This window comes from Leptonema illini DSM 21528, from assembly GCF_000243335.1.
In the GTDB taxonomy this organism is placed as follows: Bacteria; Spirochaetota; Leptospiria; order Leptospirales; family Leptonemataceae; genus Leptonema; species Leptonema illini.
In genome coordinates, this window is the sequence record NZ_JH597773.1 from 2128921 (window position 1) to 2185343 (window position 56423).

General features: G+C 54.3%; 58 protein-coding genes, 2 tRNA genes and 1 pseudogene (1 of these 61 running past the window's edge). 44 read left to right on the forward strand and 17 right to left on the reverse strand.

The features are described 5' to 3' along the window. Positions 1-63: 63 nt before the first annotated feature. The 5 genes from LEPIL_RS09775 (at position 64) to LEPIL_RS23925 (ending at position 2670) form a co-directional block, all read left to right on the forward strand. Entirely contained in the window at positions 64-891 is an 828-nt protein-coding gene (locus LEPIL_RS09775) for a hypothetical protein (RefSeq protein WP_143464860.1), read from the forward strand. A 27-nt stretch (positions 892-918) separates the two neighbouring features. Then, on the forward strand, positions 919-1092 hold the full coding sequence (locus LEPIL_RS22945; RefSeq protein ID WP_078123583.1) for a DUF4160 domain-containing protein: 174 nt from the start codon (positions 919-921) through the stop codon (positions 1090-1092). Next, the gene (locus LEPIL_RS09780; protein WP_002772287.1) at positions 1073-1351 is read left to right on the forward strand and encodes a DUF2442 domain-containing protein; all 279 of its coding nucleotides are present in this window, start codon (positions 1073-1075) and stop codon (positions 1349-1351) included. The genes LEPIL_RS22945 and LEPIL_RS09780 overlap by 20 nt, the downstream gene beginning before the upstream one ends. Positions 1352-1715: 364 nt before the next feature. Further along, complete coding sequence (locus tag LEPIL_RS23920) at positions 1716-2330, forward strand: Rpn family recombination-promoting nuclease/putative transposase (protein ID WP_052608270.1); 615 nt, start codon at positions 1716-1718, stop codon at positions 2328-2330. Between the two features lie 106 nt (positions 2331-2436). Beyond that, the gene (locus tag LEPIL_RS23925; RefSeq protein ID WP_245826903.1) at positions 2437-2670 is read left to right on the forward strand and encodes a hypothetical protein; all 234 of its coding nucleotides are present in this window, start codon (positions 2437-2439) and stop codon (positions 2668-2670) included. Positions 2671-3020: 350 nt separating this feature from the next. On the opposite strand, the gene LEPIL_RS09790 is transcribed toward LEPIL_RS23925, so the two are convergent. Further along, entirely contained in the window at positions 3021-3521 is a 501-nt protein-coding gene (locus LEPIL_RS09790; protein WP_002772288.1) for an ankyrin repeat domain-containing protein, read from the reverse strand. A 525-nt stretch (positions 3522-4046) separates the two neighbouring features. Here LEPIL_RS09790 and rpmG point away from each other — a divergent pair. From rpmG to LEPIL_RS09870, 15 genes are all read left to right on the forward strand, one after another. Continuing rightward, on the forward strand, positions 4047-4205 hold the full coding sequence (rpmG, locus tag LEPIL_RS09795; RefSeq protein WP_002772289.1) for a 50S ribosomal protein L33: 159 nt from the start codon (positions 4047-4049) through the stop codon (positions 4203-4205). Between the two features lie 6 nt (positions 4206-4211). Then, a complete protein-coding gene (locus tag LEPIL_RS09800) occupies positions 4212-5132 on the forward strand; it encodes a GHMP family kinase ATP-binding protein (RefSeq protein WP_002772290.1) in 921 nt (306 codons plus the stop codon). A gap of 1 nt (position 5133) precedes the next feature. Then, positions 5134-5208, forward strand: a tRNA-Gln gene (locus LEPIL_RS09805). A gap of 30 nt (positions 5209-5238) precedes the next feature. Beyond that, positions 5239-6018, forward strand: a complete 780-nt coding sequence (locus LEPIL_RS09810; protein WP_002772292.1) for a sugar phosphate nucleotidyltransferase — start codon at positions 5239-5241, stop codon at positions 6016-6018. Further along, the gene (locus tag LEPIL_RS09815; RefSeq protein ID WP_002772293.1) at positions 6015-6953 is read left to right on the forward strand and encodes a ribose-phosphate diphosphokinase; all 939 of its coding nucleotides are present in this window, start codon (positions 6015-6017) and stop codon (positions 6951-6953) included. Before LEPIL_RS09810 ends, LEPIL_RS09815 begins: the two co-directional genes overlap by 4 nt. Before the next feature lie 80 nt (positions 6954-7033). Continuing rightward, positions 7034-7618 carry a 50S ribosomal protein L25 gene (locus LEPIL_RS09820; RefSeq protein ID WP_002772294.1) on the forward strand — a complete coding sequence of 195 codons (585 nt, stop codon included), beginning with the start codon at positions 7034-7036 and terminating at the stop codon, positions 7616-7618. A gap of 175 nt (positions 7619-7793) precedes the next feature. Then, complete coding sequence (gene pth, locus LEPIL_RS09825) at positions 7794-8360, forward strand: aminoacyl-tRNA hydrolase (protein WP_002772295.1); 567 nt, start codon at positions 7794-7796, stop codon at positions 8358-8360. Between the two features lie 166 nt (positions 8361-8526). Continuing rightward, the gene (gene ftsH / locus LEPIL_RS09830) at positions 8527-10533 is read left to right on the forward strand and encodes an ATP-dependent zinc metalloprotease FtsH (RefSeq protein ID WP_002772296.1); all 2007 of its coding nucleotides are present in this window, start codon (positions 8527-8529) and stop codon (positions 10531-10533) included. Continuing rightward, the gene (locus LEPIL_RS09835; RefSeq protein WP_002772297.1) at positions 10530-12137 is read left to right on the forward strand and encodes a hypothetical protein; all 1608 of its coding nucleotides are present in this window, start codon (positions 10530-10532) and stop codon (positions 12135-12137) included. The genes ftsH and LEPIL_RS09835 overlap by 4 nt, the downstream gene beginning before the upstream one ends. A 359-nt stretch (positions 12138-12496) precedes the next feature. Beyond that, positions 12497-13651, forward strand: a complete 1155-nt coding sequence (locus LEPIL_RS09845; RefSeq protein ID WP_002772298.1) for an acyl-CoA dehydrogenase family protein — start codon at positions 12497-12499, stop codon at positions 13649-13651. Between the two features lie 24 nt (positions 13652-13675). Next, positions 13676-14194, forward strand: a complete 519-nt coding sequence (locus tag LEPIL_RS21970; protein WP_002772299.1) for a nucleoside deaminase — start codon at positions 13676-13678, stop codon at positions 14192-14194. Positions 14195-14241: 47 nt separating this feature from the next. Beyond that, positions 14242-14326: transfer RNA gene (locus LEPIL_RS09855), tRNA-Ser, on the forward strand. Positions 14327-14387: 61 nt separating this feature from the next. Beyond that, positions 14388-14831, forward strand: a complete 444-nt coding sequence (locus tag LEPIL_RS09860) for a MarR family winged helix-turn-helix transcriptional regulator (RefSeq protein WP_002772300.1) — start codon at positions 14388-14390, stop codon at positions 14829-14831. 77 nt (positions 14832-14908) lie between these two features. After that, positions 14909-15283, forward strand: a complete 375-nt coding sequence (locus tag LEPIL_RS09865; RefSeq protein ID WP_002772301.1) for a cupin domain-containing protein — start codon at positions 14909-14911, stop codon at positions 15281-15283. Positions 15284-15495: 212 nt separating this feature from the next. Next, positions 15496-16830, forward strand: a complete 1335-nt coding sequence (locus tag LEPIL_RS09870; RefSeq protein ID WP_002772302.1) for an MFS transporter — start codon at positions 15496-15498, stop codon at positions 16828-16830. Positions 16831-16934: 104 nt separating this feature from the next. On the opposite strand, the gene LEPIL_RS09875 is transcribed toward LEPIL_RS09870, so the two are convergent. The 3 genes from LEPIL_RS09875 to ppdK form a co-directional block, all read right to left on the reverse strand. Continuing rightward, positions 16935-17315, reverse strand: coding sequence for a response regulator (locus tag LEPIL_RS09875; protein WP_002772303.1), 381 nt, complete (start codon positions 17313-17315; stop codon positions 16935-16937). Positions 17316-17341: 26 nt separating this feature from the next. Further along, the gene (locus tag LEPIL_RS23410) at positions 17342-17527 is read right to left on the reverse strand and encodes a hypothetical protein (RefSeq protein ID WP_002772304.1); all 186 of its coding nucleotides are present in this window, start codon (positions 17525-17527) and stop codon (positions 17342-17344) included. A 161-nt stretch (positions 17528-17688) separates the two neighbouring features. Further along, positions 17689-20382 carry a pyruvate, phosphate dikinase gene (ppdK, locus tag LEPIL_RS09880; RefSeq protein ID WP_002772305.1) on the reverse strand — a complete coding sequence of 898 codons (2694 nt, stop codon included), beginning with the start codon at positions 20380-20382 and terminating at the stop codon, positions 17689-17691. Between the two features lie 274 nt (positions 20383-20656). Between ppdK and LEPIL_RS09885 the strand changes: the two genes are divergently transcribed. Both LEPIL_RS09885 and LEPIL_RS09890 read left to right on the forward strand, forming a co-directional pair. Further along, positions 20657-21007 (forward strand): STAS domain-containing protein, encoded by a 351-nt coding sequence (locus tag LEPIL_RS09885; protein ID WP_040918609.1) that lies wholly within the window; start codon positions 20657-20659, stop codon positions 21005-21007. Positions 21008-21061: 54 nt separating this feature from the next. Beyond that, entirely contained in the window at positions 21062-22393 is a 1332-nt protein-coding gene (locus LEPIL_RS09890; RefSeq protein ID WP_002772307.1) for a PilZ domain-containing protein, read from the forward strand. 44 nt (positions 22394-22437) lie between these two features. On the opposite strand, the gene LEPIL_RS09895 is transcribed toward LEPIL_RS09890, so the two are convergent. Next, positions 22438-22899, reverse strand: a complete 462-nt coding sequence (locus tag LEPIL_RS09895; RefSeq protein WP_002772308.1) for a chemotaxis protein CheX — start codon at positions 22897-22899, stop codon at positions 22438-22440. 16 nt (positions 22900-22915) lie between these two features. Continuing rightward, a complete protein-coding gene (locus tag LEPIL_RS09900) occupies positions 22916-24112 on the reverse strand; it encodes a hypothetical protein (protein ID WP_002772309.1) in 1197 nt (398 codons plus the stop codon). Positions 24113-24182: 70 nt separating this feature from the next. Between LEPIL_RS09900 and LEPIL_RS23415 the strand changes: the two genes are divergently transcribed. The 8 genes from LEPIL_RS23415 (at position 24183) to LEPIL_RS09945 (ending at position 32871) form a co-directional block, all read left to right on the forward strand. Further along, positions 24183-24815 (forward strand): hypothetical protein, encoded by a 633-nt coding sequence (locus LEPIL_RS23415; protein ID WP_002772310.1) that lies wholly within the window; start codon positions 24183-24185, stop codon positions 24813-24815. Continuing rightward, the gene (locus tag LEPIL_RS09915; RefSeq protein WP_002772312.1) at positions 24815-25831 is read left to right on the forward strand and encodes a hypothetical protein; all 1017 of its coding nucleotides are present in this window, start codon (positions 24815-24817) and stop codon (positions 25829-25831) included. The genes LEPIL_RS23415 and LEPIL_RS09915 overlap by 1 nt, the downstream gene beginning before the upstream one ends. Before the next feature lie 137 nt (positions 25832-25968). Continuing rightward, a complete protein-coding gene (locus LEPIL_RS09920) occupies positions 25969-26994 on the forward strand; it encodes a rod shape-determining protein (protein ID WP_002772313.1) in 1026 nt (341 codons plus the stop codon). An 8-nt stretch (positions 26995-27002) separates the two neighbouring features. Beyond that, positions 27003-28106, forward strand: a complete 1104-nt coding sequence (mreC, locus tag LEPIL_RS09925) for a rod shape-determining protein MreC (RefSeq protein ID WP_002772314.1) — start codon at positions 27003-27005, stop codon at positions 28104-28106. A gap of 3 nt (positions 28107-28109) precedes the next feature. After that, the gene (mreD, locus tag LEPIL_RS09930) at positions 28110-28637 is read left to right on the forward strand and encodes a rod shape-determining protein MreD (RefSeq protein ID WP_002772315.1); all 528 of its coding nucleotides are present in this window, start codon (positions 28110-28112) and stop codon (positions 28635-28637) included. Continuing rightward, positions 28634-30580, forward strand: a complete 1947-nt coding sequence (gene mrdA / locus LEPIL_RS09935; RefSeq protein WP_002772316.1) for a penicillin-binding protein 2 — start codon at positions 28634-28636, stop codon at positions 30578-30580. Before mreD ends, mrdA begins: the two co-directional genes overlap by 4 nt. Before the next feature lie 6 nt (positions 30581-30586). Next, positions 30587-32113, forward strand: a complete 1527-nt coding sequence (rodA, locus tag LEPIL_RS09940; RefSeq protein WP_002772317.1) for a rod shape-determining protein RodA — start codon at positions 30587-30589, stop codon at positions 32111-32113. A 38-nt stretch (positions 32114-32151) separates the two neighbouring features. Beyond that, positions 32152-32871 carry a hypothetical protein gene (locus tag LEPIL_RS09945; RefSeq protein ID WP_002772318.1) on the forward strand — a complete coding sequence of 240 codons (720 nt, stop codon included), beginning with the start codon at positions 32152-32154 and terminating at the stop codon, positions 32869-32871. 28 nt (positions 32872-32899) lie between these two features. Here the strand turns inward: LEPIL_RS09945 and LEPIL_RS21975 are convergent, their stop codons facing one another. Both LEPIL_RS21975 and LEPIL_RS09955 read right to left on the reverse strand, forming a co-directional pair. Next, entirely contained in the window at positions 32900-33325 is a 426-nt protein-coding gene (locus LEPIL_RS21975) for a MarR family winged helix-turn-helix transcriptional regulator (RefSeq protein ID WP_002772319.1), read from the reverse strand. 171 nt (positions 33326-33496) lie between these two features. Beyond that, a complete protein-coding gene (locus LEPIL_RS09955) occupies positions 33497-34528 on the reverse strand; it encodes an aminopeptidase (RefSeq protein WP_002772320.1) in 1032 nt (343 codons plus the stop codon). Between the two features lie 207 nt (positions 34529-34735). Between LEPIL_RS09955 and metK the strand changes: the two genes are divergently transcribed. Next, complete coding sequence (gene metK, locus LEPIL_RS09960) at positions 34736-35893, forward strand: methionine adenosyltransferase (protein ID WP_002772321.1); 1158 nt, start codon at positions 34736-34738, stop codon at positions 35891-35893. A 119-nt stretch (positions 35894-36012) separates the two neighbouring features. On the opposite strand, the gene LEPIL_RS09965 is transcribed toward metK, so the two are convergent. Both LEPIL_RS09965 and LEPIL_RS09970 read right to left on the reverse strand, forming a co-directional pair. Continuing rightward, complete coding sequence (locus tag LEPIL_RS09965; RefSeq protein WP_002772322.1) at positions 36013-36486, reverse strand: hypothetical protein; 474 nt, start codon at positions 36484-36486, stop codon at positions 36013-36015. Next, positions 36483-38255, reverse strand: coding sequence for an OmpA family protein (locus LEPIL_RS09970; protein WP_002772323.1), 1773 nt, complete (start codon positions 38253-38255; stop codon positions 36483-36485). The genes LEPIL_RS09965 and LEPIL_RS09970 overlap by 4 nt, the downstream gene beginning before the upstream one ends. A gap of 168 nt (positions 38256-38423) precedes the next feature. Here LEPIL_RS09970 and mnmA point away from each other — a divergent pair. The 4 genes and pseudogenes from mnmA to LEPIL_RS09990 all read left to right on the forward strand — a co-directional run. Continuing rightward, positions 38424-39605 (forward strand): annotated as a pseudogene (mnmA, locus tag LEPIL_RS09975) (tRNA 2-thiouridine(34) synthase MnmA); the annotation flags it as partial. A gap of 47 nt (positions 39606-39652) precedes the next feature. After that, positions 39653-41041 carry a putative glycoside hydrolase gene (locus LEPIL_RS21980; RefSeq protein ID WP_157135051.1) on the forward strand — a complete coding sequence of 463 codons (1389 nt, stop codon included), beginning with the start codon at positions 39653-39655 and terminating at the stop codon, positions 41039-41041. After that, positions 41038-41913: an Hsp33 family molecular chaperone HslO gene (locus tag LEPIL_RS09985; RefSeq protein WP_002772327.1), complete on the forward strand. Its 876-nt coding sequence runs from the start codon at positions 41038-41040 to the stop codon at positions 41911-41913. The genes LEPIL_RS21980 and LEPIL_RS09985 overlap by 4 nt, the downstream gene beginning before the upstream one ends. Before the next feature lie 20 nt (positions 41914-41933). Continuing rightward, positions 41934-42989, forward strand: a complete 1056-nt coding sequence (locus LEPIL_RS09990; RefSeq protein ID WP_002772328.1) for a hypothetical protein — start codon at positions 41934-41936, stop codon at positions 42987-42989. 1 nt (position 42990) lies between these two features. Here the strand turns inward: LEPIL_RS09990 and LEPIL_RS09995 are convergent, their stop codons facing one another. Together LEPIL_RS09995 and LEPIL_RS10000 are read right to left on the reverse strand one after the other, a co-directional pair. Beyond that, positions 42991-43605, reverse strand: a complete 615-nt coding sequence (locus LEPIL_RS09995) for an ACT domain-containing protein (protein ID WP_002772329.1) — start codon at positions 43603-43605, stop codon at positions 42991-42993. Then, on the reverse strand, positions 43602-44531 hold the full coding sequence (locus tag LEPIL_RS10000; protein WP_002772331.1) for an SRPBCC family protein: 930 nt from the start codon (positions 44529-44531) through the stop codon (positions 43602-43604). Before LEPIL_RS10000 ends, LEPIL_RS09995 begins: the two co-directional genes overlap by 4 nt. Positions 44532-44602: 71 nt before the next feature. On the opposite strand from LEPIL_RS10000, the gene LEPIL_RS10005 reads away from it, so the two are divergent. After that, positions 44603-45208, forward strand: a complete 606-nt coding sequence (locus tag LEPIL_RS10005; protein WP_002772332.1) for a riboflavin synthase — start codon at positions 44603-44605, stop codon at positions 45206-45208. Here LEPIL_RS10005 and LEPIL_RS10010 read toward each other — a convergent pair. Then, positions 45201-45398: a hypothetical protein gene (locus LEPIL_RS10010; protein WP_143464777.1), complete on the reverse strand. Its 198-nt coding sequence runs from the start codon at positions 45396-45398 to the stop codon at positions 45201-45203. The two genes, LEPIL_RS10005 and LEPIL_RS10010, sit on opposite strands and share 8 nt — an antisense overlap. A 62-nt stretch (positions 45399-45460) precedes the next feature. Here LEPIL_RS10010 and LEPIL_RS10015 point away from each other — a divergent pair, with 62 nt between their 5' ends. Both LEPIL_RS10015 and LEPIL_RS10020 read left to right on the forward strand, forming a co-directional pair. Further along, entirely contained in the window at positions 45461-46321 is an 861-nt protein-coding gene (locus LEPIL_RS10015; RefSeq protein ID WP_002772334.1) for a metallophosphoesterase, read from the forward strand. After that, positions 46318-48183, forward strand: coding sequence for a hypothetical protein (locus tag LEPIL_RS10020; protein WP_002772335.1), 1866 nt, complete (start codon positions 46318-46320; stop codon positions 48181-48183). The genes LEPIL_RS10015 and LEPIL_RS10020 overlap by 4 nt, the downstream gene beginning before the upstream one ends. Positions 48184-48259: 76 nt before the next feature. Here LEPIL_RS10020 and LEPIL_RS10025 read toward each other — a convergent pair whose 3' ends face one another. Then, entirely contained in the window at positions 48260-48928 is a 669-nt protein-coding gene (locus LEPIL_RS10025; RefSeq protein WP_002772336.1) for a transglutaminase domain-containing protein, read from the reverse strand. Between the two features lie 139 nt (positions 48929-49067). Here LEPIL_RS10025 and LEPIL_RS10030 point away from each other — a divergent pair, with 139 nt between their 5' ends. From LEPIL_RS10030 to LEPIL_RS10050, 5 genes are read left to right on the forward strand one after another with little or no spacing between them, the layout of a single operon-like run. Then, on the forward strand, positions 49068-49490 hold the full coding sequence (locus tag LEPIL_RS10030; protein WP_002772337.1) for a tellurite resistance TerB family protein: 423 nt from the start codon (positions 49068-49070) through the stop codon (positions 49488-49490). A 31-nt stretch (positions 49491-49521) separates the two neighbouring features. Continuing rightward, positions 49522-50595 carry a cobalamin synthesis protein P47K gene (locus LEPIL_RS10035; protein ID WP_002772338.1) on the forward strand — a complete coding sequence of 358 codons (1074 nt, stop codon included), beginning with the start codon at positions 49522-49524 and terminating at the stop codon, positions 50593-50595. 2 nt (positions 50596-50597) lie between these two features. After that, positions 50598-51179: an aquaporin gene (locus LEPIL_RS10040; RefSeq protein WP_002772340.1), complete on the forward strand. Its 582-nt coding sequence runs from the start codon at positions 50598-50600 to the stop codon at positions 51177-51179. A 2-nt stretch (positions 51180-51181) separates the two neighbouring features. Further along, complete coding sequence (locus LEPIL_RS10045; RefSeq protein ID WP_002772341.1) at positions 51182-51607, forward strand: copper chaperone PCu(A)C; 426 nt, start codon at positions 51182-51184, stop codon at positions 51605-51607. Then, on the forward strand, positions 51604-52179 hold the full coding sequence (locus LEPIL_RS10050; RefSeq protein WP_002772342.1) for an SCO family protein: 576 nt from the start codon (positions 51604-51606) through the stop codon (positions 52177-52179). The genes LEPIL_RS10045 and LEPIL_RS10050 overlap by 4 nt, the downstream gene beginning before the upstream one ends. 150 nt (positions 52180-52329) lie before the next feature. On the opposite strand, the gene LEPIL_RS10055 is transcribed toward LEPIL_RS10050, so the two are convergent. From LEPIL_RS10055 to LEPIL_RS10065, 3 genes are all read right to left on the reverse strand, one after another. Then, positions 52330-52830 carry a hypothetical protein gene (locus LEPIL_RS10055; RefSeq protein ID WP_002772343.1) on the reverse strand — a complete coding sequence of 167 codons (501 nt, stop codon included), beginning with the start codon at positions 52828-52830 and terminating at the stop codon, positions 52330-52332. 792 nt (positions 52831-53622) lie between these two features. Further along, positions 53623-54630 carry an IS5-like element ISLil2 family transposase gene (locus tag LEPIL_RS10060; protein WP_002769088.1) on the reverse strand — a complete coding sequence of 336 codons (1008 nt, stop codon included), beginning with the start codon at positions 54628-54630 and terminating at the stop codon, positions 53623-53625. Between the two features lie 127 nt (positions 54631-54757). After that, positions 54758-55747, reverse strand: coding sequence for an IS5-like element ISLil3 family transposase (locus LEPIL_RS10065; RefSeq protein ID WP_002772154.1), 990 nt, complete (start codon positions 55745-55747; stop codon positions 54758-54760). 453 nt (positions 55748-56200) lie between these two features. Between LEPIL_RS10065 and LEPIL_RS21985 the strand changes: the two genes are divergently transcribed. After that, positions 56201-56423, forward strand: the beginning of a protein-coding gene (locus LEPIL_RS21985) for a hypothetical protein (protein ID WP_002772346.1). Its footprint extends 491 nt past the window's final position; the window shows 223 of its 714 coding nt (coding positions 1-223); it begins with the start codon at positions 56201-56203; its stop codon lies beyond the right edge, outside the window.

A 56423-nucleotide genomic window follows, 5' to 3' on the forward strand; every position in this document is an offset into this window, starting at 1 on the left:
TGAAGAAGACTGCATATGTCAGGGTTCTTTTTTTACGAACCGTTGGAGGATTATTCCATCTTTATGAATAAGTTCATTCTGCTCCTTTCCAGCTGTGTCCTCTTCTTCAACGCCATTGGCTGCAAGAACCCGCCTTCAGAGGCTAAACCACGATCGCACTTTGAGAGTCCGTCCGGTCACTACAGGTTTTCTATCATCCAATCAACCGAATATGAAAAATGTACAAGGCAGATGCCCATGATAGGCTTATTCATGAGCGTCGATCCGAATTCCGGTCCCTTTGCTTGTGGCTATACAATCAGCGATCTTCAATCTGGAAAACCAGTATTCGCCTATTCATGGGTTGATGGATTAACAGCGCAGACTCTGCCTGGACCGGCGCCCAATTGTGATGTCAACAACGCTGAGGTTGTACTAGGATTCAAACGCTGGACTGAAAAAGATGAAATTGTCTTCACGGTATTCAGCCTGTGGTATGGTGCAGCCGATCCCGGTTATCGCAGCTATGTTTATGATTGGAGAAATTGCAAGAAAGTCTTTCTCTCCGGAATCTATACACCCCATTGCCCTGGAACCTGCAACAGCCTTCTGGAATACCATTATTTAAATAAATCGTATCTATTTCATAAAGATATAAAAACCGACATGGTTACGATCTATCGCACCAGAGCAACGGCCAGACACATTCATGACTACTACAAAGAGGAATTCGAAGAATCGGATCCGGAAGATCTGAAACCAGATCCGGAAAAAACCATTATCATTGGGTCTTTCTATTCGCAGGACTATCCTTCGGTCGAAGAAAGCGATGATGGCAGGCTCTTTATCACTGCAGACAAGAAGCATTTAATTCTCGATCCTTCAACGGACCGTCTGGATTTCAACGGATGAGCAAACGAAGGGAATCCCCGAGAGCCATTGCATATCCATGTTCGCAAAGCGGGAAACGTTGCTAAATTCTGGGTCAGACCGGCAGTAACGCTGGCCAGTAATTCGGGCTTCTCTTCGATGGAACTCCGCTGGATCGGAGAACAGGTTGCAGAAAACGCCAGTCTTATTGAGGAGAAATGGCATGAATTCTTTAGAGGTTGAAGCAAGGACCCGCAAAGTATGGTTTGATGAAGAGAATCTATGGCTTCTCCTTTACGATGGCCGTCAGCTTTCCGTTCCACTTTCGTTCTTTCCACGGCTACTGCATGCAACAGCAGAACAACGCGCAAACCTTACGATAAGCGGTGGCGGTACCGGGCTGCACTGGGATGAGATCGACGAAGATATTAGCGTCAGAGGCCTCCTGCTTGGTTACGGCGATCAGACAGTAGACCGTAAGAACCAGGCCGCTACCGGCTAAAAAAATTCTAATAGCGATAGCCAGCCTGCCCGCTCCCCCTGCTGGAGCAGGAGTGCGGAGCGGCGACGATTGACGCACCCTGGGCCCTGCGGGTCGATCGCGTCACCTCGTCGCACGCAGGGGGTGCGGGCGGGCCATACCAGGCGGGGATTCGGGTGGGTGCGCATCTGACGGGATTGGTTAGATGGGCTCCGCTGTCGGGAGGGAGCGATGCAGCCGGATTGGGTTAGACGGGAGATGCGCTGGTATCGCCGGTATTCAGTTTCGCCGATCCAGTCTGCCCGCTTAACGCAGAGACGCCGGAGTCGCCCGTCCGGTCGTTATTTTCTCTTGACTTCGCTTGCTGTCAGTCCAAGTTCCTTTCGTGGACCCGACGCCTGACAGGATCATTCGTGATACGTTCTCTGATAGAGAAGAAGCCATTCCTTTCTTCCGATCCACTCTGCCGTCCGGGCTGCTCGCTGCCCTTGATCTTGATACTCTTGAAGTAGAACAGGGAACCTTCATCGATGAATCCATGAAGGAATACCGCACGGACGTCCTCTTCCGTATTCAAACCGCCAGTGGATCGCCAGCGGAGATCTATCTGCTATTCGAGCATAAATCGCAAAGAGATCCGCGCATCTTCACACAGCTGCTTTCCTACCTCGCACGTATCTATGAACGACAGGATAAGCCCGTTCCCGTCATTCCCTTCGTCTTCTATCACGGGAAGAAAGCATGGGATCTCGGAACCGATTTCACAGCCCACTTCAAGCTCACGGATAGGGAGAGACAGATCTTTGCGCCCTATCTACCCGATTTCCGATTTGAGCTGTTTGACCTCGGTGATCAGGATGTTGAGACGCTCACTATTACACTCTACGTCAAAATGCTTCTGCAGATCATCCGCTCTATTGATACGGATCGTCTTGATGACAATCTCAGAGACATTTTCGAACTCTCTGAGATCTTTTTCTCAGAGCAAAAAAAAGCTTGAGAAACTCAGAAAATTGATCTTTTATGTTCTCACCCGAGGAGAGGTGCCGCACGAGAAAGTCGTCGCTGTCCTTTCCTCGGTCTCGAAACGACTGGAGAAGGAAGCCATGACTGCTGCTCAAAAACTCAGAGAAGAAGGATTTGCACAGGGCATGCAACAGGGTCTCCTTAAAGGAGAGCAGAAGCTACTCATCAAACTGATGGAGTGGAGATTCGGCAGTCTCTTGAAACAGGATAATGATGCCATCCGGGCCTGTTCCAATAGAGATCTCATCGAAGCAGCAAGCCGGGCTATTCTCGAAGGAAAGAGCAAGGATGAAGTGCTGGCACAGCTACGATGATCCATACAAAACCACTAAAAGTATACCTGAAGCTCAATATCACCATATTGAAAACTGATAAAAACAGTATATCTGTGTGCGCTCTTCTACTTCTTCTACAGCTCTCCATCTCCCGCCATCTCGTAGCCGCAGACTGAAACTGCGGCATCAGCTTCTTGTCTATAAACGATCGATCCTGAAGCCACACATCCCACACTCTGACAGGATTTTTTTTGGGTTCTCATGATTACAATTTTGCCGGTTGCCCAGTGGAAGAGATTTACCCCACAGCCGACCCAGGACAGAAATGCCGCCGGATCAACCGTTGATCGCCGTTCCGCGAGTCCGAGGGGGACTTCGTCAGCGAAGCTTTATTTTCGCAAACTCTCCAGATAGGCTACAATTGCAGTCTGCCCCCGCTCACGAGCAAACGCCGCAGCGTCCATATCCTTCATAAATTCCCCGGTATACTTTATGCTGGGGTCGATACCTGCATTCAAGAGAAGTTTCACAATCTCGATATGGCCGCCATAAATAGCACCAAACAATGGGTTCCTCTCAGGCTCACTGATATCCAATTCGGACCCAGCATCGAGAAGCTCTCTTACAACCGCCATGTGACCTTCAGAGGCTGCATGATTGAGAGCTACTCCCTTGAATGGACCTCCCCTTACATTGGGATCGCTACCCATTGCAAGCAATCGCTTGACAACCTGCAGCTGTCCACTGGTAGCAGCCACATGCAACCATGTCCCGAAGGGAGTTATTTGCATTAGGCGATCTTTTGAATCACCAATCAACTCAACAACCCGTTCTACGTCGCCAGCCTTAATTGCCGTCCGGAGTTCTTTACCTATCTCTATTTCATTCATAGGAATTTCTACCGTCTCCGTGCGGCTACCTCACCCAGCATCTTCAGCTCGTGAACCGTACCAAATCTTTCGCCCCCCATCGGGCCACTTCCTCAGTCTCTAATTCCGCCGGCGAGAGACAGCCCGGATAACTGTGGCTTCGCTTCTTCTTGATTCGCGAAGACCTTTCCTTCCTGCTCAGTCTCCGGGGGTCTCGTACCATTCACAGGTCTCACATGGCGAAGGACAGCCGACAACAGCGATCAGTAGCGCTGCTACCACACAGGGCAAAGTTATCAGCCTTCCGTTCATTGCGAATGTGGTCCATTCCATCGTATTCTGAACTCACTGCCTCCTCTTATACGTCTCGCCTGTGAACACAACAGTCAACCCATAATTTATGCACAACAGAATAGAGCCGACACCGGGCGAAGAGTCTTTCCGCATCCGCGCCCACTCCCTGCCCGATCCAAAAAAAACTCGACGGGTCGGTTATGGCTTAGATATCGGTCTTTCGGACCATCCGGCCCGATTACGAGGGACAATATGCGAGAAATCATCAAGCTTGAGTCGACTGCAGGAACCGGTTTTTTCTACACGACGACGAAGAACAAGAAGAAGCATACGGCGAAATTCGAGATCAACAAGTTTGATCCGAAGGCGAAGAAATACGTGAAATTCGTCGAGAAGAAAGTCTCGAAATAATCCTCGATGTCTTCTTCGAAGACGCTTCTGTGCCCGGCCAAGATCAACCTTGGCCTTGCCGTTCCCTTTAGACGGCCCGACGGCTATCATGAGATCGAAAGCCTCTTTCTTCCGATCGACTTCTGCGACGAGCTGACCGTTACCCCTGCCGCTTCCCTTCATCTGCGCACCGAGAATCTGATCGAGCTATCGACGCGGTCCGATTTTGAGGCCGTTTCTGAGCGCGGAGATCCCGAGAAGAATCTTCTGATGCGCCTTATGGCGGCGATCAATCGAGGTCGCGCTGAGCCTCTGCGCTTTGAGCTGTTTCTGCGCAAACGCATCCCTTCTGGAGCGGGACTGGGCGGAGGCAGCTCAAACGCCGGCATACTTCTGCGTTATCTTATAGAAGTCGGATTGCTGGATCGCTCTCATGCCTTCGAGCTTGCGCGAAGCCACGGCGCCGACATCCCCTTCTTTCTCGATGCGCGTCCCTCTGCGGTGACGGGCATCGGCGAAATCATAGAGCCGATCTCGCAAGAAAAGGATCGTGCACGTCTGAAAAGCATTCGCGGAGTGCTGATGCTCTCGGACGTCGTTGTTCCTACAAAAAATGCATACTCTGAACTGAAAAGGCCTTTACAGCCGACCTCTCAGTCAAAGGCTGGCTCCAGCCCGGGGCGAGCCTATCAGGCTCTTCTCGAAGGTGATGCGAAGGTGCTTTCTCAGATCGGGAACGATTTTGAAGAGGTTGTCTTTCGACTTCATCCGGAGCTTGCAGGCGTAAAGGATGCGCTTCTTGATTGTGGCGCCTTTTACGCATCGATGTCGGGTTCAGGTTCTGCCATCTTCGGTCTGTATGATCGAATGCAAGAGGACGAAAGGCTTGCCTTTCTCCGGCAGAGGTTTCCCGCATATCGAGCGGTTCCGTTCGGCTTTTTCCTGTAATTGGGCCGTCGCCAAGCGGTAAGGCAGCGGTTTTTGGTATCGCCATCCGGAGGTTCGAATCCTCCCGGCCCAGCCACAGCAACTCTGAATAACCCGGATTCATAACATGACCGACTCTGCTTCAAGCGCCCGCCATGCCGTCGTCCTGGCTGCCGGAAAGGGAACTCGCATGCAGAGCGATCTGCCTAAAGTCGCCATGCCGTTAAACGGCAGGCCGATGATCCAGCACGTTCTCGATCGCCTTGCTCCGCTCAAACTTGATACGCTTACGCTTGTCGTCGGCTACCGACGCGACGTCGTTGAAGAGCTGGCCCATACCTGGAAGAAGGATCATCCGACAGCGCCCGAGATTCGCTTTGCCCTGCAAGAAGAACAGAAGGGAACGGCGCATGCCTTCTTACAGGCAGAGCCGGCCCTTACAGGCAAAAGCGGGCTGGCCCTTGTGACGGCCGGCGATATGCCGCTTCTTCGCACTCGCTCCATAGACAGGCTCTTTTCTGAGGCGGCCTCAAACGGAGCGGGCGCCGTGCTCTCCGCCCATCTTGAGAATCCAAAAGGCTACGGGCGCATGGTGCGCGATGCTTCGGGTAACCTGAACCGCATCGTTGAGGAGAAAGACGCCGATGAACCGACGAAGGCCATCCAGGAAGTGAACACCGGCTGTTATGTGTTTCGCATTCCCGAGATCTTTGCCGTGCTCAAACAGATCGACAGCAACAACAAACAGAACGAATACTACCTGCCCGATGCCGTGAAACTCTACAGAGAACGCGGAGACCAGTTCCGCTGCGTCCTGCTCGACGACTACAGAGAGTCGATGGGCGCCAACACTCGTGAAGACCTCGTCCAGCTTGAACAAATCCACAGTCAGATGAAGGATCTATGAACTACGAACTGCTTCTTCTTTCGGGTAATGCCAACGAGCCGCTTGCTCGCGAAATCGCCGACTATCTCGGCGTTCGCCTGGCCGGCGTCGATCTCAAGAAATTCTCGGATGGCGAGATTTCGGTGAAGATCAACGAGAACATCCGCGGCAAAGACGTCTTCATCGTTCAGCCCACCTCGGCTCCGGCTAACGACAACTTGATGGAGCTTCTGCTCATCATCGACGCAGTGCGTCGTGCCTCGGCCAAGCGCATTACGGCCGTCGTGCCCTACTACGGCTACGGACGCCAGGATCGCAAATCCGAGCCTCGCGTGCCCATCTCGGCGCGCGTCGTCGCCGACCTGATCGAGGCCGTCGCCCCCGATCGCATCCTGACGATGGATCTGCATGCAGATCAGATCCAGGGCTTCTTTCATATTCCGGTCGATAACCTCTACGCCGCTCCGGTCTTTATCAAATATTTGCGCGAAACCCGCGCGAACGACGCCGTCGTCGTCTCTCCCGATACTGGCGGAGTGGAGCGCGCTCGATTCCTGGCCCGCCATATTAACGCCGGTCTGGCCATTATCGACAAGCGCCGTCCGAAGGCGAACGTAGCCGAGATCATGCACGTCATCGGCGACGTGAAAGACAAGAACTGCATCCTCTACGACGATATGATCGATACGGGCGGAACGATTACGAAGGCAGCCTCGGCTCTGAAGGCAAACGGTGCGAAAAGCGTCATCGCCTGCGCCACACATGCGGTGCTTTCGGGCTCCGCCATCGAGAAGCTTACGGAGTCCGTGCTCGACGAGGTTGTCTTTTCGAATACGATTCAGCTTCCGCCCGAGAAGCAGACCGATAAGATCCGTCGGCTTTCGGTGGCCCAGCTGGTCGGCGAGGCCATCCGACGCATCCATAACGAAGAGTCGGTCAGTTCGCTCTTCGTTTGAGATAAAGCGTTCATAAAAATGAGTTTGCTTTCTGATTCGGCCAGAAAATCTGGCCTTTTACCGATAGGAGTATGACAGCGATGAACCGCACGATTGAAGCCTCGACCCGCAGTGCAAGAGGAAAGAACGAATCCCGTCGACTGCGCGCAGCCGGCCGTATTCCCGCAAACCTTCTGGACCGGGGCAATTCCACGCCGATCGAAATCGACGACCGTGAGTTCGAGAAACTGATCGCCGGCGGACTTCGTTCAAGCAGCAAGTTCAAGCTGAAGCTGAACGGCGCCGAGCAAGAAGTGCTGGCTAAAGAGATTCATCGCCATCCGGTCAGCGGCCGTATTTTCCATGTGGACTTCTACAAGGTAAACCCCGGCCACAAGTTCCGCGTCGCCATCGCCGTCGAACTGACTGGCTCGGCTAAAGGCGTAAAGGCCGGCGGAGCGCTTGAGCATTACATCCGTCAGCTGAAGGTCGTGACCGTTCCCGAGAAGATCATCGAGAAGATCGAGGTCGACATCACCGATCTCGGCGTCGGTGAAGCGGTACACCTGAGCCAGCTTAACCTGCCCTCTGAATGGGAAACCCGCCTTACGGGCGATCCGGTAGTCTGCCGTGTAGCGCAGTCCCGTATGACGCTGAAGGCAGCGAGCGACGGCAAAGAAGGCTGAAAATAAAAGCCTGACTCCCGTTGTCAGCGAAGCCCCTCTTCCGGCGGTCTGGTGCGTTCGAGCACCTGATGCCCGATGAGGGGCTTTTCCGTTTATGCCCGTGCGCGCTTCCAATGAATCGCATTCCTACTATTGTACTTGACATTGGCGGAAGGTGTCTTACACTGTCAGCTCGATGAAGCTCGTCATTGGATTGGGGAACCCTGGTGAGAAGTACGCAAACCGTAGATCGAACATCGGCTTCAAGATCCTCGACATCATCGCGAATAATAACAACATCGATATCCGCACCAAGAAGAAGAAATCGCTGATCGGTCGCGGCCATATCGAAGAAGAAGAGATCGTCCTGCTCAAGCCGCAGACCTACAGCGATCTGGCCGGCGAGGCTGCCCTTTATATCGCCTCCTTTCTGCGCATCCGTCCTCGCGACATCATCGTCATCATGGACGACATCACGCTCACGCTGGGCAAGATCGTCGTGAATCAGGGCGGTACAGAGCATACTCATCCGGGCATCAAGAACCTGGCCGATGCGCTGAAATCGCCCGATTTTATTCGCGTCCGGGTCGGAGTGGCTGGCGACAGAGTGTCTAAGGTTCCGAAAGAGGAATACCTGAATCAGGAATTTGAGCCATCCGAAAGCTTTCGCCTGATTAACATCATCAACGACGCCGAATCGGCCATCCGCGAGATCGCTCACAGCCGCGACATACGGGATGTCATGGAGAAGTTCTCGGAATAACGACATCAGAAGCGCTGAGCCCTGCTGGCTCAAAGCGTTACGAACTCTTCTCAAAGAGTTATCTCAAAAAACCGAATACAGGATGCGGTCGGGAAGACGCCCTTCTCTGATTTCAACTCAGGTTGACGACAGAGTTACCTTCGATTATATTTCCCTCAGGGTTCACATGAATAAGAATTTCAAGTTTTTACTGCTCATTTTCACCGGTGTCGTCGTTCTTTTGACCATGGCACAGACGGCCGGGCGCTGCTCGCCCCTGGCAATGGAAAAAGAGGAGAAGCTCACGTTTTCTGAGTTCCGGAAGATGATCGATCCCTACAACGATCAGGCGATCGGTAACATCTACACGAAAGAGGCGATGGCCGGGGCGAACTCCGAGACAAATCCTTTTCTGCTGCGTATAGGTCCCAAAAAGATCGAAGGCCGCTATGTGAAGAAAGGCCAGCGCATCGAACCCACGGACGATGTAGAAGTCATCAAAAGTAAAACCGTTCCATTCGTGGTCGAGAGCATGCCCGAGCTGATTAACGAAGCTCTCATAGACCAGCTCGATAAGAACCGCGTCCACTATCGTTTTGAGAATCCCGATGAAGGCGGGATGCTCGGTACCATCTTACAGATGCTGCCTTTCATCATCATCGTCGCTCTGCTCTGGATGTTTATGATCCGCCAGATTCAGAGCACCGGTAACAAGGCGATGGCCTTCGGTAAAAGCAAGGCGAAGCTTAACCCCGAGGGTAAGACCCGCGTCACCTTTACCGACGTTGCCGGATGTGATGAGGCTAAAGAAGAGCTTGTTGAGGTTGTGGACTTTCTTAAAGATCCGCGCAAATTCCAGACGATCGGCGCTCGCATCCCTCGCGGCGTGCTGCTTGTCGGCCCTCCGGGAACGGGTAAGACGCTTCTTGCGCGCGCCGTTGCCGGCGAGGCCGGAGTGCCCTTCTACTCGATTTCAGGCTCGGATTTTGTCGAGATGTTCGTCGGCGTCGGCGCCTCCCGCGTGCGCGACCTTTTCGAGCAGGCCAAGAAAAACGCTCCCTGCATCATCTTTATCGACGAGATCGACGCCGTCGGTCGCCTTCGCGGCGCCGGCCTTGGCGGCGGGCATGACGAGCGTGAACAGACGTTGAACCAGTTGCTTGTTGAGATGGACGGCTTTGAAGAAAACGAAGGCGTCATCGTCGTCGCCGCCACAAACCGTCCCGACGTGCTTGATCCGGCGCTACTTCGTCCGGGTCGCTTTGACCGACAGGTCGTCGTCGACGCCCCTGACGTAAAAGGACGCGAAGAGATTCTGCGTATCCATGCGCGTAAGGTTCCGATGACCTCCGATGTGTCGCTCTCGCGCATCGCTCGCGGAACTCCGGGCTTCACGGGCGCCGATCTTGCGAACCTCATCAACGAAGCGGCCCTGCTTGCGGCGCGAAAAAACAAGAAACGCGTTACCCAGGAAGAGCTCGAAGAGGCGAAAGATAAGGTTATCATGGGTCCGGAGCGTCGCTCCATCCTCATTACCGAAAAAGAAAAAGAGGTCATCGCCTATCATGAAGGCGGTCATGCTCTGCTCGGCACGCTTCTTCCCTACTCCGAGCCCGTCCATAAAGTGACGATCATCCCCCGCGGAAGAGCGCTCGGGTTAACCCAGCAGCTTCCCGAAGACGATCGCCACATTCAGCCGAAAAAATACTGGCTGGACCGCATCTGCGTCTTGATGGGCGGCTATCTTGCCGAAGGCATCATCTTCAACGATACGTCGACGGGCGCCTCTAACGACATTCAGGTGGCGACGAACATCGCACGCCGTATGGTCTGTGAATGGGGGATGTCTGAAAAACTGGGAACGATCAGCTACAGTCAGGATAACGGCAACGTATTTCTCGGCCGTGAGATCAGCTCTTCGCGCCACTACAGCGAAGAGACGGCGGCCATGATCGACGGCGAGGTGAAGCGCTTCGTTCAGGAACAGCTTGATCGCGGCCGCGAGCTGCTGACAAATCATCGCGAGAAACTGGAACGCATCGCCAAGGCTCTTCTTGAACGAGAAAGCATCGGCGGCGAAGAGCTGAACGATATCATGGGCTCCGACATCTCAGACAAGCAGAAGCGTGCCTTCTCGCATGATGCGAAGCCGCCGGAATTCGAGGGGGGAGCTGAACCGGCACCGGCCACATGAAAACCGATCGTCTCGACGAGATCATCGAACAGGCCCTTCTCGATCCCTTCCATGAAGTTCTGGATCGCGAGGGGCCTTCGTCGTTTACTCCGACGACGCAGGCGCAGCCCGAACGAACGCCGGCAAACTCCGCCGCGCTTTCTGAAGTTCTCTCTGATTTCTCTACGGAAATATTCCATCGCCCCATCGAACTCGTGCTGCGACCACATGCGTCGGTGGCGCAGATTATACTGACGCGCATCTATCAGGCGAGAACGCATCCTGAGACGATGACGGTTATCGAGAGGTATGGCTCAGACCTCGTCGAGAAGCTCGAAGAGATACGCCGCTACTATCGAGTCTTCGTCGAAACCTCGTCCGAAGATCTGCTCGAAAAAGAGGCGGCCCGGCTTGTGAAGCGCTTCTTTCAGGATAACCCCAACGAAAACCAGAAGGATTTCATCAAGCTGAAAAGATTCTATGAAAAGATCCGTTCTTTTCAGGATATCGTCGACGAGCACTGGAACGACGTTCAGAAGCTCATTGATACGTTCAGCATCATCAATGAGACGCGGCATCTCGTAAAAGATCTTCCCGATCGCTATCTGCCCGAAGTCAACTCTCTTCTGCGAAGGACGGCCCTCTTTCTGCTTCATCTGAAAGAATATGCGAAGATCGAAGACCAGAGCAACGATGCCATTACGGGTAACCTCACCGTACGCATGGTCTATGATCCGAAGATCCGCTATACCGTTGAGGCGGCCCTGCGCAGTGAAGAAGGAGGCCTTGAAGAGTTACTGAAAAGAGCGCCCGAAAGCGATGAGGACGAAGAGGAAGAACAATCGCCGATCGCCTCCATCGCCCGCAACATCGTTCTTGAATCGAGATCAAGACGCTTTCATCATTCCAGCTATTTCGCCGTTCCACTTCTCGGAAGTCGTGACTGGAACCGTTCTCCGCATTACAGTCTTGAAATCGGTATGATCGACTACGAAGAAGAGAGGCGTTTTTTCGAAGATGCCTTTCATATCATTCTATCGCGTGATGATATGGAGAAGGTCGTCCAGCTGAACTCCCTCGTCGCCAATAAAGGATCCGGAGCGACACGCCTCTCTGAATACACCGAACGGATCATCGGCATTCTCGATGAAACGGCCGATCGCCTGCTTGATGAGGACTTTCCCGGAATTCCACATCAAGAGGTATTCCTCTATCATATCGGTCCGCGCACCTTCTGCTTTATTCTGCTGAATGCGCTGCGCACTCTGCATATCGGCGACATCTTCTACGTAAATAGCAACAGCCAGATCGTGCGCATGCTTCCTGAATTCGTTTTACAGAAGCTGCTCATCGACTGGTGGATCGAACGTTTCGAAGATCTCGATATCGAAGCGGTGGACTCGTATCTGAGCTACTCCCGCAACCTCGAAACCCTGCGAAGCGAATTCCTGCTTGTATTCGAGAGGGCGCGAGACATCCGCCGGCAGGAAGAACCCGGCGCCTCGTACCGCACCTTCGACGACTGGCTGCGCAGGCATCGCCATCGCATCTTCGGCGTGCGACGCTATGAGATCTTCCGGCGCTTCTTCCCCGATCTGCTCTTCAACATGAACGAAGAGAACTGAGCGCTATGCGCCGTTCATAGCAGACCGAAGTCGTTGAACCACGGAGAACTCAGAGGGCGCGGAGAGCTGACAGCGAATGAATCCAATGATTCTCAAATTTCCAACTCTACTTATAACAGGCCTTTGCTCAATTTTCTGTCGAAAATTTCGCGGCGCAAGGTCATCCTGACCTTGAAGAGCCGGTTTTGGGACCGGCTCTTATTTCTTAACTCATAAACCAGGATCCTCTTGCCGGTGACATCCTTCCCACGTTCGGCGATTGACATTTCAGTCAATATTTCCAGCGTGGCCAGAACAGAGTGCAGCAAGCGCCTTCTGCGGAGGCTCCTGCTCCAACCTGTCCAATACAGGAGAATAGAATGAAGCGTTTAAAACGAATCCTGCCCTTCACGGCCGAGCATGACGATTTCCGTGCTATGGTCGCCGACTTTGTCGATAACGAGGTCGCCCCTCAGCATGAAAAATGGGAGAAGGAAAAGATGGTTCCGCGCGAGGCCTGGGAGAAGGCCGGCTCGCTGGGCATGATCTGCCCGAACTTTCCCGAGCAGTACGGCGGTTCGGGCACGGACTTCCTCTACAACCTCATCGTCATTGAAGAGCTGGCCCGCGTCGGCGCCACCGGACTCTTCCTCAGTCTGCACGGCGACGTCATCGCCCCGTATATTCTGCATCATGCATCTGAAGAACAGAAACAGGCCTGGCTTCCCGACGTTATCGCCGGTAAGAAGATCCTCGCCATTGCCATGACCGAGCCTAACGCAGGCTCAGACCTTGCCGGCATCCAGTCGACGGCCATAGATAAAGGCGATCATTATCTGCTGAACGGATCCAAGACCTTTATCTCAAACGGATACCTTTCTGACCTTGTCATCACTGTGGCCAAAACCGATACAGCGAAAGGCATGAACGGCATATCCCTTCTCATGGTGGAGCGCGGAATGGAAGGCTTCGAGCGTGGACGCAAGCTCGAGAAGATCGGGCTGCATGCGCAGGATACGGCCGAGCTTTTCTTTACCGACGTGAAGGTTCCCAAGAAGAATCTGATCGGCAAAGAGGGCTATGGCTTCCGCTATCTGATGAGCGAGCTGGCCACCGAGCGTCTTGTTCTTGCCGCCTCTAATATCAGAACCGCCGAGGCCGTACTCGACATGACGATCGACTACGTAAAAACGCGAAAGGCCTTCGGCAAATCCGTCGGCAAGTTCCAGAACACGCAGTTCGCCCTGGCCGATATGCATACGGAACAGTGTGCGGCTCGCGTCTTTCTCGATCAGGTCGTCATGGAATACATGGCCGGTAAGAAGGTGACCGTTGAGGCGTCGCAGGTGAAGCTGCTCTGCTCTGAGATGCTCAAGAATCATGTCGACCGATGCCTTCAGTTTTTCGGAGGATTCGGATACATGACCGAGTATCCGATTGCACGCGCCTATCTCGACGCTCGCGTACAGACGATCTATGCCGGCACGTCCGAGATCATGCGCGAGATCATCGCCGGGAAAGGGCTTGGTCTCTGATCCCGTCCTGATTTAGCTGCTCAGATGAGCAAGATTGAGTATCCTGCTTCGCCTCCGGACTGGATCTGCGAGAGGCTTCTTCTCGAGGCGGAGCGGGCCGCTCAAAACGACGAAATCCCCATAGCGGCCGGGCTGTATCGCTACGACGGTGATGCTTCCTGGCAGGAGATCAGCGTAGCGGCAAACGCTACGATTACGCGAAAGGATCCGCTGGCGCATGCCGAGATGCTTGTCATCGACGAGGCGCGGCGCGGTCTTAACCTTGAATACCTGAACGGCTTCGTTCTCGTAAGCACGCTTGAACCCTGTCTTTATTGTACGGGTGCTTTGCTTCTTACAAGGATCGATGCCGTTTATTATTTCGCCAGATCCGATAAAGGCATACGGCTGTGCGATGCGATGGACCTGTCGCTTACCCATAAGGCTCGCGGCGAAAAGGCCGGCTCATCCAATCACCATCCCGAAATCCTGCCCGTCGATTCCATGGCCGAGCGTTCTGCCCTTCTGCTCGAACGCTTCTTCAAGCAGAAGCGTCAGGGCTGACGTTTTTCCGTTGACCACAGAGCCATCGACTTTTTCCTGAACCGACCGGAGAGGTGTCCGAGCGGTTTAAGGTGCATGCTTGGAAAGCATGTGTGGGGCAACTCACCGGGGGTTCGAATCCCCCCCTCTCCGCATTTTTTCCTGATCGTCGATCTTCCGCTTTCCAGACCGGCCTCCCTTCACAGTAAAGCCTATGGGCCGAATCGTTTCACTGGAAGATGCCTTCGCTTATTACATAAACCGAACCTACCGCATGCTGCGCGTGGATTTCATTCACATCACGCGCGAAGCCGGCCACGAGCTCACGCCCGAGCAGTATTTCGTTCTGAATAAACTCTATCATCGTCCCGGTCAGTCTCAGAGCGATCTGTCCGCCGAATTGAACGATAGAGCGAACATGAAGCGCGGACTGGACGTCCTCGAGAAGGCCGGACTCGTCGAGCGCAGGTCCGATGACCGCGATCGACGAAAGAACCGTGTCTTTCTGACTGATCGAGGATTACAGGTAGTGCAGAGCCTGAATCCGGCCATCGAAAAGGCACGGCGACGGGTCTATGCCGGGCTCAACGCTAAAGACATGAGCGCCATGAGGCGCATCCTCGACATCATAGAAACCAACCTCAGCCGCGAAATCTAACTTTTCAGCAAAACATCATTGCCAGTCCCGAAAGATGTACTTTGTTGCATAAGTAACATATTCATCTGGAGCTACCTATGCCCGTAATTACAAGACCTGCCCTCCCCACACATGAGCTTTCGGGCACTCGTTTCACATCGCTTGCTACGCCAACCAGCGGCGCGACAAGCACAAGCGTCTGGGAAGTCGAAATCAGTCCGGGAACGCCCGCTCGCCCGCATCGTCTGACCGCTGAAGAGGTTTTCGTCATTCTTTCCGGAACGGCCAGGGTCTGTATAGCAGACACAGAGACGACGGCAATGCCGGGCGACTGCATCGTTGTGCCCGTTGATACGGACTTTTCCATTTCCGTTATCGGAACAGAAAGCCTTCGCGCAATCTGCTGTCTTCCCGTCGGAGGCCAGGCCGTTCTTCCCGATGGCCAAGCCTTCATCCCGCCCTGGGCCATGTAATCCTGCCCCGCGAAGAGGAAACAAGGGTGGAAGGCTGAAGGGCGCATTTGCTGCTGTTGCAAGCGCCCGAATCGGCTACCTGAACCGGTTTATACATGCAGCACAACTTCTGACGCTGATCTGTAACATTGGAAAAGCCAGTATGTCCTTTCCATTTCGGACTATAAAAAATACTTGCCTTCATCTGACCGTGGCTTATATCCATCCGGTCTATGCAAAAAGAAAGAGCACCCAAACGCGAGATATTCGGGTGGGCGATGTTCGACTTCGCCAACTCCTCGTACACCACCGTCATCGTAACCGTCGTTTACGCGATCGTCTTTCCGCAGATCATCGTCGGCGACGCTCCAGAATACCGAATGGGCAACCTGCTGTGGAGTATCGGCCTGTCCCTCAGCTACGTGATCGTCGTCGCCACAGCTCCGATCCTCGGCGCCATCATGGACTTCTCGGCCTCCAAAAAGAAGTTCCTCTTCGCCAGTTATCTGTTCACGATTCTGTTAACGGCCGCCCTTTTCTTTGTGCGTCCCGGCGACGTCTGGCTTGGCGTAACGCTGCTTGTGCTTTCGAACTACGGCTTCGCCGCAGGCGAATCCTTTGCCGGCGCCTTTCTGCCCGATCTCGGCCCTCCAGAAGACCTGGGCAAGATCTCGGGATTCGCCTGGGGTATCGGCTATTTCGGCGGCCTCGTTTCCACCGCACTCGTTCTGGCATTGATCGAACCGGGTGGCGGACCTACCAATCCGGATAACCCCTCGCTGCCTTTCATCGGCCCTGTGACGGCGGCCTTCTTTCTGCTGGCCGGCATTCCCACCTTTCTGCTCCTGAAAGAGAGAGGAACGGCGCAGACGCTGCCTGCCGGCGAGACGATGTTCAAGATCGGCTTTCACAGACTCTTTGCCACATTGAAAGAGATCGGTGATTTTCGCGACCTCACCATCTTCCTTGCATCCCTTTTCTTCAGCCAGGCCGGCCTGTATGTCGTGATCAGCTTCGCCTTCATCTATGGAGCGCAGGTGATCCACTGGAGCGCCGGTGCAATGGCCATGATGTTCATCATCACCCAGTTCACAGCAGCGGGTGGCGCGATTCTATTCGGGCTTCTGCAAGACCGTATCGGCTCGATTCGCACATACATGATGACGCTTGTTCTGTGGATCGTCGCCGTGGCGCTCATCTACGGAACGAACGATCTGACGGTGTGGATCAACGAGACCTTTGCAAAAGACTATAAGGCCGAAAGCGTCTTTCTCTTTATCGGCTGTCTTGCCGGTCTGGGCCTCGGCGCCACGCAATCGGCCGGCCGTGCCATCGTCGGCATCTTCTCGCCCGAGTCGAAATCGGGTGAGTTTTTCGGTTTCTGGGGCCAGTCGAGCAAGCTATCGGCTATCGTCGGTGTTCTCGGCACCGGTCTACTCCAGAATATGATAGGATTGCAGAAGGCGATTCTCTTCACCGTCGTTCTTTTTATTCTGGGCATGATCGTTTCGTTCTACGTAAACGAAGCCCGTGGCCGCAAGATGGCCGCCGAGCACGAAGGCGAATAAGGGGTTATCCAGGGATTTCAGCCGTTGCGGCGTCGTTGACGGCTGAAGGGATTCCCCGTTTCGTTGCCTGTGAACCTGAATCTGTTTTTCTCAGGCGGATGGATTCATCCGCCTCTGAGCAAAGGCAGCGCCTTTTCCCAGAGGATTTCAGGAGTAAAGGGTTTTACGATGTAGCCGTTGACGCCTTTCTGAAGCGCTCTGATAACCGTCTCTTTCTCGCTTTCGGTCGTAACCATCAGAATCGGAATATTCGCATAACGCGAATGGGAGCGGACGGTTTCGACGAGCGTCACTCCGTCCATTCCCGGCATATTTCGATCTGTGATGATGAGATCAAAATCCTGCCCGAGCAGCTTTTTGAGCGCGTCGACCCCATCAGAAGACTCGACGATATTGCGAAGACCGATCTTCTCGAAGGCCCCTCTGATGATGGCGCGCATCATCGAGGAGTCGTCGACGATCAGGATTTTCTTCTCTTCGATCATGGGCTACTGCTACTGCAGCGGCCCGCTCAAGCAAGAAGATTCAACGCTCTTCCTACGCCTTCGGCCTTTAAATCTGCGGCTTTTTGCTCTGCATTCACACGGATGAGTTTTTCACTCATCTCCTGACCGGAATCGGTGGCCTGCTGAAGCACCTGATTCATCGCCTCGACGGAACGTTGAACCTGATCCATGCCTGCTGCGCTAACATCCATACTTTCCTCCTGAGGCCTTCCGGCTGGCTCACCGTAGACGTCTACCCGCAACTCGCAGGAAGAAGCACTACGACAGAAGTCCTCCCTTCCACTATCGGAAAAAAATTCCCCGGATCAAGACGGCCCGGGGATTTTTTCGACAGTCGCTCCTGCTCGCCTCGCTACTCTGAGGCCAATACGGCCTGGGCGGCGGCCAGGCGCGCCACCGGCACCCTGTAAGGTGAACAGCTTACATAATCGAGGCCCACCCTGTTAAAAAAGCGAATACTGGTCGGATCGCCCCCCTGCTCTCCACAGACGCCCGTTTTCAGATCGTGCCGCGCCGACTTGCCTTTTTGCAGAGCAATGCGGATCATCTCGCCCACGCCGCTTTCATCAACGGTGGCGAACGGATTGCGTTCGTACACGCCAAGTCGTAAATACTCTCTCAAGAAGGGCTCGGAGTCATCTCTCGAGAAGCCAAGCGTCATCTGCGTCAGGTCGTTTGTTCCGAAGCTGAAGAAGCTTGCATCAATTGCGATCTGATCGGCGGTCAGGGCCGCACGCGGCACCTCGATCATCGTGCCGATTTTATAATCCACATGACAGTCGAATTCAGCGAGCAGGCGTTTCGCCTCCACTTCGAGAAGCTCCTTCTGCAGCGAGAGTTCTTTCCTGTGTCCGACAAGCGGAACCATGATCTCGGGGTGAACGTGAATGTTTTTCTTTCGAGATTTGCAGGCCGCTTCGAGGATAGCCCTCACCTGCATGCGCGTAATCTCCGGATAGGTAATACCGAGACGACAGCCGCGATGGCCGAGCATCGGATTCGACTCTTTCAGCGTCGATGCCCGCTCCCGAATGTGCTCTTCGGTGACGCCGATCTTCTGTGAGAGCTCGGCGATCTGTTCGTCGGTATGCGGCAGGAACTCATGAAGAGGAGGATCGAGCAATCGGATGGTCACCGGATAACCCGCCATCGCCTCAAACAGGCGCTCGAAGTCCTCACGCTGAAAGGGAAGCAGCCTCTTTAAGGCAAGCTCTCGTTCTTCCTGCGTTCGGGCGAGAATCATCTGCTGCATGAACGGCAGACGCTCCGGCCCGAAGAACATATGCTCGGTGCGGCAGAGGCCGATGCCTTCGGCGCCGAACGATCGTGCGACGTTAGCGTCTTGCGGAGTATCAGCGTTCGCCCGTACGCGCAGACGTCTGACCTCGTCGGCCCATTTCATCACCTGAAAGAAATCTCGCGCCATCCATGAAGATGCCGGATCAATCTCGCCTCGCATCGCTCTTTGAATGTCGGAATCGACCGTTTGCATGCGCCCGACAAAGACCTCTCCCGACGTACCGTCGATAGAGACCTCATCGCCTTCATTGATACGTACATGGCGGCCTTCTTCTGTGACGATGTCTGCATATCCGTGCTCTTCATGAACGATGAGAGCCGAGCATCCGACGACGCAGGGCTTGTTCATTCCGCGGGCGACGACGGCGGCATGAGACGTCATTCCCCCGCGAGCGGTAAGGATTCCCGAGGAGTGCTGCATGCCCTTGATATCGTCGGGGCTTGTTTCCATGCGCACAAGAAGCGGCGTCTTACCTTTCGCTGCCATCTCGACGGCATGCGCGCTCTGGAAAACCGCATAGCCCGACGCAGCGCCAGGGCCCGCGTTTAATCCCTTCGCAAGCACGCGTTTCTCGCTTCGGGCGGCGTTGACCTCGGTCGGATCAAAGATCGGCGCAAGCAGAGCGGGTAATCCCTCCGCCTCAATACGTAGAAGAGCGGTGCGCGGATCGATGAGCTTTTCATCGACCATATCACAGGCGATTTTCAAAGAGGCCGCCGACGTGCGCTTGCCGTTACGCGTTTGAAGCAGATAGAGCTTCCCCTGCTGTACCGTAAACTCGATGTCCTGCATATCGCGATAATGCGATTCAAGAAGGGCCTGGATTCGCAGAAGTTCCCTGTAAACGTCGGGCATCTCGCGTTCGAGTTCTTCGATCTTCTGTGGCGTGCGAATGCCGGCGACAACATCTTCGCCCTGTGCGTTAATCAGGAATTCACCGTAAAACTTCCTTTCGCCGGTGGACGGGTTTCGCGTAAAACACACGCCTGTTCCCGACGTGTTGCCCATATTCCCGAAGACCATGGACTGAACGTTTACGGCGGTGCCATAGCTCTCAGGAATATGGTTCAGACGACGATAATAGATCGCCCTTTCGTTATTCCAGCTGCGAAAGACGGCCTCGACCGCCATGCGCAACTGCATAAACGGATCATCGGGAAAGGGCTGTCCCGTGCCTTTTTGTACAAGATTCCGGTAGTCGTCAATGATATCGCGCAGAGCTGCCGGTTTCAGATCGGTGTCCTGCACGGCGTCGGACTTCTTTTTATGATGATTGAGTATCTCTTCAAAGCTGTGATGCGGAATACCGAGAACGACGTCGCCGAACATCTGGATAAAGCGCCGATAGGAATCGAGCACGAACCTTTCATCGCCCGTCTCAAGCACCATACCCTTCAACGTATCGGCGTTCAGGCCAAGGTTGAGGATCGTATCCATCATGCCGGGCATACTGACCGGAGCGCCCGAACGAACCGAAACGAGAAGCGGTTTATGCGGATTAGCGAAATGCCTTCCGGTCGCCTCCTCCACCTTTTTCAGCTTCTCATGTACGGAGGGCATCAGCTCGGGCGGCAGATGTCCGCGTTCCATATAGTCACGGCACAGAGTTGTCGGCAGCACGATGCCGGGCGGAACCGGAATACCGAGTGCGGCCATTCGACAGAGATTGGATCCTTTACCCCCGAGCCGAATCTTGTCGGGATTCGGATCTTCTGATATGCCGTTGCCGAAAAAGACTATGTCCATGATGAGAACTCCTCTGCTTTTTTTTTCCTGCACAATCCTGCAGCTTCCAGGATAAAGCGTCCTGGAATACACAGAGAACCACAATATTTTTTTGTTTTTTTCTTCGTTTTGCGTCTCTTTTTTGTAGATGGAAGTCCGATCCGCAATGATATGTGTGAGCCTTCCTATTCCAGAATCCGCAGAAGGCTGCATGATAGCTTGAAAAAGGAGCGCGAACAGGCGCGGTGCGCAATTGGATTTGACACCGTGTCCGGGTTCGCGATATAAGAAAATCATGGTAAAGGCAGAGATGGAAGGCAACATCCTGGTCATACAGGTCGAAGAACAGCGCGTCGATATGGTCATCGCCAGGCGGTTTCGCGAAATGCTGGCCGAACAGATCAAGGAGCATCCGCGGCAGATCATCCTCGACCTCACACGGGCGAGCTATTTCGACAGTTCCGCCCTCGGAGCTCTTGTGGCCTTTTTGAAAGACATCCGGGCCTACGGCGGTCATCTCGTGCTCTGCAACCTCTCGCGTTCTCTACTCGCGCTGCTGAAGCTGTCCAAGCTTGATCTGCTCTTTGATATTAAAGGCAGTATTGAAGAGGCGAAGTCTTACATGAAATCGTCCGTTACGGGCTGAAATTCCCGTTCTGACCGGCCTTGATTCCGGTGCATCCTGTGACGATTCTCTATTATGAGTCTTCTCAGGATTCAGCAGGAGGTCGAAGAGTACCTACAGAAGCGCATCCTGGAGCTTCTGGGCGGCCGTCCCGAAGAAGCCGGTCGATTCACGATTCTCGGCTCTGATATAAACGAAATCCGCCATATTTTCTACTATCTGCGTATGAACCGGGCCCCGGTTCAGGTACAGTATCAGCTCGAAAGCTACTCCGCCCAGGTGCTGAGCGTCGAAGATACCCTGGCGACGCTCAGCGTTCCGGGTTTTGAAGAAACGGCCTTTCGACGTATCAAACTTCGTTTCTCGATGATGAACACCTTCTATCAGTTCGAGGTGATTCTCAGTCGGGTGCGCGGCGAAGAGGTTACGTTTCAGCTGCCTTTTTATATTCAATCGGCTACCAGACGTAAATATCCGCGACACCCTCTGCAACGCGCCTATCTTCTTTTCAATACGGTCTATCGTCCCATCTTCGGCACACGCGGCATCGGGCAGATCGTCGAAGAGAAACACAGACATCTTATCGCCGAACTCAAGAAAGATTTTCCCGATCTCTCCCTCATGCTGCGCATCATCGCAGACGACCTCGTCAGCATTGCAGGCGATTATCAGCTACAATTCTATAAAGCAGAGCAGAAAAAATCGCTGATGGAGACGACCATTTCGGGCGAGGACAAGACGCTTTTCATCGCAAGCACCGAAGATATCAATTCTTACATCTACAAACCCGAAACGAACCTGCTTGTGGCCTACAATCGGGAATTCAAGACGATGGCCGGCGCTTCATCAGAAGAAGAGGCCGTAAAGTATTTCAAGGAGCTTCAGCTTTCCGAGATGCGCAGGCATATTTATTCATATGTTTGCGCTCCGCTGCATCTTTTCGGGAAAGTGATCGGACACATTTATATCGAGACCGACCTGATTCACCGAAAACGCATCTTCGCCGACGACGCCATGCGAGTCGGCATCCTTGCCGATCTACTGTCCTATGGCATGACAAAAACCGTAATCGCCCGTTCGTATTTCGCGAAGCCCATCGCCGAGATCATGAACCTGTCTATGGCCGGCGTTCTCTTTCGCGTCTCTTCATCGACCATTTACGACTATCTGATCGATCATGATCTGTTGAAGTTGAAGATTCCTTTAACGAACGAATACCTGTCGTTTCGCGGCGAAATCACGCGAATGTTCAGCGAGGGGACGAGATATCATCTTGCTCTGCGCTTTGTAGACGGAGCTGACGACGATTACAGAAAGCTCGAACAGTTTCTATATGCCGATACACGTATGCGACTTCGGGGAAAAAGCAGGGGGCCGACCGGCCCCCTGACGGAGTTACACGAATGATACTGTACGTATCGGTAACTCCGAATGAACTCCGCGTAAAAAAATCAGGCGGCTTCGCGTAGTGAGATATTGATATCGATCATGCCCAGCGGGCTGTACATGTTCAGCCCGAGAGTCGTATCGTTCTTCGCCGGAAAGGGCGTCGTTCGCGTATCGACGACGACTGGAACCGATACGTCCAGGAATTCGTTACGCGAAAGAAAGATATTGAGAGCGTTACCTGTGATCATGTTCGCAATCTCGCCCAGCACGTCTCTGTATTCCTGATCGAAGGATTCGGGAGTGCCGCCGAGCTTCTCAAAGATCTTGCGAGCGCCGTCAGACGTCATCGAGTAGATGACGCGACCGTTGACAGGCCCCGTGACGTCGATATAGATCGCAATCTCCTGCCCCGGGGCGAGCGAGTTCTTCACGACCGTCTTTCCGCGAATCAGATCAACCTGCAAGAGCTGGTTGAAGACCAGCGACGCTGCCTGCAGAAAGGGGTTTACGTATTCTGCCTTCATGAACGAACTCAGTATGTCATTCCGGCTTTCCGGAATCCAGCGATTTTTGCGTCAGACGAAATTTTCCCGTTTCGGCGTATTCCTTCACGATCTGATTGGCAAAGGCATAGGACAGATACATTGCACGGTTCTGCGAGAACTCCGGATCTAACTTTTCGGATGGCGGAGCAAGCTTCACCTGTTCGATCGTAAGGTAGATCGTCGTTTCGCCGTCCTGATAGGGCCCTTTCAGGCCATCGCGTGAAGCGGCTACGTCAGAAAGGAAGCGATCTCCGGTCAGGTTGATCGTCTTTCCCGAAGCAAGCGAGACGGCATTCAATGCGCTGAACTTCACCGTCGCTCGTTCGGCCTTGTATCCCGTTTTTTCAGAGACGGTGGCCAGGCTGGCGTCTTTTTTCTGACCGAGCGATGCCTTGAGTTCTTCAAGCTGCTTTTTCTTTTTCTCGGTCAGGACACGATCCTTCAAGAATTCCTTTCTTTCTTCAAAAGATGGATAGGTGAACGGCCCTTCTTTCTTCTCTTTTTTGGCGCGGATCTCTGCCTCTTTTTTATCTTTCTCATAGAGATCTTTCATCTCGGCCTCAGAGGCCTCGGCAGAAAAGGAATTTAGCAGATCGGCATTGGTAAAGGCGACGACATTCAGCTCAAAAGCCGAGTCTTTTGCGCGGCTGAAGGACTGCGTCTCAACCGTGCTGACCGGAAAAGGAGCGGCGACGCTATCTTGAAAGAGTCCCACACGCGTCAAACGCATGCGCAGCGACATCGGGAATCGCGACATCTCACGTTGCACCATCTGCTCGAGGCTCAGGCGGTCGTCGGCCAGACGGCTTTGATTCTGCATCTCCACTTCGGTACGCAGTACCGAAATGATCTGATCCTGGATCTGTTTTTCAGATACGTCAAGCCCAAGGTCGGCGACAATGGCGGGCATGACCATCATATCGCGAACGGCATCTGAGGCGCACTGATCGATAAATACCTGAGGAATCTCACCATAAACCTGATACCGATTCTTACAGGAATCTTCGGCGTATCCATAGACCTCGGGACGAATCTCTTCTCCTCTGTAGGAGCCGATCTTGCTGCCCCCGCTCAGGATGGTCAGGATTTCGCTCATGTCCTGGCTCGAAAAGGAGATGCCCATGATGAGGATCAACGCGATGACGATCAGCGTTGCTCCGATTTTTTTCAAAGATTCCAGTATCTGATTCACAGACCCTTTTTTTTCCCCTTCCTTGGTTTTTCCAGTCGAAAAATGCAGAGCCGAAGAAAGAAGACCGCCGATGCTAAAAACGGATATGTACATTCTTGGCTTTATCCTTATTTTTGCCGGCCTGGCGCTGATGCTGTACTACTTCGTGCTGCGCTTCGCGGCGACCGTTTCTACCACTTCTGTGGTACCGGATGCCTCGCCCGCCGGCCCCGTCGTGCCCGCCGCCTCGACCGTTACGGTAACAGCGCAGCCAGTGCCTGAGCCCGCATTCTTTTCCGAAAAGGCAGCTCCGATTGCCTCGCAGCCCAGAATAGAACCTTCCTCTCGTCGGGCCTCAGAGAGCATGAATCGCAAGGCCGTCAGCGTCATTGATCCGGCCCCCGAAAAGGAACTCTACGCAACGGGATATCTTTACACCGATACTGCCGGTAAAACGGCTCTGCTGGAACACCCGGAACGGGTCGAGGGTGAACTGACGGCTTCTATGAAGCGACTCGGACCGGCGACGCTTCGCTTCCGTCGCGACTCCTATTACTTCGATCATGGCGACGGATTGCTTGTCATTCCAGAAGGAAAGATGCGCGAGGTGCGTTTCTCTGATGGCGGAACGGTCTTTGTTCCCGGAAGCTCCGATCTTCCGCTCGTTTATTTTTTTACGGTTGATACGCAGGCGATCCGCGAATTTCTCTCTTCGAGATCGTGATGTTACCTCCTCGTATTGAATCCACTCGAGTCCGCCGACGGCGCAGCCGCAAAATCTGGTTTCTTATTCCTTTGATCGGCCTGATCGGCTTTCTTGCATATCGCTACGGCGAAGGGACGTATCTCGCCATCCGACAGCGTTTCTTACCCGAAAACCTGCAGCTTCTCGAATCACGCTCCTCGCATGTCGAAGAGCAGCTAATCGCCCATTCTATCCGGTCAGATGACGGAGCGTTGCCGGGTTATACTCTCTTCTCTGAAGAGGAACGCGAACAGATCGTCGCCTACCTGAAGGATTCCCGGCGCATTCTGAGCTTTTACGAAGGTTCGACCGAAACGGGCGCGGCACTCCAGGCAAGCGCCGCCCTCTTTCAATTCTATGAGCTGCTACTCTACGTGCAGCTCAACGAAAGAAGCGTTCTGGATCTGGCCGGTCGCGGCTTCCTTCCTTCTCTGACCGGAATCAACGCCGAGACCTTCCGGGAAAAAGCCCGCTCCTCCCTGCTTCTTTCCCGGAAGTCCCTTGCTATGGATCCGGGGCAACGACGAGCAGACGATCTGCGCCTTATCGAAGCGGTCTCTGATCTGCTCTACAACGAACGGACCGATCCGCACCTGTTCGATCAGCTCATCCGCATCAACCGGGATAAAATCGCGCCTGGCCTGAAACCGACATACGCCTTTGCCTCCCTTGCTCTTTTCGCGCGTTCGGGAAACCGAGAACGGCTGAACGAAATTCTCGACGTTGATTCTAAATCGGGCATGTCACAGATGCTTCGCATCTACGCCCTCTTTCATGCGCGGGACTATATCCAGGCGATGCAACTCGCCCGCACTCTTATGGCTGATGCTCAGGCGGAGCCAGCGCTTCGCTCTGAGGCCGCACGTATGATGGGCGAGATCTTCCGTATTCAAAGCGGTGCGGCTGCAGGGCTTCCGTATCTGTATCAGGCGCGGGAGTTACATGCCGATCCATTTCTCGACGAACTGATTCAGCAATGGCAGGCCGGGCCTTAGACATGCTTTGAGGCATGATGTATTTTGAATTTCCGGCTTTTTGATGGTATTGATTGACAGAGGATAACGGGAAAAAGTAATGCCAGAGGCCCTTTCAGGCCTTCAAAGAGAACAACTAAGGGAACCGAGCGCCGGCTATGATTATCGATCGCGTTTATAACATGTTTTCCAACGATATGGGGATTGACCTCGGAACGGCGAATACGCTGGTCTACGTTAAAGGCCAGGGCATCGTTCTTGCCGAACCCTCCGTCGTCGCAGTGCAATCCTCCACGGGCAAGGTGCTCGCCGTAGGCCACGAAGCTAAACGTATGCTGGGCCGTACACCGGGCGACATTATGGCCATTCGACCGATGAAAGACGGCGTGATCGCCGACTTCGAAACCGTCGAAAAAATGATCCGCTATTTTATTCAGAAAGTGCATAAGCGCACGACGCTCGTGAAGCCCCGTCTGGTCATCGGTGTTCCCTCGGGCATCACCGAAGTGGAGAAGCGTGCGGTACGAGAATCGGCCGAACAGGCAGGCGCCCGCGAGATCTTCCTCGTTGAAGAGGCCCTGGCAGCCGCCATCGGTGCGAACGTTCCCATTCACGAGCCGGCCGGCTCGATGGTCGTCGATATTGGCGGTGGTACGACAGAAATCGCCGTTATCTCCCTGGGCGGTATGGTGATCTCCGATTCGATCCGCGTCGGCGGCGACGAATTCGACGAGGCCATCATCCGTTACCTGAGAACGCAGTATAACCTGATCATCGGCGAACGCATGGCCGAAGACGTGAAGCTCACCCTGGGCAACGCCTTCCCCGAGAAGAACGTCGAGGTTATGGAGCTGCGAGGACGTGACGCCATCAGCGGTCTGCCGAGAACACTCGAAGTCGATTCGAATGAGATCCGCAAAGCGCTGAAAGAAACGACCGATATCATCCTTGAAGGCATCAAGTCCTCTCTCGAGAAGACTCCGCCCGAACTGGCCGCCGATATCGTCGAACGCGGTATCGTCATGACCGGCGGCGGCTCGCTCCTGAAAGGCCTTGATAAATACGTCAGCAAAGAAACCGGCGTGCCGGTCTTCCGCGCCGAAAACCCGCTCATCTGCGTCGCTCTGGGAACAGGCCGGTATCTCGAAGAGCTGAAGAACATCCGGCCGGGTTTTAAACCCTGATTTAACCGATGCTCTGGGATATCCTCTGGCGTAACAAGAACACCTTCAGTCTGAGCTTCTGCCTGCTCTTTTCCATTACGGGAATGATCTGGCAGTCGAATCCTCTGACCGGAGCCGTGGGCTTTTTCGGTAAGCTTGCCGACCGCATGAGCGGCGCGATTAACTCCGGCGTTTCTCTACCCGGAGACGCCTTCAAGCGCATCAGCCAGTACACCGATCTACAGGCCAAATACGATCGCGCCCTTACTCAGCTCGAAGAGAACCGCAATAACATCGATAAATACGAGCAGCTGAAGCAGGAGAACGATCGTCTTCGCGCCGCCCTTGCCTTCCCTCCGCACAGCGAATATACGGAGGTCAAGGCCGAGGTTCTTGGCATCCGCCTGAATTCCATCACTCCGCGCATTCTGATTAACCGAGGCTCCGATCAGGGCATCGAGCCGTTTATGCCCGTCTACACTTATACGACCGACGAGAATAAGAACCTCATTCGCAGCGTCGTCGGTATCATCGCCGTCGTCGATCGCTCCACGTCCATCGTGCAGCCGCTACAGCATCCCGATATGCGGCTCGGCGTACGCATCGTTTCGACCGGACAGTGGGCCATGCTTGAAGGCGACTCCGAAAACCTGCGCCGACTGAAGCTTCGCTATATTACGCGTGATGCAGCGCCCGATAGCACGGTGTTCAAAGATCCTCTGCCCGACGTCGAAAAATCGACGATCATCACCAGCGGAGGCGGCGGCATCTTTCCTCCGGGTATTCCGGTCGGGCAGATCATCCAGAAAGGAGAGATCGACGAAGAAAGCGGCGGCTTCCTTACGGCCTACGTGCGTCCATATGCCGATCTCGATCGGCTTGACTACGTCATCGTTATGCGCAAAAAGCCCGACGACTGGAGCGAGCGTATTCAGAAGGATTATTCTCTTGTGGATAACCTCAGCACGGAGTTCGGTAAACCCGAGTACCCCGATCTACCCGAAGAGAAGAAAAAGCCCGAACGTCCTCAACGAGCCGAAAAGCCCGAAGAGGAAAAGACCGAGAAACCCGAACAGCCTCCCGCTGATACTCCGGGTCGACGGCTGAAAAATCTGCAACCTCAGGGACAATGATTCATGCTGCTTGAATATGCCGTCATCCTTCTCGGAATGATCGTCTCTTACTTTCTGAAAGACGTGAACTTCCTGAGCCTGCAGTTCGACATCCTGAATACGGGCGTCATCTATCCCGATTTTCTTTTGATCTTCGTGATCTTCTTCGCTCTTAATCGGGGAGAATTCTCAGGACTCTGGATCGGCTTTTTCGCCGGCCTGCTTGAAGATTCGACCATTCTGCGATTCTCTGACGGAACCGATCCGTTCACGAGCATCCTGGGCCTGCACTCGTTCGCCTACACCATACTCGGATTCACGCTCGGCAAGATGAACCGCATGATCGACCGCGAGAATACGTCGACCATTCTCATCGTCGTTTTCTCGGCGACGCTTGCGACGCGCCTTCTCGTCTGGCTGCTGATGGGTATGGTCAATCAGTTCTATTCTTCGTATTCTTTTCTCAGTACGGCGCTGTATACGGCGGCCATCGGCCCGATCTGGTTCGCCCTGCTCGGCTGGACCTACAGACTGGGCGGAGGGAATCGATGACCAATGGATCGTCTACAGGATTCCGGCTTGAACAGCGCTTTCAGAGCCGGCTCTACTTCCTGACGGTCACGCTGTTCATCATCGCCATTGTCTTTCTGTTGCAGCTTTTCAATCTGCAGATTCTTCAGGGGCGTGATAACCGACTGCTTGCGAAGAAATTCGTCAGTCGTCAGGAATTCAAGGTCGCTCCGCGCGGATTTATCTTCGATCGCAATCTGAACGTAGATGATCCGCTTGTGTATAACATCAACTACATCGACTACGCCATCTTCCCTGCCCGGTTCCCGAATCGCAAGGCCGCCCTCGACTATCTACAAAACTTCGCTCGCCTGATGGGGCGTCCTTTCTCTGAATTCGAGCCGATAATAGAGCCCGACAACTGGAAACGTCTGACCCGCCGCAACGAGAAGGTGATTCTGATTCACCGGGTCAGTCGCGAAGAACAGGAGCGTCTGGCCTCGTTTCAGCTCGACCTGCGTTACGGCTCCTTTGAAACCGAGTATCTGCGTTATTATCGCATGGGCCCGGCGATGGCGCATGTCAGCGGCTATACGGGCCTTCCTTCACGAAGAGAGCTTGAACAGAAGCTTGCCCTGCCGTACCAGATCCTCGGAAAGGACGGCCTCGAAGCCTTCTACGATAGCGAGCTTCGCGGACGCGATGGTGTCGTCATACAGAACAAGATCTTCGATTCGCGCGAACGCCTTTCGCGATCACGTCAGGGCAATCATATCGTTCTCAACATCGATCAGAACGTGCAGGCCGCAGCCTACAGATCGCTTGTGAACTCGGGCAAACGCGGCACGGTCGTCGCCATGAAGGCAGAGACGGGCGAGATCCTGGCCCTTGTTTCCACACCGGCCTTTGATCCGAACATCCTTTCTTCAGTCGAAGGAAGTCGACGAAACACGCATTACGAAGAGGTTAGCCGTCATCGCGGATTCCTGAACCTTGCAATACAGGCTCGCTTTCCTCCGGCGTCGACGTTCAAGCCTCTGGTCGCCCTTGCCGCCCTTGAGCGCGGTAATCCTCTGGAGATCAACAGAGATCTGAAATTCACCTGCCCAGGAAGCTGGAAGCTGAAGTCGTCGATGGAAAGCGTTCCGGATTCCGTCTTCTACTGCCATAACAAGGCCGGCCACGGTACGCTCGACATGGTGCATGCCATCGCCGAAAGCTGCAACGTATACTTTTATAATCTCGGCTATAAAATCGGGCCGTCTCCTATCATCGACTACTCGCGCATGTTCGGGCTCGATCGCGAAACAGGAATCGACCTTCCGGGCGAACAGAAGGGCTTTGTGCCCGATCAGCGCTGGAAACAGATTCGATGGTCGAGTCGCTGGTATGACGGCGATACGGTGAATACGGCCATCGGCCAGGGCTTTCTTGAAGTGACGCCGATGGAGCTGGCCGTGCTCTACGCCGCTCTGGCCAACAACGGTAAGATCGTGAAGCCGCATCTGCTTCGCGAGGTACGCGATCCTGAAACAGGCCGACTCCTGCGTCGCATCGATCCGCAGATCGTGCAGACGCTTAACCTTTCGCGAGAACACCTGCGCACCGTTCAGGAAGGCCTTCGCGCCGTGGTACATACGGGAACGGGTCGTTACCTGAATCAAAAAGGCCTCGTGCCGGCTGCCGGTAAAACGGGAACCGTGCAGACGCGCAGCGGACGAAAGGGCGTCGATCACGCCTGGTTTGCAGGCTACGCTCCTTTTGACGATATGCACGCAAAAGACAGAGTCGTAGTCGTCGTCTTCGTCGAACACGGTCGTGCCGGTTCGGCATCGGCCGTTCCTATCGCCGCCGACGTCTGGAAGGCCGCCTTCCCGGGCTGGAAAGAAGAACCCGCCGCTCTGCCGGCTAACCCGATGAATCCAACCGGTGCGACGACCGTTTCGCCGACCGTCGCCGACCCTCTGCTTCCTCCGACGGAATAACTCACAATGTTCAGAAAAGCTCGCATAGATCTCGTCCTTGTTCTCGCCGTCACGCTCGTCAGCCTGGCCGGTATTTTCACGCTGTACACGCAGGACATCGACGCCGCCAATCCGTCGTATCGCTGGATGAAGCAGCTCAGCTTCTTCGTCATCGGCTTCATCATCATGCTCGTTCTGCGCAAGACGAACTATCAGGCGCTCGGTAACGTCTCGCTACCGATCTACGGATTTGCGATTCTGCTTCTCATCGTAACTTTTTTTATCGGATCAGAGATCAAAGGAGCCCGCTCCTGGATTCGTATCGGGCCCTTTGGATTCCAGACATCGGAGTTTGCCAAGCTCGCCGCCGTCATCCTGCTTGCAAAGTATCTCGAACTGAAAGAGAAAGATATGGAACAAATCACGTCTCTTATCATTCCGTTTTCGATCTTTCTATTGCCGATGCTTCTCATCGTTATCCAACCTGACCTCGGTGGAGCGGTCATCCTCGCGCCCATTCTGCTCTCGATGCTTTTCGTCGCCGGCATGGACATCTATCATATCAGTTCTATTCTTCTTTTCTTCAGTATCTCGATGTCTATCCCGCTCTATATCGAGTACAACAATATCATGCTCGTCGACGGGCTTCTTAACCGTCTGCTTGATCTCGGTAAAGAGGGCCTTCTGCCTTCGGTGCGCATTCTCAGATCCGATATCTGGAAGTTTCTCGAAAACGGAAATATTCCGGCCGCTCTATCAGGAACGGACCTCGACTACCTGACGCGCGTAAGAGACAACCCCACGCTGTTCATCGAATTTCAGGAGATCGCTCGCGCCCTGCGCTATGAATCGGGCGGGTTCCTTCTGCGCATCCTCGACGCAGACTGGTTCATCGTGCTGCTCGGCTCGGCAATGACGCTGGCAGCTGGCGGCATGTTTATATGGCGAATGACGCAGGGCGGAAGCTGGCGTTATCTTCGCAAATATTATATTCCTCTGGGCGTGATCGGCCTTTCGCTTCTCTCTGCCTTCGCCATTCACAGCACCTTTTCGTTCAAGTATCATCAGATCGTTCGCGTAACGGCGTTTATCAATCCGGATCGTTTTCCGCGCGACCTCGCCTATCAGATTCGAGCCTCAAAGGCGGCCATCGGTTCCGGGCAGGTGGTCGGGAAAGGCATGTTCACCGGTGAGATGACCGTCGGCGAAAACCCCGTCGTTCCCGAGGCCTTTACCGACTTCATCTTCACCGCATGGGCCGAGCGAACGGGCTTTATCGGCTCGGCGCTTTTACTCATATTGCTGCTTCTCATTCCCATACGCGGATTTCAGATCGGGCTCGATGCGCGCGACAAATTCGGTTCACTGCTTGCCACGGGCATCTCGTTCGTCTTCCTGTATCATATCGTCTTTAACGTAGGAATCGAGCTCGGATTGATGCCCGTCACGGGCCTTCCGCTCAGCTTTATGAGCTACGGAGGGTCGCACCTGCTCATGTGTATGACGGCGGTGGGCATCTTGCTCAACATTCATCAGCGCAAACATGCGAACTGACCCTGAATCCATGCCCTGCCTCTGCCGATAATCGCTTCGTGAAGCGCGCCCTCACAGAACATGGCCTCATGGTCGGTGCCTTTCAAAGGATCGAGCTGAAGGCCCTTGAGCTTCTACAGCTATCCGCCGATCGTCGCAAGGTGCTTGCGGAGTTTCGAGGCGAGGCTGCCTCTGTTTATGCCGAGCAGCGGTCTCCGTATATCCGCAAACGTCTGCAGCGCTTCCTGGCCGTTCTGGACAGCCTTGAAGCCCTCAGTGCAGACGAAGAAAGGCAGTGGAACTTGCTTCAACGCATCGTCACAAGGCTTCAGAATACGGACGTGCTCGACCATTTCGGAGCAGGGCTGCAACGCCGGATGAACCGAATACTGAAAGATGCCGTCGATGCCGAAAGCCGACTACCGGCGGAATGGAAAGGGGAGCACTGGTTTCTCTTCACCGTCGGCACGATTCATATAGCGGTAAATGGTCGCATTCTACGCTATCAGAAGGTCGGCGGCCGCAAAGCGATCAAGGCTCCCTTTCCTCTGAGAGTCTTTCCAGAAACGGACATATGGAGAAAAGGCGGCCTCTATCTTACCGTGCTTGAAACGGATAAAAAAGAGCGCGTGGCCATCTATGCAAACGCCGTCACCTCGCTGCCTTCGTTCTTTGAGCCGGCGCCACTGTCGCCGGTACAGCACCCGGACCTGATGGGTAAGATCAGGTATGCCGGGCGTACCGTCTATATCTGGAAGCCGTTGACGTTAGAGGGCTGAGCTTGAAGAGCCGGTTTGGGACCGGCTTTTACTCGCCCGTAGAGAGAAAGTCGTTGAACTCAATGACGTCGCGTGTGAACTGATTGACCCTTGACTTGCCCCATTTCCTGGTCAGAGAGTTGATCAGGCGGTTTTCGCTCTCACGCAGGCTTTCGGCCATAGCCTTGCCCTTCTTCGTGATGGCCAGACGCTTGATACGACGGTCATGACTGTCCTGCTCGCTTGTGACCAGACCGGCCGTCTGCAGGGCCCGGACCGCCTGACTCATCGTCATCGGGTCACGACGCAGTACACGCCCGAGCTGCCCCTGTGAGATGTCGGGATTCTGGTCGATATGGATCAGAATAGAGAGTGCCAGTGTAGATATTTTTTCGTTTTTGCTCATCCCCTCACGGATGATGTCCATGGACCCACGGAATGCCGTACCCATGTTGAGAATCAGATTGGTGCTCATAACTCCTCCGAGAATACTGAACGACGTTCAATTCGTCAACTCAAATCTAAAGAAAAATAACTTTTTCCTTAAACATTTCAGACTTCTATGTAGTATAGACGGCAGATATACCTGACGTCCACGTTATTTCGGAGAAATTGTTATTTTTTTTAACTATTTCTATACCGGGCCTCAATATAAGGACAATCGATCGGCATTCTCGTCCGGATTCTCAGCCCAGACCCGGTATTTCTCGATAAAACAGGGCAGATCGTGTTTACAGAGCTCAAATTCCCGTTCGAAAACAGGCCAGTCCGATTTATAGACCGATCGGGCGGCAAAACGAGCATTGTTCCACTCTTCGTCGGCCAGCTTTGCCATATTGATCAGCCGGAAGCCCTGAGCCGCTCGCAGTCGCTCTTTCAAGGCGGCGAGAATCTCTCCTTTTCGAGTCCGCTTCTCGGAATCCGGGATGGAGGACAGATAGAGCGCCTTCAGCTCTGCCGCTGTTTCATCCAGCAAAGCGTTGAGGCGCTGCTCCTCCTTTTTAAAGAGAGAGAGGCGTTCCAGCGTCGGACTCTTCTCACCCTCCGTCTCATAGAAATACTGCTGCCTTCCCTTCTCTTCGATAAACGAGGCCAGCCCTTCATTGAATTCCGGATGCCCCTTCACCCAGACCGTCGAGTGGACCATCTCGTGAATGACAAGGCCGGCCAGGTAGGCCTTTGAGTAGTTCAGCTGCGAAGAGAAAACCGGATCAGAAAACCAGCCAAGCGTGGAATAGGCCGCTGCCTGCCCTCGATGCGTGTCCCATCCCCGCTTTTTGAGATACTGTTCGAAGGCTTCGGCATCGGCCGGATCAAAAAAGCCAAGATAGGGAACCTCACCCACGATGGGGAACCACCAGCGCTCCGAACGCAGCTCAAGTTCGGGAGCAGCCATCACAAGATACGAGACAGCCTCCCCGGGTACTCTGACGTAGGACTGAAAGGACTCGGTGTCCCTCAGATTCAGACGCTCCTTTGCATAAAGCCGCACCTCACGCATGAAGAGCAGCTTCTCCCGGTGCTCGGCAGAAAGGGAAGGATCTTCAAGCACCTCATCGACGGACCGACGGTCCCAGAGGATGCCTGCCTGCCCGAGCCCCTGCTCGACCAGATACAGAGGAGCTCCGGCAGTGCAGGAGATGGATAAGAATAGTAGCAGTGGAGCCAAACGCTTCATAGAAATAACCTCGGGATGGAGCTCAAAAAGACCTCAGAAGAACCTCGTCAGAGAGGGATGGAGCGATAATTAAGGAAAAGTGCAGAGAGACGAGGCTTTTTCAGCTACAGCACTACTGGGTCCTTTCTTCAAATTCTATTGACCCGAACCTTCCGTACGAAAAACCGACTGAAACCCCGCCGGCAACCCGCCAGAGGAAGGAAAAGAATGGCTTTAAAAGACTTTACGTTTACCTCAGAATCTGTGTCGGAAGGACACCCCGATAAGATCTGCGACCAGATCTCCGATGCCGTACTCGACGCCTTTTTAAAGAAAGACCCACGTTCGCGAGTCGCTTGCGAAACGCTTGTTACGACGGATTTCGTGTGCATCGCTGGTGAAGTCGCTTCCGAAGCAAACGTAAACGTCGAATCGATTGCAAGAGATGTGATGCGCAAAATCGGCTACGTGCATGACGATATCGGCTTCGACGCCGATAAGGCCGAAGTGCTTGTGAAGCTGCACTCGCAATCCCCCGACATCGCTCAGGGCGTTACCGGCGAAGGCCTCTATAAAGAGCAGGGCGCCGGCGACCAGGGTCTGATGTTCGGCTTTGCCATCAACGAAACGCCCGATCTGATGCCTCTTCCCATCGATCTTTCCCATAAGCTCGTACACTATCTGGCCCAGCTGCGTCACAGCGGCGAGATGAAAGACATTCTTCCCGACTCCAAGTCGCAGGTCACCGTCGAGTATCGTGACGGAAAGCCCGTTCGCGTCGACACCGTCGTCATCTCCACACAGCACCGCGAGCATCTGCAGCACAAGCAGCTCGAAGAGATGATGATCGAGCAGGTCGTGAAAAAGGTTATCCCCGCTCAGTATCTTCAGAACACACGCTATCTGATCAACCCCACCGGCCGCTTTGTTATCGGCGGTCCGCACGGCGATGCAGGCCTTACCGGTCGCAAGATCATCGTCGATACCTATGGCGGTTATGGTCGTCATGGTGGCGGCGCCTTCTCGGGCAAAGATCCGTCGAAGGTCGACCGATCGGCCGCCTACATGGGCCGCTATATCGCGAAAAACATCGTCGCCTCGGGCCTGGCCGAGAAGTGCGAGGTTCAACTCTCGTATGCCATCGGATTTCCCGAGCCGACATCGGTTCTGGTCGATACGTTCGGAACGGGCAAGATCTCGGATGCAGAGATCTCGAAGCGCGTACTGGCTAACTTCAAGCTGACTCCGGCCGGAATCGAAGCATCGCTGAAGATGCGCGAAGCAGGTCGCACGTATCTTGACACGGCCTCTTACGGTCACTTCGGTCGCCAGGGTGAAACGTTCACCTGGGAACGCACCGACGTTGCCGCCGCTCTGAAAGGCTGATCATCAGCTTTTCGTCAGCCTCAGCCATTGAAAACGTTTCGACGCCCTTTACTGCGGCGTCGCCCACTCACAAAAAGACCCGGCTTCGACCGGGTTTTTTTGTGAGTCCGGTGCGGTTTCTATGGAGCGACGGGTTTGAAAATCACCGGCCCGTATTCGGTTACCATGCGAGTCTCGTTTTCTTTGCGATCGATCTGAAAGAAGCGTCGGCGGCGATCAAAGTAAAAGTGAAGCATCCCGCCTTTAACAAAAAGCGCATCGGCCTCCACCTCTTCGCTCTGTGACCCGCTTCCCGGAACGCCGGTCACGGTTAACCTGTAGCGGCATGCTTTTAAATGCTGGACGCGCACCCTTCCCTGCGGGCGAACGGCGCCTGACGTGACGGCATACTCGAATTCCAGAAGTCCCGATCGAGATTCGAGCAGCCTGCCCGTGCCGGCCTTTTGAAGACCGACATCGTTTCTTGAGAAAAGCTCGAAGTTACGAGTATTCTTAACAAAGAGGCTGTCGAGGATGCTGCTACAGCTTTCGCCATAGACCGGTTGCAGCGCTACAGGCGACGAGAAAAGCAGTATCGACAGAAGACGTTTCATGGCTTATGAAGCAGCTCCACTCGAACCCTGTTATTTCTGTACTCGGAGTATTCATCGGCGGCTTCAGAAACGAGATCGGTTTCGCCTTCTCCGCGAAAAACGACGCTTTTATCGGGGATTCCTTTTTGAACAAGAGCATCGCGAATGCGTCGCGCCAGGGCTTCGCTGCGAAGAAGGTTTTCTTCTTCTTCTCCCTGAAAAGATACAAAGACCCGCACGCGCACGGAATAACCATCCAGATCAGACCACTCTCTGTAAATCTGTTCGATCAGCGTATTCGCTTCAGAGGCAAAGGAATCGGCGGCAAAGTCAGTCAGGCTGAGGTCGGCAATCAAATCGATCGAATCCCTTTCTCGTGCGGCGAAACGCACATCGGTTCTAACCGGTGAAGATCGAAGCACCGTCGTATGCCCGGCGGCGTCGGTGGCCTCAAACTCAAACAGAAGCTCTTCACCGGCGGCGATGTCGTGATCCACATCGGTATCGCCGTTCCACTGTATCTCGTCGGGTAGCAGATCACCCTTCCATTCGCGCAGCATCGATCTTTCTTTGCCCGTAACAACAAGCAGCCTTAGCCTGTACTGATAGAGAGGCGATGCGTCTTTATAGGTCGGTCGAATCCGGAACACCTCGCCGGGCCTGTAGCGAGAAGACGATAGGTTGAGCGATAACTCCGGACGCTTCGTATCAAGCATAAGATATACAGGGGCGACGCTATCGCCGGTAGGGCGCAATTCATACAGGCCAGGCAGAGAATTCTCGGGAAAAATGGACAGCGCTGTGAGGTTGGCGCCAGCCGTCGTATTGAGCGAGCGAATGCTCTTCCAGCCGGCACTGCCGCCGAAAGTGGAACCTTCTCTCAAACGCAGAAGCAGCGAGGACGGCCTCGAAACGCCCGTAAAGCCTACGCTTAACGATTTTGCAGGTGCGTACATCGACGCCGGATTCACATAATAGGCCTCTGTAAAAAGCATGTTCGCCGGCGGCCGGGCAGCGGCAAGAACGAGCAGCTGATGTACGGCGACGGCCCGGCGATTCCCGGCCATATCGCGCCACTCCAGTTCATAGCGATAGACGCCGACGGGAGCGGGATCGCCGCCGATCATACCGTTCCAGGCGACGCGAGGCGGAAGCGTGTCCTTCCAATGACGGGTCTCAACGGCCTTCCCTTCCGTATTCACAATGCGCCCTGTATAGCTAACGTTAGGGCGCGATCTCTTCTGTGTTTGATCGATCAGGATCTCGCCCGTGGGCTGGCCGATCTTACCGTCGGCAAGCGCAGGACGCAGCACATACAGACGAGCCGGGGAAAGCTGCACCTCGGGCAAGGTCGTTTCAATCCAGACCTCTTTTGAACTGAAGCGCTCGATAGCGTTGTAGTCATGCGTTACGCGCAGCTCCAGACGATAGCGACCGTCGGCCTGACGTTGGCCCTTTTCATCGCGCCCGTTCCAGTAAAAGAAAGCCGGTAATGGCGTGGCTTTCGAAGATCCAAAGAAGCCAGACTTGCGAATCCTTCGATCGGGCGTGTAGGTACGAACGAGCCCCGAAGGCCCGTAGATGCTCAACTGCCAGTCCGTGATCTCTATGTTGCGACCGCTCTTTACGTTCACTTCAACAGAGAGAAAATCCTGCACGCCATCGCCATCCGGAGAGAAGCGACTGTACAGCGGCCGCAGCTGCACGACGGGAAACGAACGACTGACCGCTTCGACGGTGAGAGGAATGAGAAGGACAAAGAAAAAAGAGAATGACTTCAAGGATTTCATCGTTTCTTTAGTGTATGACTTCCGTTATGTTTTTCATGCGGAACGTTGTCAACCGGCTTATAGGCACCGGACTGAACCGTGATCTCTGACGTAACCTCTGAATCGAACGCTGAATTGAAGACTTCACCCACAAACACCCTCTCTTCGCAAGAGGCGGCCATGCAACATATGCCCTCTTCGCTTGAAGAAGATAACCCGGCTCCACCGGCGGGAAGCCGAGTCGTCGTCGCCATGTCGGGCGGCGTCGATAGCGCCGTCGTCGCCCTCATGCTACGAGAGCGCGGCTACGACGTCGTCGGCGTCAATCTTCGCGTCTGGGAATACGAGGCCTCCTGCGATCCGAGAAAGAAATCATGCTGCAGCCCCGAAGACATCCAGGACGCAAGAGCGGTGGGAATGCAGATCGACATTCCCTTCTATGTTCTGCGTATGGAGAAGGTCTTTGAAGAGAAGGTCATGGACCGCTTTGTGCGCGACTACTCCCATGCGCGCACGCCCAATCCGTGTGTTGAATGCAATACGTTTGTGAAGTTCGGAGCGCTGTTTTCGAAGGCGCGAGACCTGAACATTGAAACCATCGCCACCGGACATTACGCCGGCATCCGCCGGTTGCCGAACGGTCGATATGCGATTCGCACAGGCAGAGATGAGCGAAAGAATCAGGCCTATTATCTTTATGGACTGAGCCAGGAGGTGCTCAAAGCGACCTACTTCCCGCTTGCCGATATGACGAAGGCAGAGGTGCGCGACATCGCACGCCGCCACGGACTGGTCGTCGCCGATAAAGAGGAATCGCAGGAGATCTGTTTTATTCCCGACAACGACTATCGCGAATTCCTTGAGAAAAAAGGGGTCGCCTTCACGCCGGGATACTTTCGCGACGAAGAAGGACGCATACTCGGCAAGCATTCGGGCCGGGAGAAGTTCACCGTCGGCCAGCGCAAGGGCCTTGGAATCGCCTGGAAGGAGCCTCTCTATGTTCTTCGCATCGAAGAGAGCGGCGACGTCATCCTCGGTCCGGTCGATAGAACGCTGTGCACGGATTTTGTCGTCGAGCAGGTTCATTGTATGGGCCTTTCAGAAGAAGAGCTGAAAAACCTTACACCGGGCTCCTCTGCTTCTTCTATCGAGGGGCGCGTTCAGGTGCGGTACCGTTCCACGCCCGTGCGCTGCCGCGTTTCGTTCCTTGAAGAAAGCTCTGAGATTTCTTTTAACGGCCTGCCCGTCGGCATGCGCCTGCACGTCGAGCTTCTTGAGCCGGTCAGTTCCGTCACGCCCGGCCAGAGCGCCGTTTTTTTCCCGCCGCTTGAAACGACGCCCTCGGACTGGGTCATGATGGGCGGCATCATCGCATTGCACTGATGCCATGCGTTTTTCTGCACGCCCTTCATCGCCGGATGCCGATCATAGATACGATGTTCTCGCTTCATAAAAAAAGGCTGCCCCGCATCCTGCTTCTGCTCAGCATGATCGCCCTGCCGCTTCTTACGCTCACGCAGGCCGAAAACCGTCATCTCATACCCGAAGAGAACCGGCAGGAACTGTCGGATTTCTATCGCTATCTGCGCACCCGCTACGGTAAAGCTCCTGAAGAGCGACGCAGTGAAACGCCGCAGCCTTCTGTCCCTTCTATAGAAAAGCCGCGCGCCGGGATAACGGAACAAAAACAGGAAGCGGAGCCCCGAGCAAAAGAACCGACTCCTGAGACGTCCCCTTCTGATCTGAAACGCAGGTCGGCAGAGAAGCCCGCAGAAAAGAGGCCCGATGAACTGAAACAGAACTACTCTGACAGGAAACCCGCTGAACGGAAGCAGGTTCTGAAAAAGAACACTTCCGAAAAGCCCCGCGAAGACAGGACTTCGCAAGAAAAGCCTGAAGACGAGATCGAACTCGTCGCCATGAGCGATACGGTCGAACTGCCCGAGCCGCGAAACAACCGCAGCTTCGCGAAGGCGGCGCCGTCCTTTTACAGAGGCCTGTATATCAACAACGCCCTTGTGCGCGGCAAAGGATTTGCAAACTTCCTGAAGACGGCGGATAACCACGGCATCAACGTGCTCGTCATCGACATCCAGCCTCATATGCCGCCGGCCGAGGCTCTCAAGCTTGCCGAAGATATGGGATTCTATCTTGTTGCGCGTGTCGTCGTCTTCGACGCAGGACTGAAAACATACCCGGCTCCGAAAGGGCACATTGAACGTATCGTTAACAGGGCCGAAGAAGGGGCAAAGGCCGGATTCGCCGAGATACAGCTCGACTATATTCGTTTCGCCGACAATCTGCGCGTTAAAGGCCTGACCGTGCAGAAGCGATACGATTATATCTCCTCGGTGCTCTCGCAATTCGAGAGGCGTCTGCGCCCGTATAAAGTGCGAATCGGCGCCGACATCTTCGGTCGCATCGCCTTTAATCGTGACGATATCATCGGCCAGAAGCTTGAACTTTTCGATCGACACATGGATGTGATTTATCCGATGCTGTATCCGTCGCATTTCTACGGCGACCCGATACGACGCAGGAAGCCCTATCATACGATCTTCGACGGCACGCTCGGCTCAAGAAAGCGCGTGCGGAACGCCCGCATCGTTCCTTATATCCAGGCCTTTGGAATGCGCGTGGGTGAGTCGGGCCTGTCGGTGGAAAACTATATCAGAGCACAGCTTGATGCGGCTCAGGATTCGGGAGGAGCGGGCTATGTTGCATGGAATGCGCGCAACGATTACAGCGTATTCTTTCGCGCCATCCGTTCGGGCCGCTTTATGCCCGCAGTAAAAACGAAACGATGAAAACAGATTCCTATATTCGAGGCGTGCTGCCCGATATCGCCTATCGCTACGTTATTGCGACGGCCTTCTCGTCGGTTCAGGAGATCTGGACCAGACATGAGATGGACGTAGGGCCGGCTCTTTTGATCGGTGAGGCGGCCGTCGCCTCCTTTCTGCTTGCGGCGCGCGGCACAAAAGAGGACGACCAGACGGTCGGGCTGCACTTTGAATGTGAGGGCCCCGTCCGTCGCCTGATGAGCTTCGGACGTTTTGACGGCGGGATGCGCGGTTATACACCGGAGGCAAGGTCGGACTGGCCCGGCTCATTAATGGACGGAAAGGGATCGGGGACGCTAAACGTCAGCCTGTTTCGCCAGCAATCCCGCAAGGTCTATGCCTCGAGCGTGGAATTCCGCAATCAGAGCATCGCCCGCAACGTAGAGGAGTTTCTCGGTAAGTCCGAGCAGGTTCAGGTCTTTGTGGAGCTCGGACCCTTTGCCGACGACGGCACCCGAACCTCATTCTTCCCGGGTCCGATCAGCCTGCAGCATGCAGGCATCTACGGATCGCTTTTCGAGGCCATGCCCGGAGCAACGGCCGACGACACCGACAGGCTTCTTGATTTCTTGAAAGAGCATTCCGTTCTCGACCTTCTACGCCGACAGGGGATTCTTCCCGAGCTTCCTGGAACGCTGGCAGAAGGGCGGTTATTTCATTACTGTGACTGTTCAAAAGAGAAGGTGGAAAGGCTGATCATCGGTATGGGTCGGGAAGAAGCCGATGCGCTCATCGCCGAACGGGGCAAAATCGAGATCACCTGCGAATTCTGCTGTGAAAAATATCTGTTCGGAGACTCCGATCTGGAAAGGATTTTTGTTGAAGAATCCGTCTAAACACCTATCGGTGTAAAAGGATGTCATCTCCCTACTTCCAGAAATCGAGGTATATTCTCATCGACACGGTCGATGACCTTGACCCGCGCCGTATCAGCATCCGCGACCTGAACAAGAAATACATGGATCGCGAGGGAAACCGCTATGCCCTTCGCTTTGACCTGAACAGCAGGCAGATCCATGTCGTGCGTCTGGCCGGATCAAAAGACGAGGCCGTGCGCATCCGTGCTGAAATCCTGCGACAGCGAAGAGCCGAAAAGGGCGATGAGCTCGAGTTCACGCTCGAACCCGACGAGCATGACGATCCGTTTAAGAGCGAGCTGCCCGAGCCTCTGCTCTCACGCGCTCCTGATTCTTACACGGCTTCTCAGCCTTCTTCTAGCGCTCCTGAAAAACCTATGGATCAACCTCATGACCGTGGTGCCCGTCGGGATTCATCCGGAGAGTTTCGCCCCTCACGACAGGACGCATCCGGTGACCTGCCCGATCCGTCACAGCTTTTCAGCGAAGAGGATTCGGGCTTTATCGACGATTTCACGGCTCCGGGCACTCCGCTCATCAGCGAGATCGACCTTTTTCCCGAACTCGAGCGCGAGATCTCACGCATCATCGACAGCCAGAAGGCCATCATTAAAGTCATGAGCCGGTCAAGAGTACTCGATCATATCGGCGGATCAGAAGACTTCTTTGCGACCGCTAAAAAAGTAGATGAATCCTGCATACAGGCAGCCGTTGAGGCGGCCCGCCTCTATCAGGAGTTATCGGGATTTCCAAAATCCCCGCTGCATTACCTGAGTTCTTTTCCTGCTATCGAGAAGAAGCGCATCGAAGCCCTTCCCGATGAGCGCCAGCAGATCGAGCAGATCAAGCATTACGAGCTTCACCGCACGTATTCAGAGCTTCTACGGAACATTCTCGATCTGACGATTCAGCTGCGTCGCAGCCTCGAAGGCCTGCCCGAATCGGAGCGCGGCAAGCAGTATTTCATCGACCTCATCCCATCGTTTGCCGAGATCACGGGCAAGGCGTCGTCGCTGCAACATCGATTGCAGGAATGGTTCCGACAGACGGTCTGATTCAGTTTTCAGATGCGGTAAACTGCGAAAGAAAAGACGATAGGGCTTCGATCTTTTCCGCGCTCAGCGGCTTCCCTTTGCTCTGTAGATGAAAAAGATCGCGCGCATGACCGCCATAGGTCGAACGCAAGGTCGCCGAGACGATATTCACGTCATGCCGGAATAACAACCTTGCCACCGTAAAAAGAAGACCCGGCCGGTCGGGCGCCTCAAGATACATCGTCGTCTCGCCCTTCTCTGTGTTCTGATCAAACAGTACCTCGACTCCCGCTTCAAAGAACGACTCCGGCCGGGGGATCTCTTTCTCGCCGGCACGAATCAGCTCTTCGGGGTCGGAGTCGTCTGACAGCAAAGCCTCCATCAACATACCGAGCTTCAACCCGATTTCGGATAACTTCCGGGCGCTTCCGTCCACCATCGTGCGCAACACAAAGCGATCGTAAGAGTACAGCTCGCCGTCCTCTTCAAGCGTGTCGATATCGCCCGAATATATGTCGAGATCAAGCGAATAGATCGCCGCAGAAAGCCTGTACAGCGTGCCTTCTTTGATCGACGGGGTGCGGATTTCCAGTATGAGTTCGCGATCGCCGGCTACGGTACAGCTGAACGATTTCACGTTCCGTCTCCACGATGGCTGATGACGTCGTTGCACCAGCGTATGAAAAGATCGGGATTGAGTCGTGAGGCCGGCATTCGGTCGTAGTTCTGACCGACGCGAATATCCATATCCTGCTCGATGCTGAAACGATCGGCGAAATCCTGTAGATTGCGGCCGAGAATGGGATCAAGCTCTCGCCAGCTCATCACAAGCTGACCGGCCTTCTGCGCTCCGAAGATCTTCTGCCCGCGGGCGACGAATTCCATCTCGGTATAATTCTCTTTGCAGTACCATTCGCCCTTTCCGTCGAGCTCCTGAAAGACCTTCCAGAGAATTTTTGAGGCCTTCTGCTTCTCTTTTTTCGCCCTCGTCTCTTCTTCCATACGCCGAAGAAACTCTTTCAGATCGGCAAGCACGGCAGGACGGTACTCTCCCTTCCAGGTATCGTTATCCCACCACGGTTCGGGTTCTTCATCGCGAAGCAGCTGTTCGAGAGCGGGTGCCGCCAGTTTCCAGATGGCCTCGTACTCGGCGCGCAGCGCCGGATCGGTCCATCCCTCATGATAGATGTTGACGCGAATACCTTCGCCGGCCGAGCCGCGACGCACGCCGCGATCCTCGATTTCGAACGTAATGATCGTTTCGCCCTGCTGCGACGGCCATGACCTGCCTTTCAATCCATAGCGGATGAGTTCGTTCTTATCCTGCGTGAGCAGAATCATCTCGACCTCATCGCCCGGCTTATGCGAGACGATGTTGCGCGACATGATGACGCGAGGAGCCCACCACTTCCGCAACTCGGTTTGCGAGGTGAGCGTGCGAAAGGCCCTGGCCGGCGTCGTTACGGCCTGTAACGAAAATTCCAGCGGATCAAGCTCTTCCCGGCGATTCATATCCCCATCGAACAGAAAGCGGTCCGCCAGCGGAACTAAATTTTCGCGCATCCGCTAAAAAAGCGAGATCGTGAATGGGGAAATCCCGTCGACAGCCCGCTGCCAGAGGCTATTTTCGCCCTATGTTCACCGGCATCATAGAGAACACCGGCATCGTCGAAAGCATCAGCCAGTCGGGTACCAATCGCATCTTCCACATTAAAAGCGCGATCGCCTCAGAGCTGAACGTTGGTGAAAGCGTCGCCCATAACGGCGTCTGCCTGACCGTGGAGCCCGAAGAAGGCCTTAAAGAGGCCTACAGGGTGACGGCCATAGCCGAAACGCTTGAGAAAACGGCCATCGGCTCCCTCCTCGTCGGGTCAAAGATCAACCTCGAACGAGCGCTGCGAGCGGACGGCCGCCTTGACGGCCATTTTGTGCAGGGCCATGTCGATGCCGTAGGTGAAGTCGATGCCGTGCTACCGCGTGATGGCAGCACCGAATACTGGATTCGTTATCCAGAGAGACATGCTTCTCTGCTCGTACCTCAGGGAAGCATCTGTGTGAACGGCATCAGCCTGACCGTATCGGGCCTTCGCGAGAATCTGTTCGCCGTTAACATCATTCCGCATACGGCGTCGATCACCGATGCAGGTACATGGCAGAAAGGAACTCAGGTGAATCTTGAATTCGACATCCTGGGCAAGTACATCCTTCGATTCCTTGAGAAGAGAGAATCGATCAGATGATATCGCGGACCTCGCGGCCCTTCTCGTCGCGCACGATGAAGCGCTCTTCGGACTCAGGCTCCGATGCGCGAAGCTTCTGGTTCAGGGCTCGTGATTTTTCAAGAGCCCGTTCTTTCATGGAAGTAACGCCCATATTCGAAAGCGGAAAACCGTCTCCGGCCGGCGTCACCCTCCAGATCGTATATTTCATACAGAGAGTCAGAAAATCGAGTACGGGCACAGCTTCAACTCAAAAACAGGGAGAGGACCGCCATGCAGATCGCCATCGTCGGTGACATTCACACCTGCTGGAACGATTTTGATACGCACTATTTCAATTCATCGAAGTACGATCTTATTCTTGTATGCGGTGACCTTCCTGGCCGGCTGCACAGACAGACCTTCGATATTGCTCGCGCTCTATCGGCGTTAAAAAAGCCGGCGCTGATGATTCCTGGCAACCATGATGCGACAACGGTACGCCAGAACCTCGGCGAGATCATAAAAAACGAAACGCTGATCGGCACATCGGGCATGGGGCAGTTTAAACGCGTCATGGCGCTTGAGAGAGCCCTGGACCCGGTCGTGCTCGGCGGCTACAGCCTGCATGCCTACGGCAGTTACGATATCGTCGTGCTGCGACCGCATTCGATCGGCGGTCCGGGCCTGGCCTTTATCCCCTATCTGCGCGATCGCTTCGGAGTGACGACCGTCGAAGAATCAGCCGAGAAGATCCAGAAGCTCATCGATCGCACCGAGCGTGAAATCATCTTCTTCGGGCATAACGGTCCGACGGGACTGGGCGAGGATCGCAGCGACATCTTCGGCTGTGACTTTCGCAAAGAGATGGGGGACTTCGGCGATGAAGACGCCGAACTCGCCCTCAATTATGCTCTGAAAAAAGGGAAGCGTATTCGCGCCTTTGTCGCCGGTCATATGCATCATCATCTGCGCGGCGGAGGAGATCGCCTCTGGACCGTGGAACGCGACGGAATTCATTTCATCAATGCCGCTCGCGTTCCGAGGATATACAGAGAGGCCGGAGAACCAGTTCATCATCATGTGCGGCTTCAACTGAACAGAACTGATACGATCGTCGAAGAGATACTGATCAAACCGGGACAGACAGCATGAGCGAAACATCCACTTTTCTTACGGCGGCGGAGCTACAGGCGGCCCTTGCCGGCATGAATCCGTCTGCCCTGAAAGACGTCGGTCTCATCGAGCAGGGAACGACGGCGGCTCTGACGATGACGCGGTCCATCCGCAGCCTGAAAGGCCCCGAGCATCTTTTCAGTTCTCCCGAAGACCTGCGTCTGCTTGTGCAGCGTAACATCGTCAACGAATACGTCTGGCTCGATTATCAGGTCGATTCCGGACGCCTCTCCACCAGAAAGGTGTTTATCCGACCCGCATCGCTTCGCACTTCGGATGCCGATCGCATCGTGCAGGATTGCGACGAGATGAGCGCTCTCTCCCTCGCCTGCTATCTGCATCACCGCGAAAAGGTCGGATTCCTCGCCGAAACGCCGACGGCGGTCTTTCGCGGATTGCTCGACCGACATCGCCTCATCGAAGCGCTGGGCACGCTCGAATCCCATACGATGGAGGGATTGCTCGAATCGTATGATCTTCCCGATCGCACCATCGGCAGGGTTATGCAGATCCTCAATCGTCCCTGTAGCGAACTTTTTCTGCATTTTCAATCCAGTCGTGAGATTCCTCCCGGCGTGCTTGAGGCCGTAGAGAACAGAGGAGAACAGGTATTTCTCTATGCCATCGCTCCGGAACGACATATCCTTTTTCCCGATCCTGCTCTTTTAATCCAGCCCGGCGACGACGATCTTGTCGAGCAGCCCACCTATGCGGAGTGGCTGTATCAGGCACACCTTGAAACGGCGAGATCGCTTGCCCTTCAGGTAGAGAGCTCAGCTGAAGGGTTCGACTATGAAACCCTGCGCGCCCTTTTCGATCAGCATGCCTCTCTCAGGTCGGATGACGCCTGGCCGGGCATTCAGTCGTTTCATGACGCCCTGCGTCGTCTGCACGATCTCGTCGAGATTCTGCGTCAGATGCGACTCGAAGCGGCGCTTGATTTCGCCTACACCGACATGCTCTCGGTGCTCAATATGCAGCTGCGCCCCGTTTCTATTACGGCCGAGACGCTGACCCCGCCTCCTTTTTTATTGAAGAGGTTAGCCGATCCTCTTCGCATCTTCAAGCAGTTTCTCGAACGAGCAAAAAAGGACCCAGAGGTTCTCGTGCATCAGGGAAGCCGCGGCGAACACTTCTTTCTGTTCAGGTCCAATCTGATTCAGGCATTCATCGACCACCGCAGCCAGCGAACCCTTCTGCATCTTATGGCGAAGCAGAACGGTATTCCCGGAGGTATCTACGATTTTGTCGCGCAGTCGGCCGGCCTCACCGAAGCGGCCCGACGCCTGCAAGAAGAGCTGCTGCTTGCCATTCGCCGCTGGGAGGACGACCGCAAACGCGAGATTGCAAAAAGCGAGAGATCGAAGAAATCCATCTTTCAGCGCCTCATCGACTGGGTGCTCACCGTGCTCGGACTCATGCCATCGGCTCCGGTTAACGATGAGTCGACCGTTCCCGAGGCGACGCCCGCTACGACCGCATCTCGACGCAAGCGACCGTCGGCCCCAGCCGAACGACGCAAGACGCTTCCCTCGCGCGTCGAACAGGCCGTCTCTTTTGTCGAAAGAAAATTCGACGGCCTCATCTGGGTGGACGACGTCGTCGAGGCCCTGGCGTCGCCTAACATGAACGCCGATGCCGTAAGCGATATGCTCTTCTATGACAGAGAACAGAGATTCAAGGAGATCCGCGCCCTGTCCAAGCTGCGTCGTCTCTATATTCGCATGGAGTTGCTTGAGAATCCGGAATGGATGAAAAAGACCATTCAGGCGCTCGAAACGACGTCACGCATGCCGCATCACCTGGCCCTGCTTGATTATCTGAAAAAAGACGAAGACTGAGCGTCTTCGAAATCCGACATTCAAGCACTCAGTATGTCCGGACAGGCGCACGCCAAACAACCCGGCCAACAGCCAATCAATGAGCCGGCGCCTCGTTCATGAAATCGCCGTCGACCTGGTTTCCAATAAGATGCGGATACATTTCAGCTAACCCTCGCATCACCTCTTCAAACGGGAATTCGTCGAACTCGCCTCGCTCTCGAATATACTCCATGAATCGGTGGCCTTTACCGTCATACTGTTGAAACAGGGCATCGTTCTCGCCGTCAAAATCAAGCGGAGCGACTCCGAACTTTGCACAGAGCTTCGCATCAAAAACCGGGGTCGCCTTCAAACGTCTTCCGTTCACCTCGACGACGGCATAGCCGTGGTAGGCGAAGACGTTCGTGCCGAGATACTCGATAAATCTCTGTGAAGAGAGATGATTGACGACGTCGGCGAGACCTATCCAGGAGCGAAAGCCAAGCGCTCGCGCGCAGGCGGCAAAAAGAAGAGACTTCGGTATACAGTAGGCCCGCTTCATACGACAGATACGCGAGGCGCGATAGTATTCGCGCTGTAACGGAATGCGATAGGGATTATAGGCGATGCCGTCTCGCACGGCGATATAAGCGGCCTTCAAGCGCTCAAGGGGGGCGGCATCGACGGGCGTCACTCGATCGAGAAAGGCCTGCATTTCAGCAGATTCAAAATCGAAGAACTCCGTTGATGAGAGGGATGGGTCGTCGCTATCCTTCTGAAACATAGTACAGGAAACGCCCGGCCTCCGTCGCTGTAAAGAAAACCGTCGTCTTTTTGCACTTGACCGTACGGGAGAGTGGTGACCCTTTAAAAGGGATGCCCGTATATGTCTTAACAACATTTCACACAACCGGAGTAACTGCATGAGTCGGGAAAACGAATTGCCAGGCAACATGAGCAATTCCATTTCTGCACTGACGGCCGAAGACCTACAGGATATGGCCCACTATCTGCAGATGCTGCTTCAGCTGATGATTGCCGACGGCCATCTGCATCCGGCAGAACAGGCCCGGTTTAAAGAATACGCCATCCGGCACGGCTATGCCGAGCGCTTCATCGATGAGACGATGGCCTCAGCCCTCACAAACCGGCATATGAAGCGATCCCCTCACCGGTTCCACTCTCAGGCGACGGCCATGCAGTTCCTCAAAGACGCCGTGCAGCTTGCCCGATGTGACGGCATCCTGCATGATGAAGAAAGGGCATGGCTTGAAGAGGCCGCCGAAGTCAACGACCTTGATGCTGAGGACGTCTTTCTGATCCTTGCCGATACAGAAAAGGATTGACGGCCGGCAAGCGCATACCCCGGTAGAGTATATGAAGCCACAACTCGCCCTGATCGGCGGCCTGCTCGGATCTGGCAAAACAACCTTACTGCGATCCTTTGCCGCGCATCTCAATAAACAGGGGCGGCGCGTGGCGCTCATCACCAACGACCAGACCGGCGGACTCGTCGATACGATCTTCCTCGAAAAGGCAGGGTTATCCGTCGAAGAGGTCGTCGGCGCCTGTTTCTGCTGCGATTTTGACGGACTGACCCAGGCCATCCTGAACTCGCTGGCTCACTGCCCCGACGTGATTCTTGCCGAGCCCGTCGGCAGCTGCACCGATCTGCAAGCCACCGTCGTCGCTCCTCTGAAAGATCTGCTGGCCGATAGCGTTTCCATTCTGCCTCTTACCGTACTCGTCGATCCGCATCGCATCAATGAGATGAACGCCCTCTTGCCCGATGATGCAGCCGGTGAGGCCGTTAAATATCTGTTTACAAAACAGCTCGAAGAGGCCGACCTGATCGCTCTCACCAAGATCGACACGCTCGACGATGCCCTTCGCGAAGATGCCATCCGACAGCTCACCGTCCAGGCGCCCGTCGTCGCCCTCAGCGCCGTAACCGAAGAAGGCATCGTGCAGTGGTGGGATGCGCTTCAGCGACTGCGGCCCGGCGATGCCCGTCTGAAAGAGATCGACTACGCCGTCTATGCAGAGGCAGAGGCGGCGATGGGATGGCTGAACATGAAGCTATCCGTCAGCCCCGAAACGGCGCCCGATCTTGCCCTGGCCGGATTTCTCAAAGGCGTGGTTAACGACATTGAAACGCGTCGCGGGCATACGGGCAATTTCAAGTGCGTGCTTGTCGGCGACAACGGCTATCTCAGAGGTGGCCTGTTGCGCTCGACTGAGAGTCCGTCTATTGAGGGCCGTCTTTCACTGCGATCAGGGAATGAGAAGGCCGAATTCACGGTCAACCTTCGCGCAACCCTCGCCGCCACCGAGTTGAAAGAGACGGTGCTGCGGCATCTCACGGACTGGAATGCCGAAGTGCTATCGGTCGATGCGCTGCATCCGGCGCCTCCGCGACCCACGCACAGATACGCTCCCCACGGTAGTTAACGATGAACGAATGCAGTAGCCGATCCGAAGGCGTATGCCTCTTTCTGGCAGAAGCCGTCGCCACCTTCGCTCTCGTCTTTGCCGGAACAGGCGCCATCATCTTCAATGATGCCTTCGGCGGCCCCGGACACACGGGAATCGCTATCGTATTCGGCGCAGTCGTGGCGGCGATGATACTGGTCTTCGGTCCCGTGTCGGGCGCTCATATGAATCCGGCCGTCAGTATCGCCATGACTCTGGCCAGGGAACTATCGCTGAAGCGACTGCCCCTCTATCTCACGGCTCAGGCCGTGGGTGGCTTTGCAGCAAGCGGCTTTCTGTTCTACGTCATGCCAGAACATGCAACACTCGGAGCGACAACTCCGCGAGTCGCTCCGCATGCGGCCTTTTTACTGGAACTCCTGCTCACGTTCTTACTCATGGAAGCGATCGTTCAATCGGCCCTGCTGCGCAGATCCGGCACCGCCTATGTGGCAGCCACGGTCGGGCTGATCGTCGGATTGCAGGCGATGTTTGCCCGTCCCGCTATGAGCGCAAGAGCAGTGAAAACACTTTCCTTTCTGAGCGGGGCGCAGAAGATGTGACTATGCGTCGCTTTCCTGCCTTTCTCGGCATCGTATCCGGCATCCTACTGCTTTTTGCCTGCTCGCCGCAGAATATCCTGCGTTTCGAAGATATGCACATCGCCTATACGCCCAGCCCTGTTCTCGGAATGTATGGCACAATCCACAACGGCACCGAGAACGCTCTTGTTCTTGAAAGCGTAAAGTCCGATCGCTTTAAAAGAATCGAGATTCATCAGACGACGACGTCCGAGGGTCGCATGCGCATGGAACGCATCGACACGCTCACGATTCCCGCTCGAAGCGCCGTGGAGCTTGCACCGGGCAAGGCACATATCATGCTCTTTGAAGCGACCGAGCCTGTAAAAAACGGCGAGATCATTCCGGTAACGATCACGCTGAGCGGAACGACTCATTCTCTTGAAGTGCTCGTCAGAGGAAACCCATGAAACGGATCCTGCTATTTCTCGTATCAAGCTTCGCTTTCAGCCTCTTGCTCGCCTGCGAAAAAGAGCCCTTTCCGTTGAAGCAGCTCGGCTCGCCCGCTGCATTCACGTTAACCGATACAGAGGGACAGCCGTATAACTACGAACCGACGTCGGGAACGGTGCGCCTCGTCTTCTTCGGCTACACGCAGTGCCCGGACTACTGCCCGGCCACCATGTCGAAATTGCAGAAGGTTTTCGAGAAGCTTCCCTTCCCCGCCGAGGAACGCCCCGAGATCCTCTTTATCTCCGTTGATCCGGAACGAGACACGCCCGAAGTACTCTCGCGCTATCTTGAGGCCTTTAAGATCCCCGCCACCGGATTAACAGGCGATCGCAAATCGCTCGAAGAGATCGCCCGCAACTTCGGAACGTTCTTTCACATAGAGAAGAAAGGCAAAGACGTCATCGTCGATCATTCGACGTATCTGTATCTCATCGACCCTGAAGGCAGAATCCGCTATCTCTTTCGAAGCCAGGACAGCGCCGACACGATCTTCGAAGGCGTGACGGCGTTATACGCCGAGATGGACTAAGGCCCGTTTGCACTCTGCCTGTCCGGCGCGTGGCGCGATCGTGCGCCAGGCGCCGTCGCTTTACCGTCCATGGCTCGCTACAGGCAGAGAGCAAACGGGCTGGAATGGGAGGGACGGGAGCGGCGTTAGCCCCTCCCTATACCTGCGATCCTATTTACTCGGAACGGGCACGCTTAACCAGATTTCCGATTTTTTTTCGTCCAACGCTTTCGATAGCTTGAATGTCGTCGGCATTTTGTCTTTCGGATAAACGAAGACAAAGACCCGCCGGGCGGCCTCGCCCGATCCAAGCTCTATCGGCCCCTCGCCGGTTCGCCCTTTAAACATTGATTCTCCAAACGCCTCAAAGGCATTCTCATAGTCGACAACGGCCGGCATTGATCCCTGAATGCCCACAGTGGGCTCAAGCTGGCCAGTATGCGGGAGGATTGTAACTTCTTCATTCCTGAGATTCATGAATTCAACATGCAGGATGAGCATCGTATCCTTTTCGGGATTTTTCGGCGAATAGAGACCCGGATTATAGGTATCGGCCGTTTCGACAGCGGTAATGCGAATAGCGCCGGATTCATTCTTTACCGGTGCAAGCTCCTGAACCGTTTTAGCGGAAACACAGGACCCGAGAAAAATCAAAAGAACGATACGTTTCACATTTATACTCCTTATTTATTAGTATATAGACTGTCCCGATTACAGAGTCAATAAAAAAACCATCGGATGCTTTCAGCAGAAAGCCCATCGGCGAATATTCTGCAGGAGCAAATGCACCTCGCTCGACTAATACGATCGACAGTTCCACTTACAGCCACACGATGCTCCGCCTGTTCCAAACAGGCCGCCGGGATTCAGGCCGCAGGCACACCCGGTCCAGCACCAATCTGTACTGTGCGTCTTCACTCGCACAAATGAAGCCTGCTGATTTTCCGAAATCGTAATAGTCGATCGGCCCGCCGGAACGATAAGCGGCAGAGGAACACATCCGACAACCGGCGTGACGCCGACCCAACGTAGGCGATTTCTACTGTAGACCTTCACCTTCCAGCCATTCGCATCCTCGTATTCCTCGACTGGAGGACCGTACAGAAGATCCCACTGTTTTATGAGAGATGCTGTGTATTCTTCTCTTTTGAATTCGCGTTCGCTGGTATCCGGCCGGGTTGAAAACACTCCAAGACCGATACAGGCGCACAGGTGTGGTATGCACAGAAGTAAAGCGACGAAGAGGCGGACATTCATGTCGTGTCTCAGCATTCTCGTATGACCAGTATGACAAGCTATAAACACTCTCTATGTGACAGCGATCCAGAGAAATCGTTGCTACAGGCAGAACAGGCGGCGCGACATAATTTCATTACTGTCGTATTACTATTGTCCCGGCTTTGTTGTATTGAAACGGTCAGTAGAGTGCGAACTTCCATGCTCAGTCGTTTTAACATTGAGTCTTCAGGTTTTTATCGGAACAGAAACGGGCTTGCCGAGCTGATTGAGCTTGTTCAACAACCGGCTTCTCAAGAGAACTTCGGCTTGCTGGTTTGGGAAATTACGAGCGGCCATCCTTTCTCCGAATACTGTTTTGTAACGAAAGAAAGTCATTTCTACGAGTGATCGCTTATGATAGTCGCTTTCCTTCTTCCATGCTGCTCGGGTCTTCTCTCTCACAGCCCTGATAGTATCATCCCTCTGCCAGGATATCTTGAACCTTTCCGCATTTGAATACTTTTCATCGAGCGTCACTGCATGTTCGCGGGGTGGAACGATCACATTGATTCCGTTGATGCGGGCGGTATTGTAAACAGCATGAGTATCATAGGCTCCGTCGCCCCTGAACGACTTTATTTTCACGCCTGACGAAATCAAATCTCGCATCGCCTTTACCGCTTCTTTGCTGTCGCCGCTATCCTCATTATTGCTTGTTAACTCGGCATAAACTATCTCGCCGGAATTAACGTCGATTCCGATATGCAGTTTTCGCCACGTACGACGTTTTGAGGGACCATGCTTTCTGGTCATCCATTCACCGTCGCCATAGACTTTCAGCCCCGTCGAATCCATAACCAGATCCACGCCTTTTTTCATAGCCTTTGAGGCATTGATCGGCTTCATCTTGATCCCCGCCTGTCTTCTGCAAACCTGTGAATAATCGGGCACTTGCAGATCCAGCTTTAGCATCGTGAATAGCGACCTTACAAAACCGGTGGTCTGGCGAAGAGGGAATTTGAACAGGCCCCGGAGAGTCAGCATGAACTCAATTGCCTGGTCCGAATAAACAGGCTGATGGCCGCGTCCTCTATGACGGTATTCCGCTGCCCAGGTCGTGCTGATATCATCTGAGATCCATACGGTCAGGCTTCCCCGGTTCACGAGGGCCTGGTTATATTCCCGCCAGTTCTTTACACGATAACGTGTTTTCTCTTTTGCTTCGGTCTGTGTTTCAGCTTTTTTCCGGGCCATGCGTTCAGTTTATACGACTCATTGCAGGGTACAAGCATTTTCAGTACAACAAAGCCATTGTCCCGGCTTTGTTGCGCAAAGATTATCCGAGCCAATAGCCTCCCGGATTTCAATTCCAGAACGTTTATTACCTGATCCGCTTCTCTGACTTCGGTTTAGCCGTCTTGATCATTTTATTAAGCATAGAGGCCCGCAATGTGACCTCTACTCGCTGATTCTCAAGGTTACGAGCGCTCAGGCGGTCACCGAACGTTCGCTTGTAGCGATAGATTGCCATTTCTACAAGTGATCGTTTGAAATATCCGCTCTCTGTCTTCCAACCTCCTTTTCCGATTTCCCGAATTCTTTTCACGATTTCATCGCGTGGCCAGGTATTATCCATGGCATTCTCGTATTTTTCGCTTGATAGAATGGCTCCTTCCCTGCTTGGAATAATGGCTTTGATTCCATGCTGCAAGCATGTCAGAAACACTCTATGAGCATCGTACGCTCCATCCCCGCGAAAATCCTTTATGTCATAGCCTTGCTTTACGAGTGATCGAATGATATCGGGTGCGGGCTCCGCATCGTGAGTATCACGCTGGGTTAGTAACGCAGTCAGTATCTGTCCGCTACCTGCATCAATGGCAAGATGAAGCTTGCGCCATGTCCTTCGTTTCCCCGCACCGTGCTCGCGAACTTTCCATTCGCCTTCGCCGAAAACCTTGAGCCCCGTTCCGTCGAGTACAAGATGAATTGGTTTTGATCGGATTCCCTTCGGCAATTTGATAGAAGGGGAGAGCCGACCCTGTCTGCGTGAGATTCGACTGTAATCCGGTACTTCCAGATCCAATCCGGAGAGCTTGAAAAGCGATGCCAGCAGCCCCGTTGTTTGCCGTAGAGGCAGCCCGAAGAGACTCTTCAAAACGAGAACACATTCAATAGCAGCATCAGAGTATTTATCTCTTCTTCCCCGGCGATTCGGTGTTTCCACGGAATACCAGCGATCCTCAATTCCATCCTCTATCCAGAGACAGAGATCCCCTCGCTTAACGAGCCCTCTGTTGTAATCTCTCCAGTTCAGAACTCGATAGGGAACCTTTGGATCTTGCTTTCCCTTTATCCGCAATGCGCTCATAATATCGTTATGTCGCCAAGGCCGCTCAGTACAAGCCTTTTTTGCGCAACAAAGCCCATTGTCCCCATAATTATATTATGTCGCGCCCCATATTCACAGTTCCAGCGCCGTACTCCATCCCCGAGACTCCCGCCGCAGCCGCTATTACAGCCCCTACTGGCATTGAAGTATCCCCCAGCCGCCCTCCCGACTAACCACTCCCACTGCATCCCACGTATATTCCAATCGCTCGATGCGCTATCTGCGTGGAAAAACGTAATCCAAGCCCGTCAGCAGCGACTGTTAAAGAATGTTTTACGGGTTCTCGCGAAAACTATAGATCCAATTCGAGCGGATACAGCGCTACCGGATTTTTCAACTTCCTCAATTCGTTCAATTTAAAGTGAACAGCAGACGATCCAGCATACTCTAAAAAGCACACAGCATAGACATACTCACTTCAAGAGGTAGATCATGAATGTTCGAAGGTTGACTCTCTTTGTTTTCTCGATTATGCTTTTATCATACTGTTCAACAGGTTTTACCCGCGAAGAGCGATCCTATCCGTCCGCCGGATATCAGGTCGATGTTGCTTCTATTCACACGGAGCTCCAGAGACGTCCACAGCTTCGCTTCCCGACGCGAATCGCCGTATTCCTCGATCAACCGCCAACCAGACGGGGCGAGGCGCCCTGGC

Bases quoted from the DNA above. Each gene is read 5' to 3' on its own strand.
- LEPIL_RS10045 (WP_002772341.1), top strand. From the start codon at position 51,182: ATGCGTCGCTTTCCTGCCTTTCTCGGCATCGTATCCGGCATCCTACTG.
- LEPIL_RS10040 (WP_002772340.1), top strand. From the start codon at position 50,598: ATGAACGAATGCAGTAGCCGATCCGAAGGCGTATGCCTCTTTCTGGCA.
- LEPIL_RS09895 (WP_002772308.1), bottom strand. From the start codon at position 22,899: ATGAAGGCAGAATACGTAAACCCCTTTCTGCAGGCAGCGTCGCTGGTC.
- LEPIL_RS23410 (WP_002772304.1), bottom strand. From the start codon at position 17,527: ATGGATGTTAGCGCAGCAGGCATGGATCAGGTTCAACGTTCCGTCGAG.
- LEPIL_RS23415 (WP_002772310.1), top strand. From the start codon at position 24,183: ATGCTAAAAACGGATATGTACATTCTTGGCTTTATCCTTATTTTTGCC.
- LEPIL_RS09845 (WP_002772298.1), top strand. From the start codon at position 12,497: ATGAAGCGTTTAAAACGAATCCTGCCCTTCACGGCCGAGCATGACGAT.
- LEPIL_RS09970 (WP_002772323.1), bottom strand. From the start codon at position 38,255: ATGAAATCCTTGAAGTCATTCTCTTTTTTCTTTGTCCTTCTCATTCCT.
- ppdK (WP_002772305.1), bottom strand. From the start codon at position 20,382: ATGGACATAGTCTTTTTCGGCAACGGCATATCAGAAGATCCGAATCCC.
- LEPIL_RS09820 (WP_002772294.1), top strand. From the start codon at position 7,034: ATGAACCGCACGATTGAAGCCTCGACCCGCAGTGCAAGAGGAAAGAAC.
- LEPIL_RS10030 (WP_002772337.1), top strand. From the start codon at position 49,068: ATGAGTCGGGAAAACGAATTGCCAGGCAACATGAGCAATTCCATTTCT.
- LEPIL_RS09780 (WP_002772287.1), top strand. From the start codon at position 1,073: ATGAATTCTTTAGAGGTTGAAGCAAGGACCCGCAAAGTATGGTTTGAT.
- metK (WP_002772321.1), top strand. From the start codon at position 34,736: ATGGCTTTAAAAGACTTTACGTTTACCTCAGAATCTGTGTCGGAAGGA.
- mreD (WP_002772315.1), top strand. From the start codon at position 28,110: ATGCTGCTTGAATATGCCGTCATCCTTCTCGGAATGATCGTCTCTTAC.
- LEPIL_RS09860 (WP_002772300.1), top strand. From the start codon at position 14,388: ATGGGCCGAATCGTTTCACTGGAAGATGCCTTCGCTTATTACATAAAC.
- LEPIL_RS09800 (WP_002772290.1), top strand. From the start codon at position 4,212: ATGTCTTCTTCGAAGACGCTTCTGTGCCCGGCCAAGATCAACCTTGGC.
- LEPIL_RS21970 (WP_002772299.1), top strand. From the start codon at position 13,676: ATGAGCAAGATTGAGTATCCTGCTTCGCCTCCGGACTGGATCTGCGAG.
- LEPIL_RS09790 (WP_002772288.1), bottom strand. From the start codon at position 3,521: ATGAATGAAATAGAGATAGGTAAAGAACTCCGGACGGCAATTAAGGCT.
- LEPIL_RS10035 (WP_002772338.1), top strand. From the start codon at position 49,522: ATGAAGCCACAACTCGCCCTGATCGGCGGCCTGCTCGGATCTGGCAAA.
- LEPIL_RS09965 (WP_002772322.1), bottom strand. From the start codon at position 36,486: ATGAAACGTCTTCTGTCGATACTGCTTTTCTCGTCGCCTGTAGCGCTG.
- LEPIL_RS09915 (WP_002772312.1), top strand. From the start codon at position 24,815: ATGTTACCTCCTCGTATTGAATCCACTCGAGTCCGCCGACGGCGCAGC.
- LEPIL_RS10065 (WP_002772154.1), bottom strand. From the start codon at position 55,747: ATGAGCGCATTGCGGATAAAGGGAAAGCAAGATCCAAAGGTTCCCTAT.
- LEPIL_RS09875 (WP_002772303.1), bottom strand. From the start codon at position 17,315: ATGATCGAAGAGAAGAAAATCCTGATCGTCGACGACTCCTCGATGATG.
- rpmG (WP_002772289.1), top strand. From the start codon at position 4,047: ATGCGAGAAATCATCAAGCTTGAGTCGACTGCAGGAACCGGTTTTTTC.
- LEPIL_RS10020 (WP_002772335.1), top strand. From the start codon at position 46,318: ATGAGCGAAACATCCACTTTTCTTACGGCGGCGGAGCTACAGGCGGCC.
- LEPIL_RS09890 (WP_002772307.1), top strand. From the start codon at position 21,062: ATGAGTCTTCTCAGGATTCAGCAGGAGGTCGAAGAGTACCTACAGAAG.
- LEPIL_RS10010 (WP_143464777.1), bottom strand. From the start codon at position 45,398: ATGAAATATACGATCTGGAGGGTGACGCCGGCCGGAGACGGTTTTCCG.
- LEPIL_RS10000 (WP_002772331.1), bottom strand. From the start codon at position 44,531: ATGCGCGAAAATTTAGTTCCGCTGGCGGACCGCTTTCTGTTCGATGGG.
- rodA (WP_002772317.1), top strand. From the start codon at position 30,587: ATGTTCAGAAAAGCTCGCATAGATCTCGTCCTTGTTCTCGCCGTCACG.
- LEPIL_RS21980 (WP_157135051.1), top strand. From the start codon at position 39,653: ATGCCGATCATAGATACGATGTTCTCGCTTCATAAAAAAAGGCTGCCC.
- LEPIL_RS09885 (WP_040918609.1), top strand. From the start codon at position 20,657: ATGGTAAAGGCAGAGATGGAAGGCAACATCCTGGTCATACAGGTCGAA.
- LEPIL_RS10015 (WP_002772334.1), top strand. From the start codon at position 45,461: ATGCAGATCGCCATCGTCGGTGACATTCACACCTGCTGGAACGATTTT.
- LEPIL_RS09815 (WP_002772293.1), top strand. From the start codon at position 6,015: ATGAACTACGAACTGCTTCTTCTTTCGGGTAATGCCAACGAGCCGCTT.
- pth (WP_002772295.1), top strand. From the start codon at position 7,794: ATGAAGCTCGTCATTGGATTGGGGAACCCTGGTGAGAAGTACGCAAAC.
- LEPIL_RS10005 (WP_002772332.1), top strand. From the start codon at position 44,603: ATGTTCACCGGCATCATAGAGAACACCGGCATCGTCGAAAGCATCAGC.
- LEPIL_RS09810 (WP_002772292.1), top strand. From the start codon at position 5,239: ATGACCGACTCTGCTTCAAGCGCCCGCCATGCCGTCGTCCTGGCTGCC.
- LEPIL_RS09775 (WP_143464860.1), top strand. From the start codon at position 64: ATGAATAAGTTCATTCTGCTCCTTTCCAGCTGTGTCCTCTTCTTCAAC.
- LEPIL_RS09985 (WP_002772327.1), top strand. From the start codon at position 41,038: ATGAAAACAGATTCCTATATTCGAGGCGTGCTGCCCGATATCGCCTAT.
- ftsH (WP_002772296.1), top strand. From the start codon at position 8,527: ATGAATAAGAATTTCAAGTTTTTACTGCTCATTTTCACCGGTGTCGTC.
- mreC (WP_002772314.1), top strand. From the start codon at position 27,003: ATGCTCTGGGATATCCTCTGGCGTAACAAGAACACCTTCAGTCTGAGC.
- LEPIL_RS09870 (WP_002772302.1), top strand. From the start codon at position 15,496: ATGCAAAAAGAAAGAGCACCCAAACGCGAGATATTCGGGTGGGCGATG.
- LEPIL_RS09955 (WP_002772320.1), bottom strand. From the start codon at position 34,528: ATGAAGCGTTTGGCTCCACTGCTACTATTCTTATCCATCTCCTGCACT.
- mrdA (WP_002772316.1), top strand. From the start codon at position 28,634: ATGACCAATGGATCGTCTACAGGATTCCGGCTTGAACAGCGCTTTCAG.
- LEPIL_RS10025 (WP_002772336.1), bottom strand. From the start codon at position 48,928: ATGTTTCAGAAGGATAGCGACGACCCATCCCTCTCATCAACGGAGTTC.
- LEPIL_RS10050 (WP_002772342.1), top strand. From the start codon at position 51,604: ATGAAACGGATCCTGCTATTTCTCGTATCAAGCTTCGCTTTCAGCCTC.
- LEPIL_RS09990 (WP_002772328.1), top strand. From the start codon at position 41,934: ATGTCATCTCCCTACTTCCAGAAATCGAGGTATATTCTCATCGACACG.
- LEPIL_RS09920 (WP_002772313.1), top strand. From the start codon at position 25,969: ATGATTATCGATCGCGTTTATAACATGTTTTCCAACGATATGGGGATT.
- LEPIL_RS23925 (WP_245826903.1), top strand. From the start codon at position 2,437: ATGACTGCTGCTCAAAAACTCAGAGAAGAAGGATTTGCACAGGGCATG.
- LEPIL_RS21975 (WP_002772319.1), bottom strand. From the start codon at position 33,325: ATGAGCACCAATCTGATTCTCAACATGGGTACGGCATTCCGTGGGTCC.
- LEPIL_RS09835 (WP_002772297.1), top strand. From the start codon at position 10,530: ATGAAAACCGATCGTCTCGACGAGATCATCGAACAGGCCCTTCTCGAT.
- LEPIL_RS09865 (WP_002772301.1), top strand. From the start codon at position 14,909: ATGCCCGTAATTACAAGACCTGCCCTCCCCACACATGAGCTTTCGGGC.
- LEPIL_RS10060 (WP_002769088.1), bottom strand. From the start codon at position 54,630: ATGGCCCGGAAAAAAGCTGAAACACAGACCGAAGCAAAAGAGAAAACA.